Source organism: Streptomyces sp. NPDC090088, assembly GCF_044747345.1.
Taxonomy (GTDB): Bacteria; Actinomycetota; Actinomycetes; order Streptomycetales; family Streptomycetaceae; genus Streptomyces.
The window spans coordinates 1-55372 of sequence record NZ_JBIVDZ010000005.1 but is presented as its reverse complement, the minus strand read 5'-3'; the positions used below and the strand labels follow the sequence as shown (position 1 = coordinate 55372).

Sequence of the window (55372 nt, the reverse complement as noted above, 5' to 3'; positions counted from 1 at the left end):
AACCGGGTGCGGATCGGTGGGAGCTGGTGCACGCGGCTGGATCCGTACGACGGCGCGGGCTTCCACGTGGTGCTGCAGGGCGGCTGCTGGCTGCTGCCGGACGGCGGCGCCCCGGTGTCGCTCGGTGTGGGGGACGCCGTTCTGCTGCCCCACGGCACCGGCCATGTGATCGCGGACTCCCCGCTCGACCCGGCGGTCGCGGCGGCGAAGGCGGTGCCGTTCGAGCGCTTGTCCGAGGGGACCGGGCCGCGGGCCCGGCCGCCCGGCCGGGACGCGACGGAGCTGCTCTGCGGCAAGTACCGGCTCGACTGCAGCCGGATGCACCCGCTCATGACGGAACTTCCCGAGGTCGTCCATCTGCCCAGCAGAGTGGGCCGCCACCCCGAACTCCGGGCCGCGATCGACCTGCTCGCCGGCGAGCTGGACGAACGGCGGGCCGGGGCCGGAGTGGCGCTGCCGAGCCTGCTCGACCTGCTCCTCGTCTACATGATCCGCTCCTGGATGGCCGAGACCACGGGAGGAGCCTGGCCCGCCGCGCTGGGCGACCCGGTGACGGCCGCCGCCCTGCGCGCCCTGCACGCGGACCCGGCGGCCCCCTGGGGCAACGACCGCCTGGCCGCGGCGGCGGGCGTCTCCCGCCCGACCCTGGCGCGCCGGTTCACCGCCCTGGTGGGCCGCCCTCCGATGGCGTACCTCACCTGGTGGCGTCTGATCATCGCCGCGGGCCTGCTGCGGGACACCCCCGACACCCTGGCCGCCATCGCGGACCGGGTCGGCTACGGCAGCCCGTACGCCCTGTCCCACGCCTTCGAGAGGGAGTTCGGCCTCACGCCGGGGCGGTACCGGGTCCAGGCCGCGGAGCGCGGGCAAGGTCTCCCGGAAGCCGTCCCTCCGAGGTCGTGATCGCCCGTCCGACTGAAGGACGGACCACGCTACGGCGTCCAGCTGGTCGGGGACCGGTGCGACGCCGGGCCAAGGGCCGTTCACCCTTACCGGGTGCCTCCCCGAACGGGCTCGACCGCGGCCACCGACGGTCGCCCCGAAGCCGTCGCCACAGCGGCGGTGGCCGGGAGCCGGCGGCGCCACAGGAACATCCACACGACGATCGGCCCTAGCACCACGTACTCCAACGCCGGAGTGACCGAGGCGGCCGTCGACACCGGCAGCACGCACACCAGCAGCAGCCGGGCCAGTGCTTCGGCCACAAGTCCCGCGCCCAGGACGAGGGTCTGTGTCCGGTGCGCGCGCAGTCGGCGGGTGTCGCCGGGCGGGTGGCCGTGGAGCTTGCCCGCCAGGTAGGCGGTGGCCGGAGTTCCGCGCAGACAGGTGCCGAGGAACACGAGCCCGGCCAGACCGCTCACCAGCGGGTCGCGCAGGAGCAGCAACCGGGGATCGGCGGTCAGCGCCGCGAAGAGCGCCGAAAGCCCGTACATCAGCAGCATGGTGAACGCGAGGGCGTCGGCGCGGCGGTCGTACAGCGCGGTGGCCGCCAGCCAGGCGGCCGCCACCGCCGACGCGGTCAGCAGGGCGGGCAGTGTGTCCAGGCCGCCGAGGACACCGCCGTAGTACGCGAAGGAGGCGATACCCAGGTCGAGCGCCAGCCGGGCGAGGCGTGCGAAGCGGTGGGGGCGGAGGCGGGACGGTTCCATGGCTTCTCCCGGTCGCGTCGTGGCACTGCGGACTCTTTTTTAGCCTTGCCATGCTAAATAAATAGTAGCACGGTGGTGCTATAAAAGACGGATGCCGAAGATCGTGGATCCCGAGGAGCGCCGCCGCGAGGTCGTGGAGGCCGTCTTCCGGGTCGTCGCCCGGGGCGGAATTCAGCAGGCCACACTCCAGCACGTGGCCGCCGAGGCCGGGCTTGCCATCGGCTCCGTACGGCACTACTTCGACAGCCACTCCGAGCTACTCGCCGCGGCGGCCCGCGAGATGGTGCGGCGGGTGGCGGCCCGGGTTCAGGAGAAGCTGGAGCAGCCCCCCGCCGCCGATCCGCACCGCCTGGTGGAGGAGATCGCGGGCCAGTTCCTGCCCCTGGACCCGGCACGCGCGGACGAGACCGCCGTCTGGCTGGAGTTCGCGGTCGCGGCACGCACCAACCGAGCCCTGCGCCCGACGGCCGCCGAACTCCACGAGGGGCTGAGAGATGTCGCCGCCCGGCTGCTCCGTCGCCTCGGTGTGACCGACCCGGTGGCGGCGGAACACCTGGCAGCCGTCATCGACGGCCTCGCCCTCGACGCCGCGCTCCAGCCGGACCGGCTCCGCCCGGACACGGTCCGCGCGGTCCTGCGCCGCCACCTGGCGCAACTGCCCGCCGTACAGCAGGACGGCCGTACGGACACCCCCTGAACAGAGGGAGCCCGTACGGCCGTCGAGATCAGCCGCGGATCACAGCGTCGTGGTGGTCTGCTCTCCGGATCCACTGCCCGCGAGCCACTGGCTCCAGTCCAGGTTGAAGTCGGCGTAGCCGTTGTCGGCGGGGGCCTTGCCGCGGGGCGAGCCGGTGATGGTGACGGGGTCGCCCTGCTTGACCTGGCCGTAGAACCACTTGGCGTCCGCCAGGGACAGGTGGACACAGCCGTGCGAGCCGCGTGCGCTGCCGCTGCCCGGGTAGGGGTCGCCGGTCGAGTAGTGCACGTACGTGCCGGACTGGGTCAGGTGGATGTCCCAGGGCAGGGTCAGGTCGTAGTAGTTGGGGCTGCCCTTGTCGCAGCTGATGCCGACGCTGCAGGAGGTCATGTGGACCTTCTCCTGCTTGTCGATGACGGCCATCGTGCCGTCCCACGTCGGGTACTGGGCGCTGCCCGCGTTGATCGACAGCGTACGGACCGCCTGGCCGTTGCGGGTGACCTTCATGGTGTGGCCGGTCACCGAGACGTCGGCGCGGACGTCGTCGCCGACCGTGAAGGTGTGGGTGTAACTGTGCACGCCATAGCGTCCGTTGCCGTTGCTGACGCCCGTCATGTCGGCGTCGATCCGGACCTTCGTGCCGGAGGGCCAGTAGTCCTTCGGCCGCCAGTCGGCGCGCTTGTCGCCCATCCAGTGCCAGGCGCCGGCCACCGACTGCGAAGCGCTGACCTTCATGTGCTTCTCGACGGTGGCCCGTGCCTTCTCCGCCACCGGGTTCGTGAAGATCACCGAGATCGGCATGGCCACGCCGACCGTGGTGCCGGTCTGCGGGGTGATCGTCTCCAGCAGCATCGGCGGGCCCGCGGGCTTCGTGGGCGACGGCGAGGCGCTCGCGCTCGGCTTGCCCGATGCCTTCGCGTCCTGCCCGCTCGCCTTGTCGCTGCTGCCCCCGCCGCAGGCGGTGACCCCCACCAACATCGCGACCACACCGAGTGCGATTCCTATGCCGCCCTTGCGCCGTCCCACGCCCTGCCTCGCTCTTCTCACGATTTCCGGTCTCCGGTTCCCGAAGGCCCCCACATTCCTGTGTGACCCCTCGGGCGGGGGTCGCGGTTCCGTGCTGCGCGTAAAGCGTGGATCAAGAATCGGTGTGGGGTCCCTTCGCCGGCCTTCAGCCGAGCTGCTCCGCCAGTCCGACGACGATGTCCTCCGGCCCGCGGACGTAGCAGAGCCGATAGATGTTCTCGAACCGCACGATCTCGCCGACGAGTTCGGCTCCGTGGGCGCACAGGCGGGCGACGACGTCGTCGATGTCGTCGACGGCGAACATGACGCGGCGGAGGCCGAGCGTGTTCGCCGGAGCGTTGTTCGGCTCGGGGGTGATGGCCTTCGGCCGGTGGAACTTCGCCAGCTCCACCCGCCCGTGGCCGTCGGGGACCCGCAGCATGGCGATGTCCTGCCGCACGTCGTCGAGCCCGATGACCCGCTCCGCCCCGCGCCATTCGAGTGGCCCCTTGCCCTCCAGCTCCATCCCGAGTTCCACGAAGAACGCGATGACCGCCTCAAGGTCGTCGACGACGATGAGGACGTTGTCCATCCGCTGGATCGCCATGCTGGGCCTCCTTCACCGGCACGGCCACGGCAGCCGCGTCCGCCCCGGGGACGGAGCCAGTGAGCCGTCCTCGACATCCGCGGCCACATCCCCCCCAACCTCACCTTCCACCCCCGCGCCCTTCTACTGTGGCCCGATGAGGAACGACCGACGTGTCCGCCGCCTCGTGGTGGACGGGGCCGTCTGGAACTGGACCGTCCGGCAGCGGGTGAGGCCCGACTACGCCGACTGCCGCCTGACGCTCTCCTTCTTCCCGGAGGCGTCGGAGGGGAGCGGCCGCCGTCGGCTGTCCCTCGTCTTCGCGCCCGGGCCGGACCGGATCGTCTCGAACTCGTACTTCGAGGCGGGCACGGTCGTGCGGCTTCCCGACCGCAGTTGGCTGAACCTCTACGAGCCGGGAACGGCCCGGCGCCTGTTCGACGCCGCCGCGACCGCTCTGGGGATCCGGGAGCTGGAGCGGGATCTCGAAGTGGACGGCTGGCCCTACTTCGCCGTGGTCCTCAGCGGCTGACGATCCTCGATCGCCGGGACGCGCCTCACGGCGAGGGGGCCGCCCCTGGCGAGGGCGGCCCCGTACCGTTCGGCGTCGTACGGCGGTTACTCGATGTTGATCTTGAAGGTGCTGGTCGTGTTGCGGATGTCCTGGGCGTTGCCGCTCATCCGCAGGTTCCGGAAGGTGGCCTCGCCCACGGCGGGGCCCTGACCGGGTTCCGGCAGCTCGTTGGCCCAGATGCCGAAGCCGGACTTGGCGTCGAAGGTGTCTCCGCTCTTCTTGGAGTCGGTGATGGAGATGTCGGTGAAGATCGTGTCCTTCACCGGGAACTGCGGCTGGCCGCCGACGTAGTTGGTCTGGAACATGACGCCTCCGTAGGTGGAGTCGTCGATGTCCACGTCGTCGACCCGGATCCCCTGGAAGACCTTGGAGGCGGAGAAGGCCCAGATGGCGGGGAAGACCTGGGAGCCCCAGAAGTGTCCGCCGGTCCGGTCCAGGGAGACGTTCTCGATCGTCGTGGGATCGGTGCCGAAGCCGTTCATCGGGTAGCCGAAGTCCAGCGAGGAGATGGTGATCCCGGAGTAGACGAGGGTGTCGGCGACACGGATGTTGCGGAAGGTGTTGTCGTAACCGCCGTAGACGGCGATACCGGCCGCGCGCCAGGTGAGGGTGGAGGTCAGGTTCTCGTAGAGGTTGTTCTTCTCGTCGGCGCCGCCGGCGTCGACGGCCGAGAAGAGCGCGAAGCTGTCGTCGCCCGTGGCGCGGGCGTCGTTGTTGACGACGTGGTTGTCCGTGGAGCCGTTCGTCATGTTGATGCCGTCGGCGAACGTGTCACGGATCCGGGAGTTCGAGATGGTCATGTCGTCGGTGTTGGCGCCCCAGTAGAGGCACACCATGTGCTCGGCCCAGATGTTGTCGATGGTGATGTTCGAGACGTTGGAGAAGTCGAAGACCTTGCCCGGGCCGTCGATCCGGGACGTGTAGTTGCCGAAGTAGGCGAAGCCGGTGAACGTCGAGCCGTCGGCCGTCGATTCGGCGCGGAAGCCGATGTCGGTGTTCTCCTGCGAGGAGGGGGCGTGGAAGCGGGTGAACCACGGGCCCGCGCCGACGACCTTGACCGCCTTGCCGTAGACCTGGAACTTGCCGGCGGTCTCGTAGTCACCGGTGGGCAGGTAGACGCCGACGAGCTTGCCCGTGGTGTCCATGCGGACCTTGTCGAGGGCGTTCTGGACGTCCTGCTGGGTGAAGCCGACCGGGACGGTGTAGGCGGCCGGGTCGGGGTTGGGGGTCGCCGTCGCCTGTTCGGTGTTGATGAAGTCGACGGCGTAGGTGGAGGTGTTGGCCGCGTCCTTCTGGAGGCGGATCCTGGAGCCGGCCGGGACGGTCCTGCCGAGCAGCAGGTTCGCCTCGTCGTAGATGTGGCGCGGGGCACCGGAGCCGGGCGAGTTGCCGGGCGCGGTCTCGTTGCCGTAGAGCCAGGCGTACTTCGAGGTGAGGTCGATGGCCTTGAGGAACTGGCCGTCCACGTAGACGTTCAGGGTCGTGTCGGTGCCGTCGGGGACGGAGAAGCGGGTCACCAGGGTGTTGGTGGCCGCGCGGGTGGTCCACTCGACGTACTGGCCGGTCGCGTCGAGGGTGACCGCCTTGCGGCCGCTCGCCTCGCCGGCGATGTCGCCGATGGTGCGGTTGGGTCCGACGACCTTGGCGCCGCCGCCGACCGTGCCGTCCTCGGCCTCGTACATGTCGTAGGGCATGTCCGCGCCGCGGCCGACGAACAGGTTCTGTGCGGTGGTGTTGTTGGTGCGCTTGACCGGCAGTTCGTTGGTGTCGTCGGCGACGACCGTCGTGACGGTGTACTTGCCGTTGACGGCCGTCCAGGAGCCGAGGCTGATCGGTGCGGTCGTCCGGCCGGCCGCGATGGTGCCGTTGTAGGAGCCGGCGAGCGTCTTGACCGTGGCGCCGCCCGCGTCCTTGACGGTCAGGGTGACACCGTGGGCGCCGGAGGCCGAGTCCACCGTCCCCTGGTTCTTGAGGGCGACCGTGAACGCGACGGGGTCACCGGCCGAGGCGCTGGAGGGCGTCCAGGCGACCGGCGCCGCGACCAGGTCGGAGCTGGCGACGGGCTTGACGACGAGGGCGTCGGAGCGGGTGAAGGTGTTGTTGCCCTCGTTCTGCTCGATGACCTTGTCGGACGGGTCGACCTCGGCGCCGACCGGGTAACTGCCCGCGTCCCGGGTGCCGATGCTCGCGGTGACCGTCGTCGAGGCGCCGGCCGCGAGGGCGGGGACGTCGGCCGTGGCCGTCTTGGTGCCGCCGAGCGTGAAGTCGAGGTCGGTGGCCTTGGACGCCTTGCTGCCGCTGTTGGTGACGGTCGCGGTGAGACTGACGGCGTCCGACTCGACGGGCGCGGCGGGTGCGTTGGTGATGCCGGTGACCTTGAGGTCCGGGTTGGCGGCCGGGGTGCCGATCACCTGCAACTCGGCGACCTGCCCGCCCGGGGCGCCGGTGTTGGAGGCGAACCTGAGCCGGATGTCGGCGGCGGCGCCGGAGACCGGGATGGTCACGGTGTTGCCGGTGGCCGGGTTGAACGTGTAGTCCTTCGCCGCGACGAGGCTGGTGAAGGAGGTCGCGTCCTGGTCGCGGCCGAGCACCTGGATGTTCTGGGTGCGGGTGGACCAGGCCGGGTCCGGGTTGAGCTTGACGACGACCTGGCCGAGGTCGGCATTGGCACCCAGCTCGGTGGTGAGGGTGGCCGGGTAGGCGCCGCCGCCGCTCTCCCAGTAGGTGCCGATCTGACCGTCGTTGGCGTTCGCGGCGACATAGGTGAAGGTGTACGAGGAGGCCTCGACGGGCTTGCCCCGGGCGAGGTCGGAGCCGGTCCCTGAGCCGGGCCGGGTGACACTGCCGGACGCCACCGAGACGTTCCCGGCCGCGTCCTTCGCCTTCACGTAGTAGGTCACCGTGGCCGTCGCCGACGGGGTGTCCGTGTACGTCGTCACGTCGCCCGCCACGCTCTTCACGAGCTGGTCGTCGGCATAGACGTCGTAGCCGGTGACCTGGACGTTGTCGCTGGACGCCTGCCAGGTGAGCTTCACGTCGCTGCCGGACTGCGTGTAGGCGAGGTCGCCGGGCGCGGTGGGCGCCTGGGTGTCTCCGCTCGCCCCCTTGCGGGTGACGCTGTCGCTGTTGGCGGAGACGTTGCCCGCGGCGTCCTTGGCGCGCACGTAGTAGGTGATGTCGCTGCCGGCCGGCTGGGTGTCGGTGTAGGTCAGGACGTTCCCGGCGACGCTCGCCCGCAGCTGCCCGTTGGCGTAGACGTCGTAGCCGGTCACGCCCTTGTCGTCGGTGGCCGCGTTCCAGGTCAGCTTGATCTGCCCGGTGGCCGGCTCGGTGTAGCTCAGGCCGGCCGGCGCGGTGGGGGCCCGGGTGTCGCCGGTCGCCGGGCCGTGGACCTCCAGCTCGGACGCCTGGCCCGCGGGCCAGCCGCTGTTGGCGGTGAAGTACACGCGCACGTACCGCGTGGTGGTCGTGTCGAAGGAGATGGTCGTCGACTGGTCGTCGGAGCTGTCGAAGGTGTACGCCTTCGAGGCCGTGAGGTCGGTGAAGTTCTGGTTGTCGGTCGAGCCCTGGACCTTGAAGGTCTGGCTGCGGCTCGGCCAGCCGCTGGGCAGCCGCAGCGTCACCTGGTTCACCTGGACCGACGCGCCGAGGTCGACCTTGAGCCACTGTGGGAAGGCGTTGTTGGTGCTCTCCCAGTAGGTGTCGCGGTTGCCGTCGCCGGCGTTGGCCGCGCCGTAGACGTCGGCGTGGCCGCTCTCGCTGAAGGTCCTGCCGAGGGCGAGGTTGGGGGTCGCGGCGGCGGTCGTGAGGACCTGCAGCTCGGCGAGCTGGGCGGTGCCGGCCACCGAGTTGGCGGTGAAGTCGGCGCGTACGTACCGGGCGAGGGTCGCGGGGAAGGCGACCTTCACCGTGTTGTCGTTGCCCGGGCCGAAGACGTACCGCGCCGACGACTTGAGGGTGGCGAAGCTCTTTCCGTCCTCGCTGCCCTGAAGTGCCAGTGTCTGCTTGCGGGTCTGCCAGTGCTCGGGCAGGCGCAGCACGACCGCGCGGACCCGCCTGGTCCGCCCGAGGTCGGTCTGCACCCACTGGGCCGACTTCTTTCCGGCCTGCCAGTAGGTGTCGGTGTCACCGTCGGTGGCGTTGGCTGCCGGGTGGGCGCCTTTGACGCCGTCCGCGTCGGTCGCCGCGTGGGCGCCGACGGCGGGCAGGCCCAGCACCATGACGGCGGAGGCGAGCGCGGCGGTGGCGGCGCGCCGTCTCCAGGATCTCGGCTTGTGTCGAGTCATGCGGGGTCACTTCCTGCTCAGGCTCGCGCGCCGGAAGGCGGCGAGGGCGGCTCGTTCCTGGCGGAGTGGTGCAGAAAGATGCGGTGCGCAGATTCTTGCGTCGTTTCATCGAAATATTGCAGAGCAATATGGCCTCGTCTACCGGCAGAACTGAACTCCTTGCGTACTCCCGCGTCGGCAGCCGCCGCTCCAGGTCCCGGAGAAACGACGAACGCCCCCCGAACCCTTGCGGGTCGGGGGGCGTTCGAGGGGCTCTGGTCAGCCGCGCGGGCGCTCGAAGGTGAGCAGCAGACCCTCGACGGCTCCGGGACCTATGCGGCCCTTGACGTCGGCGGACGTGATGGCCTTGAGGGCCCAGCCGTCCTCGGCGTGCTTGTTGAGGACCTTCTCCAGTTTGTCGCTGTCCAGTGCGTCGCCGATCAGCGACTCCCGGAAGGTGACGACCTTGTACTCGTAGGTGTAGGCGCTGCTCATGACTGCGGGTCCTCCTGCCGGCCGGGCCGGATCGGGGTGGATGGGCCAGGGCCAAGACAATCATCCCCGGGTTCCGCCGTGCACAGGTGGCCGCCGTTTTCTCCGTCAGGGGCGGTCGACGCGGAAGTGGAAGCAGCCGAACTCGACGGCGCGCACGTGCACCTGGGCCGTGCGGGGGTCGTGGAAGGCCTCGGTCAGGGCGTGTTCGAAAGCCGCTTGGGCGTCGTCGGGAAGGAGCAGCATGCGGCCGCCGGTGATGTGTCCCCGGTCGTCGTAGCGGCGCAGCACGCGCAGCGCGCCGGGACGGGCCCATGGGTAACCGGAGTTGTCGCTCGCCGGGCCACCGCACTCCTCGGCGTGCACGAAGACCGGCCCCTGTTCGTCGTAGGCCCCGGGATCGGCGCCGGCCTGTGCGGCCCAGCGGCGCAGCGGGGCGTAGGAGACCAGGGCGATGCGCTCTCCCACCGTGCTGGACCGCAGACAGCAGCGCAGGGGCGCGCCGCCCTCGTCGTCCGGGTACGGGCGCGGCGGACGGCCGGCGTCGTCACGGACCCGGAGCTCCTTCAGTGCCGCGGGCGGGATGGGGAGGGGAGGAAAGGCGGTGGTCATGGCGTCCAGCGTGGTGCGGGCGGGGCCGGAACACCGGCGGGAACCGGACGCCGTCCTGCGCGCCCGGGGATCCTCGGCGGAGGGTCCGGCACGCACCGGTGCGTGCCCTGAGGCTCACGAGGTGTGCGACGGCGCACTTTCCGAAGCATTCACGCCACCTCGCACTCCCCGAATGCTTCAGCACCTCCTGGGCAGAGATCCCACGGTCAGCTCCGCACCCGACGGACCGCTCCCGCCGACTCCGGCCGCCCCTCTGGCGGACCACGCCCACGCCGGAGACCATGGCGCCCTGCTCACACGATCGCGACGCACCAGACGGCGTCCCGGACGACCGGCGCAACCGGCTTCGCACGCTCTTCCGACCGCACGGCGTGCGGTCACCCGAACCGCCCTCCCCGCACGCGGTCCGCCGCACCCGGGCCCGGTCCCCTACGAGGAGTCGCCGAAATGTCCTACGATCCCCCCGAGTTACCCACGGGACGACCCCCGTACGACCGCCCGTCCCCCACCTGGTCGACCGAACCGGAGCCGTCCGGTACCCAGTCGGCGATCCCCCGCTCCGGCGCCCACCGCACCCTGCGCCTGCTGCGGCGCGCGTACCGCTGGCAGCGGCGGGTGGCGACCGTCACCGCGCTCGGCTACTTCGCCGCCTTCCTCACCCTGACCGTCAAGGCGCCTTCCCTGATGGCCCGCCCCGGCCCCGGCGGCCTGCCCACCGGCCTGGTGCTGGCCCTCGTGCAGATCCCCGTCACCTGGCTGGCGGTCCTGCTCTACGAGGCCGCCGCGCACCGCTTCGTGGACCCCCTGGCCCGCCGCGCCCGCCGTCTGACGCGGGTGGCCGTCGCGGACCGGGAGCAGGCGCCATGACCGGGTTCGGCGGTTCCGCCCAGTCCTGGTCCCTCGTCGCGTTCTGCTCGGTCGTCGCCCTCACCCTGCTGCTGTGCGTGCTCACCGGCCCGGAGGCGGACGACCTCCCCGAGTTCTACACCGGCTACCGGTCCCTGTCGCCGTTGCGCAACGGGCTCGCCGTCGCCGGTGACTACATCTCGGCGGCCACCGTCCTCACCATCGGGGGGATCATCGCGCTGTGCGGCTACGACGGCATCGTGCTGGCGCTCAGTGCCCTGCTGTCCCTGCTGTTGCTGATGTTCCTGCTGGCCGAACCCCTCCACAACACCGGCCGCTACACGATGGGCGACGCGCTCGCCCGCCGACACCCGGCGCGGTCCGTACGCGTCACGGCCTGCCTGGTCACCCTCGCCGCGCTCGTCCCGATGATGGTCGTACAGCTCGCCGGGGTCGGTGAACTCCTGGCGTACGTCCTCGGGTTCACCGACGCCGGCATGAAGAACGGGTGCGTGGCCGGGGCGGGCGTCCTCATGATCAGTTACGCGGCGCTGGGCGGGATGCCCGGCACGGCGCTGGTCCAGATCATCAAGACGGTGGCGCTGCTCGGCTCCGGGCTGGTGGTGAGCGTGCTGATCCTGCGCCTCTTCGACTGGCAGCCCCAGGCCCTCTTCCACGCGGCGGCCCGGCACAGCGGGGCGGGGCCCGCCTATCTGACCTGGGGCCTGCAGTACTCCGGCAGTCCGCATCCCGCGCTGGACATGGCCAGCACCCAGTGCGCCATCGTGCTCGGCGGTGCCTGCCTGCCGCACGTCACCATGCGGATGTACACGGCGGGCACACCGCGACAGGTGCGCCGGGCCATGTCCTGGGCGGTCTCCTCGGTGACCCTGTTCATCCTGATGCTCACGGTGATCTGCGTCGGCGCCACCGCGCTCGTCGGCCACGACCGCGTCACCGCCGCCGACGCGCACGGCACCACCGCCTACCTGCTCGGCGCCCGCGCCGCGTTCGGCACCGACCTGTCCCGGCCGGAGAGCCTGCTCTTCGCCACCGTCACCACCGCCGTCTTCCTCACCCTGCTGGCCTCCGTCGCCAGCATGACCCTCGCCTGCGCCAACACCCTCGCCCACGACCTGACGGCGTCCCGCGCCACTCCCCCGGCACCGGCCCGGGAACTCGCCCTGGCCCGGTTCAGCGCCCTGGCCGTGGGCGTCCCCACCGTCCTCCTCGCCGTACTCGCCCAGCACCACAGCCTGCAGCCGCTGGCCACGGTCTCCTTCACGCTCGGCGCCTCCGCCATCGCCCCCGCGCTTCTCTACACGCTCTTCTGGCGCCGCTACACGCGCAGGGCACTCCTCGCCACCCTCGTCGTGGGCACCCTCAGCGTGCTCGCCCTGACCCCCGGCACCACCCTGGTCTCCGGGACACCGCTGTCGGCCTTCCCGGACGCCGACTTCGCCTGGTTCCCCTACAACACGCCCGCGCTCGTCTCGGTGCCCGCGGGCTTCCTCGCCGGCTGGCTCACCACCGTGCTGTCCGGCCGCCGGGCCGGCGCCCGCGAACGCAGCCGCTACGAGTCCCACGAGCACCACCTGCTCACCGGCCCGCCGCCCCACCGTTCGCCCCGGTAGTCACCGGCCGGAGCGCGCTCAGGCCCGGGGAAGGCCGCCTGGACGGACCTTCCCCGGGCCTGAGCGGACGGCCGGACGCTACTTCTTCGCCGCGGGCGGGTCCTCCAGGCCGCCGGCCATGGACGTGGCGGCCGCGTTCAGACCCGCCACCGCGGCCTTGGGCAGCGCCCCCGCGACCTTGGTGGCGAGGTCACGGGTGTGACCGGGGGCCGGTCCGTCCGCGGCGTGGGCAGGGGCGGCGAGAGCCACGCCCGTCAGGGCGAGCGCGGCGGCGGTGATGATCCTCTTCATGCCCTCAGGAACGACCGTCCGCGGCCCGGGACACGATGCCTGAGCCGTTCGGCGTCCCGTTCCGGACCGCCGGGGCGAGGCGGGGGCCCGGCGCCGAGCCGTGCCCCGAGTGGCGGCCCCGGCGCGCTGGGACCACGCTGGATGCCGGAGAGAGCCCGGCCGGGCCGCGCCGGCCCGGGTCCCCGGGCGCGCGGTGTTTGCCCCGCGGCCGCAGGGTCACCCGTTCAGCCGGAGCCCGCGGGCTCCGTGGACGACGGACGCGAGCGCACCGGTACGGCGCCGTCCCGAGGCGAGCCCACGGGCGCACTCGCCGGTCCCCGGACACCGCAAGGGCCGTTTCCTCCACTGCTCCATGCGGAGAAAGGCAGAGCCATGACGCAGAAACCACCCCTCACCACCACCGACTCCGGTGCCCCCGTCGAGAGCGACGAGCACTCGCTGACCGTGGGGCCCGGGGGGCCGATCCTGCTCCAGGACGCCTATCTGATCGAGCAGATGGCCCAGTTCAACCGGGAACGCATCCCCGAGCGCCAGCCGCACGCCAAGGGCAGCGGCGCGTTCGGCCACTTCGAGGTGACCGAGGACGTCAGCGCGTACACCATGGCGGGCCTCTTCCAGCCCGGCACCCGCACCGACCTCGTCATCCGCTTCTCGACGGTCGCCGGTGAGCGCGGCAGCCCCGACACCTGGCGCGACCCGCGCGGCTTCGCGGTGAAGTTCTACACCGGCCAGGGCAACTACGACATGGTCGGCAACAACACGCCGGTGTTCTTCGTGAAGGACCCGATGAAGTTCCAGCACTTCATCCGGTCCCAGAAGCGCCGCGCGGACAGCAATCTGCGCGACCACGACATGCAGTGGGACTTCTGGACGCTCTCCCCGGAGTCCGCGCACCAGGTCACCTGGCTGATGGGCGACCGCGGTATCCCCCGGACCTGGCGCCACATGAACGGCTACACCTCCCACACCTACATGTGGATCAACGCCAAGGGCGAGCGGTTCTGGGTGAAGTACCACTTCAAGACCGACCAGGGCATCGAGTTCCTCACCCAGCACGAGGCCGACCAGATGGCCGCCGTCGACACGGACTACCACGTGCGTGACCTGTTCGAGCACATCCGTGACGGCCAGTTCCCGAGCTGGACCCTGTACGTGCAGCTCATGCCGTACGCGGAGGCGGCCGGCTACCGCTTCAACCCGTTCGACCTCACCAAGGTGTGGCCGCACGGCGACTATCCGCTCGTCCCGGTCGGCCGGATGACCCTGGACCGCAATCCGACCGACAACCACGCGGAGATCGAACAGGCGGCGTTCCAGCCCAACAACTTCGTGCCCGGGATCGGGCCCAGCCCCGACCGGATGCTGCTGGCCCGGCTGTTCTCCTACGCGGACGCCCACCGGCACCGGATCGGCGCCAACTACCAGCAGCTCCCGGTGAACGCGCCCGTCGTCGACGTCCACAGCTACTCGAAGGACGGCGCGATGGCCTACCGGAAGACCAGCGATCCGGTGTACGCCCCCAACTCCAAGGGCGGTCCCGCCGCCGACCCCGCGAGCTTCGGCCCGCCGCCCAGCTGGGCGGCGGACGGCGAGATCACCCGTGCCGCCTATGTCTCGCATCCCGAGGACGACGACTGGGGGCAGCCCGGCACCCTGGTGCGGGAGGTGCTGGACGACGCCGCCCGCGACCGGCTGGTCGACAACGTCGTCGGGCATCTCCTCGACGGTGTCACCGAACCCGTCCTGGAGCGCGCCTTCGCGTACTGGTCGAACATCGACGAGACGACCGGCAAGCGCATCGCCGACGGCGTACGCGCCAAGACGGGCTAGCGGGCCGCCCAAGGCGCCGCCCGGCCCCGCCGTCGCGTTCCTTGGACGGCGGGGCCGGGCCGTGTGCTGCCACAGCCCGGGCACAGCCGAACCACGCCAACTGATATGAATACCTCACCGCAGGTCATGTCCACGCGGATGCCAAGGGGGGCTCCGCACGCCGGTGGCGGCCCGCCCGGTTGCGACGCGCTCACCGCCCGGAGACGTTGATGAGAAGTCTGGATCCCTCGGATCCGCCCGCCGTCGGCGGCTACCCGCTGCTGGCGCGGCTCGGGGAGGGCGGCATGGGGCAGGTCTTCCTCTCCCGGACGTCCTCCGGCCGCCCGCTGGCGCTGAAGACGGTACGGAGCGAGTTCGGTCTGGATCCGGGCTTCGAGGAGCGGTTCGCACGCGAGATCGCCAGCAGCGACCAGGTGCGTTCGCCGTGGACGGTCTCGGTGGTCGACTACAGCGCGCCGGGGCAGCGGCCGCAGTGGCTGGCCACGGAGTACGTCGCGGCACCCACCCTGGCCGACCGGGTGCAGCGGCACGGTCCGCTGCCCGAGGCGACCGTCCGGGCCCTGGGCGCGGAGCTCGCCGAGGGGCTCCGGGCCGTGCACCGGGCGGGGCTCGCGCACCGGGACGTGAAACCGTCCAACGTGCTGCTCGCACGCCGACATCCGCTGCTCATCGACTTCGGCATCGCCCGGGCCGCCGACGACACCCGCCACACCCGCACGGGCGGTGTCATCGGCTCGCCCGGGTACATGGCTCCCGAGCAGATCACGGGCGGGGCCTCGGCGGAGCCCGGCGACGTCTTCGCGCTCGCGGCGGTGCTGGTGTACGCGGCCACCGGGCAGGGGCCCTTCCTGCGCCGCGGGGAGGAGCCGTCGGCGGCGCAGCTGCTCTACCGGATCGTCCACGAGGAACCCCGGCTCGACGACGTACCGCCGTCGCTGGTGCCGATACTGACCGACTGTCTCCACAAGGCACCGCGATCCCGCCCCACGGCAGAGGAGTTGATGGAGCGGCTCGGACCGGGTGCCGGGGAGTGGGCCGCGGTTCCGCCGCCGGGTCTGGCCGAGGACCTCGCCGCACGGGAGGCCGAGCTGCGGGCGCTGCCGGCGGCGCCGACCGCCGTCACGGCACCGCCGGTTCCGCCCGCGCCGCCGGGATTCGGGCCGCCGCCGACGGCGTACGGTCCCCCGGAGACCGCCCCTCCTGCCGCCCCTGCCGCTGCCGGGAGCGGGTCGGTACGGATCCGGACGGCTCTCGCGGGCGCGGGCGTGCTGGCCGTGGTCGCGGTCGTCGCCGCAGCGACCTGGTCGGGGTGGGCCGGGGACGGACAGGGCACGCACGGAAAGGCCCCGACCCCGTCCTCATCGTCCTCGTCCGGCTCGACCGCCGCCGACGCGCTGCCGGCCTCCTGGGTGGGGACCTGGCGGGGCTCCGGACCCGGCTCCACCGCGGGCGACGGGGTGTTCACCGCCCGGACGACGGGCGTGTCGGTGACGCTCAAGCTGCACGCGGCGAAGCGGGGCGGTCTGGTGGGCCGTCAGGTCAGCCAGGTGACCGAGGCGGGCAGCGGCGACGACATCGGCTGCACCGAGACCCTGCGGCTGCGGGAGACGCACGCGACGACGATGGTGTTCCAGGCGGTCACCAGCACCCCCACGGATCCCTCGGCCGGTGTCGTGTGCAGGCCGGGCAACCTCTACACCCTCACCAAGGGCGGGGCCGACACCCTGACGCTCGGGGACGAGGGCAGCCAGACGGCCGGATCGCCGTCCCGCCTGCACCGCGTCGGCTGACGGATCCGCAGGAATCCCCCACGCCCGGACACCTACGCACACTTTCAAGCCTGGTCTGAACCAAAAAGGAAACACATATTGACCTGGTCGAACAGGATGCGTAGGTTCCGGGCCGAGCCGGTCGAAGAGCTGTGTCGCCGCGCCGTCGGTGCGGCCCCCCCCACTCCAGCTTCGAAGGGACGTGCCGTGCGTGGATCCCCGCCCGCCTGGAATGTCATGACCGCGCCAAGATTATGGAGGCGGAGGCCACGGGTGGCCGCCGTCCTGGCCGCTCTGGGTCTCGCGCTCGGTCTGCTGCTCGGGTTCCCGGCCGCCTCGCAGGCCGCGGGCTCGCTGCCGTGCGACATCTACGCTGCCGCCGGCACCCCGTGCGTGGCCGCGCACAGCGTCACCCGGGCCCTGCTCGCCTCCTACGACGGCCCGCTCTACCAGGTGACCCGCGTCTCGGACGGCGCGACCGCCGACATCGGGACACTGGCGCAGGGCGGGTACGCGAACGCGGCGGCCCAGGACGCGTTCTGCGCGACCAGCGGCGGCTGCCGGGTGACGCGGATCTACGACCAGAGCGGCCGCCACAACGACCTCACCCCCGGCCCGGCCGGCACCGCCGGCATGGGCGACGACCGGGGTGCCGACGCCTCCGAGATCGCCGTCAGCGCGGGCGGGCACAAGGTGTACGGGCTGTGGATCTCACCGGGCGTCGGATACCGCTACACCGGGGTCGCCTCCGGCGTCGCCGTCAACGGCCGGCCTGAGGGCGCCTACATGGTGGCCAGCGGCACCCATGTCGGATCCGCCTGCTGCTTCGACTACGGCAACGCCGAGCGCACCCCGGCCGACACCGGCAACGGGCACATGGACGCCGTCTCGATCGCCACCACCTGCTACTTCGCCCCCTGCACCGGCAACGGCCCCTGGGTGGAGGCCGACCTGGAGAACGGCATGTTCCAGGGCGACAACGGCTCCAACACGGCCAACCTGGGCAACAGCAGCACCTTCGTCACCGCCGTCCTGAAGAACAACGGGCAGACCAGGTACGCGCTCAAGGGCGGCGACTCCCAGTCGGGCGGGCTGAGTACCTGGTGGGACGGGGCGCTGCCCACCCGGGGCGGCTATCAGCCCATGCAGCAGGAGGGCGGCATCATCCTGGGCATCGGCGGCGACAACAGCAACTGGAACCGGGGCACCTTCTTCGAGGGCGTCATGGTCTCCGGCTATCCCACCGACGCCGCGGAGAACGCCGTCCAGGCGAACATCGTCTCCGTCGGCTACGGCGGCGAGACCGACGTGCCCAACGGTCCGCAGGGCACGATCACCGGGCCGGGCGGCACGTGCGTGGACGTCGCCGCCGACGACACCGGCACCAACGGCGCCGCCGTACAGCTGTGGGACTGCCAGACGTACGCCGAGGACCAGCACTGGACCCACAACCCGGACGGTTCGCTGTCCACCCTCGGCCGGTGCCTCGACATCGAGAACAACGGCACGGCGGGCGGAGCCAAGCTGGAGCTGTGGGACTGCGACGGCGTCGGCGGCCAGAAATGGGTCCAGCAGGCCGACGGCTCCCTCCTCAACCCCCAGTCAGGACGCTGCCTAGACTCCCCCAGCGGCGCCACCGCCAACGGCACCCGCCTGCAGATCTGGGACTGCAACGGCGCCACCGCGCAGAAGTTCTCGGTGAACGGGGGCGGGCCGGTCAAGGGACCGGGCGGCACCTGCGTGGACGTCGCCGCCGACGACACCGGCACCAACGGCGCCGCCGTACAACTGTGGGGCTGCCAGACGTACGCGATCGACCAGCACTGGTACCACCGGTCCGACAACACGCTGTCCACGCTGGGACGTTGCCTGGACATCGTGGGCAACGGCACGGCGAACGGCACCAAGGTCGAGCTGTGGGACTGCGACGGCGTCGGCGGCCAGAAATGGGTCCAGCAGGCCGACGGCTCCCTCCTCAACCCCCAGTCAGGACGCTGCCTCGACTCCCCCAACGGCGCCACCGCCAACGGCACCCGCCTGCAGATCTGGGACTGCAACGGCGCCGACGCACAGAAGTTCGGTCTGAGCTGAGCGGGGGCCTGGCGCTTTTCCGTCGAAGGGTGTCACTCATGCCACTGGGAGGTGGCACGGCCGCTGGTTACGTTCGGTGCGTGCCCGGCAGCGGCCGGGTGCGCCGCCGGCCGAAGGAACCGTCATGCACGCCCAGATCGTCCTGTTCGAGGGCTTCGATCCGCTCGACGTGATCGCTCCCTACGAAGTGCTGTCCGCCGGCGGAGCCGCCACCGAAGGTGCGGTGACCGTCGAACTCGTCTCGGCCGAGGGGCCCCGTGACGTGGTCGGCGGTGTCGGCGGGCTCGCGCTGCGGGCCACCGCGCGGCTGGACCCGGACCGCGCCGGACTGGTCCTGGTCCCGGGCGCGGCGGGCCGTACCGGCGATCCCGTCGAGGTGCCCGACCACGAGGCCGGGACGACGGAGTCGGGGCCGGACGCCACCATCCCCGAACTGCTGGGCCGCACCTTGAGCACCGAACTGCCCGCGCTGCTCAAGGCCGCCGCGGCCAACCCCGACGTAACCCTCACCGCCGTCTGCGGCGGCTCGGTCGTGCTGGCGATGGCCGGTCTGCTGGAGGGGCGCCATGCCACCACGCACCACATGGGCCTGGACCTGCTCGACGCCACCGGAGCGCACGCCGTACGCGCCCGGGTGGTCGACGACGGCGACCTCGTCACCGGCGCCGGTGTGACCTCCGGCCTCGACCTGGGCCTGTACCTGCTGGAACGCGAGGTCGGCCCACAGGTCGCACACGCCGTCGAAGAGCTGTTCGCCCATGAGTGCCGCGGCACCGTCTGGCGGAACACGGGCCCTCGTCCCGCCCACTTCTGAGCCTCCATCCCCTCTTCCAGGCGGCGGGCGCGGATGTCGGCGAGGTTTTCCTCCGGCGGGTGCCCGCTCTTCATGTGGACGCCTTCGCACCGCACTGGGATGTGCGGGCGCGGTGCGGGTGTGCCGGGTGGCATCGCGGGAGTCGTAGGTCAGGAGAGGTATGTCTGTCACAGCCGGGACGCAGGGGCGCGCAGCGCGCGGTGGACGACGCGGAGCCGGACAGGGGTTCGCGCTGGGGACCGCTCTGGCCCTGATCGCGTTCGTCCCGCCGGCCGCCGCGAGTACGGAGGTCACCGCACCGGCGGCCGGCACCTACTCCTGGACCACGCAGGACGTGGCGCCCGGTGTCCAGGTCCGCACCGGGGTGCTCGACGATCCGCGGGCGGCCGGCGTGTGGACGGTCACCGTCCAGGCCCAGGCCGTCAACCGCTCCACCGGCGCCGCCACCTGGGCCCCGCTCGGGGACCGCGACTGGGCCGACGCCACCGCCGGACGGCTGCGCGCCGCCGGGTTCGCCCCGCGCCTGGAAGAGGTGACGTGGGACCGGTACGCCGACACCCCGCACGGCACCATGGGGTGGCAGGTCAGGGTCGGGCGGTACGCCACGCAGGCCGAGGCGGGCACGCTCAACTCGGCGGTGTCGGCGGCGGGTTTCCGTACGGCCGTGGAGTGGACGGGCTACGACGGACGGCAGTCCGCCGACGCGGAGCGCGTCCATGTCGCCGTGGTCGATCCGGCCCGGCTCGCGGGCACGGTCGAGGTGAGCGACGGCGGTGACGCCGCCGACCGTGAGAAGACCTCGGCGGTGGCCGCCCGGCTGGGCTCCCTGGTGGGCGTCAACGGCGGTTTCTTCATCACCTCCGACGCGGACGGCGTCCAGGGCACCTCGGCCGGACTGTCCGTGGTGCACGGGGAGTTGCAGTCCATGGCGGCCGACTCGCGCGCCGCGCTGATCCTTGCGGACGGTGGCCGGCGGGTGCGGGTCGCGGACCTGTCGAGCACGGTCACCGTGCGCGCCGGTTCCGCCGCGCACGCGGTGGAGGGCATCAACCGGGTCCCGGGCAAGGTGCGCAACTGCGGCCGTCCCGGCGCCGTGCCCACGGCGCTCCCCCGACAGGACGTCACCTGCACCCTCGCGGACGATCTCGTCAAGTTCACCGACGCGTTCGGGGCCGCGCTGCCGACGGGGGCCGGGGTCCAGGTGGTCCTGGACCGGCACGGTGTCGTCGTCTCGCTCGGCGACCGGGGCGGTTCGGTGCCCGCCGGGGGCTCGGTGCTCCAGGGCACCGGGACGGCCGCCGGATGGCTGACCGAGCACGCAGAGCCGGGGCACCGGCTGACGGTCCGCGAGGTCGTCCGGGACGCCTCGGGGCGGCAGGTGCGGCTCGGTCCCGACGACAGTGTCGTCAGCGCGGCGCCCACCCTGGTCGAGGGCGGCCGGGTGCACATCGACGCGGCCGGCGAGGGCACGCTCGACCCGCTCGACCTGTCCTTCGGCTTCGCCTGGTCCAACGTGCGCCAGCCGCGCACCCTGGCCGGTGTCGACCGCCGCGGACGGCTGCTGCTGGTCACGGTCGACGGCCGGCAGCCCGGCGTCAGCGAGGGCTTCACGCTCGCCGAGGCCGCCGCGTTCATGCGTTCCCTGGGCGCCGTGCAGGCGCTGAACCTCGACGGCGGCGGCTCCACCGCGATGGCGGTCGACGGCACCCTCGTCAACACCACGTCGGACGCGACCGGCGAGCGTGCCGTCGGGGACACGGTCCAGGTCCTGCCGGACGTCCGGAAGGACTGACCCGGAGCGCCCCGCCCCACGCGCTACGGGCGGGGCGCTCCTGCCGGGTCACCCGGCTACTGGTTGCTGAACGCGGCGTCGAAGGACGCCTTCGGGAGGGGCCACAGCAGCGAGCGTACGAAGGTGATCGCCTCGGCCGCGCCGTGCAGGCGGTCCATGCCGGCGTCCTCCCACTCGATGGAGATGGGACCGGCGTAGCCGATGGACTCCAGGGCGCGGAAGGCGTCCTCCCAGGGGACGTCGCCGTGGCCGGTGGAGACGAAGTCCCAGCCGCGGCGCGGATCGCCCCACGGCTGGTGCGAACCGAGCACGCCGGCCCGGCCGTTGCGGGGGCGCAGCCGGGTGTCCTTGCAGTCGACGTGGTAGATGCGGTTCTTGAAGTCCGTGATGAACCCGACCGGGTCGATGTTCTGCCACATCATGTGGCTGGGGTCCCAGTTGAAGCCGAAGGCCTCCCGGTGGCCGATGGCCTCCAGGGTGCGGACGCCGGTCCAGTAGTCGTAGGCGATCTCGCCGGGGTGGACCTCGTGGGCGAAGCGCACCCCCTCGGCGTCGAACACGTCGAGTATCGGGTTCCAGCGGGTGGCGAAGTCCTCGTAGCCCGCCTCGATGACGGACGCCGGTACCGGCGGGAACATGGCGACGTAGGGCCAGATGGAGGAGCCCGTGAAGCCGACCACGGTGTCGACGCCGAGTTTGCGGGCCACCCGTGCGGCGCGCTTCATGTCCTCGGCGGCGCGCTGCCGGACGCCCTCCGGGTCGCCGTCGCCCCAGACGTACGGGCGCAGGATCGCCTGGTGCCGGAAGTCGATGGGGGCGTCGCAGACGGCCTGCCCGGCGAGGTGGTTGGAGATGGCGTAGACCTTGAGGCCGTGCCGGTCGAGGATCTCCAGGCGGGATGCCGCGTAGGCGTCGTCCTCGTCGGCGCGCTGAAGGTCGAGGTGGTCTCCCGAGGCGGCGATCTCCAGGCCGTCGTAGCCCCACTGCGCGGCGAGGCGGGCGACCTCCTCGAAGGGCAGGTCGGCCCACTGTCCGGTGAACAGGGTGACGGGGTGGGTGGCTGCGGTCATGCGGGGTCCTCCTTCTCGGGTGGGGTCTCGATCCAGGCGCCGTCCCGCGCGGCGGAGGCCAGGACGGCCTCGGTGAGCCGTGCGGCGCGCAGTCCGTCGGCGAAGGTCGGCATCCCTTCGGGGTGTCCGCCCCGGACGGCGCTGTAGACGTCGGTGACGAACGCGGTGAAGGCGTCCTGGTAGCCCAGGGCGTGGCCGGGCGGCAGGACGGACATCCGGGCGGAGTCGGGGGCGGCGGTGGCGGGGTCGCGCAGGAGCAGCCGCGACCCTTCGCGTCCGCCGATCCAGAGTTCCTCGGGGCGTTCCTGTTCGAAGCGCACGCTCTGCCGGGTGCCGTGGAGTTCGAAGGTGAGGCTGTTCTTGCGGCCGGGGGCGAGCTGGCTGACGAGCAGGGTGCCGAGCGCTCCGTTGCCGAGTTCCACGAGGAGGGCGGCGGTGTCCTCGTTGGTCACCTCGGTGTCCGCGCGCCGGCCGAAGACGGTCCGGGTGCGGGCGGCGAGGCGGTGGATGCGCTGGCCGGAGACGAACTCGACGAGATCGCAGAGGTGGGAGCCGATGTCGGCGAACGCGCGGGAGGCACCGCCGGCCGCCGGGTCGGCGCGCCAGTTGGTGTCGCCGGGGTCCAGGAGCCAGTCCTGGAGGTAGGCGGCGTCCAGGGTGAGGACCGTGCCGAGCTGTCCGTCGGCCACCAGGGAGCGGGCCTGCCGGGCCATCGGGTGGTAGCGGTAGACGAAGGGGACCGCCGCCACCCGCCCGGCCTCCCGCGCGGCCCGGACCAGGCGTTCGGCGTCCGCCGCCGTGGTCGCGAGGGGTTTCTCGCAGATGACGTGGGCGCCGGCCGCCAGCGCCGCCGACGCGTGCTCGGTGTGCAGGCGGTTGGGGCTGCACACGTGTACGACGTCGAGGTCGCCGGCCGCGGCGAGGCTGTGGGCGTCCGGCTCGGCGCGTTCGACGCCGAGGCTCCGGGCGGCCTCCTCGCCGCGTTCGGGCGTCGAACTCGCGAGGGCGATCGGCCGACCGCGCGCGGCCCGGCTCGCGCGGGTGTGCACGGCCGCCATGAAGCCGCCGCCGATGAATCCGGCGCGCAGTGGTGCCTCCACCGGGACGTTCACAGGGTGGCTCCGTAGGGGTCGCGGCCCTCGGGGACCAGCGGGGGCACGGGTGCGGTGCTGGCGACGGGCACGGTCTCGCCGGAGACGACAGCCTCGTCGATGGAGATCATGGTGTCCAGGACGTGGTAGCCGAGATCGCCCGTGGCGATGTGGGGGTGTCCGCCGCGGATCGCCCGGGCCATGTCGAGGACGCCGAGCCCGCGGCCGGCCTCGATGCCGACGGGCGGGACGGTCTCCCACTCCGGGTCCCGGTCCCGCTGCTGCACCCGCGTGATCCGGACGTCGCCGGCGAAGGTGTTGGGGTCGGGCAGGACCAGGGTGCCCTCGGTGCCGGTGACCTCGACGAACCCGGTGCGGGTGAGCGGGGAGTCGAAGCTGAACACGCTCTGGCCGACCCCGCCGCCCTCGAACCGGGTGAGCGCGGACACATGGGTGGGCACCGCCACGGTGAACTCGGTGCCGGCGCGTTCACCGCTCCGTACGGTCCGCACCTTGCGGGCGGTCGAGCCGAGCGCGGCGACCCGGTCGACCGGCCCGAACAGGCAGACCAGCGCGGTGAGGTAGTAGGGCCCCATGTCGAAGAGGGGACCGGCGCCCTCGGCGAACAGGAACTCGGGGTTCGGGTGCCAGAGGTCGGGGCCGGCGTACTGCATCACGGTCTGCGCGGACAGCGGGGTGCCGATGTCGCCGCGCGTGATGGCCCGGCGGGCCGTCTGCAGGCCGGGGCCGAGGATCGTGTCGGGGGCGACGCCGACCCGCAGGCCCGCCTCGGCCGCCCGGTCGAGCAGGGCGCGGGCGTCGGCGCGGTCGACGGCGATGGGCTTCTCGGACCAGACGTGCTTGCCCGCCGCGACGATCGCCGAGCTGACCTCCGCGTGGACGGCGGGGACGGTCAGGTTGACGACGATGTCGACGTCCGGGTGGGCGAGGACGTCCGCGGCGGTACCCCACTCCTCGACACCGTACTTGCGGGCCTGGGTCTCGGCACGCTCGGTGTCGAGGTCGCCCACGACGGCCACGCGCAGGTCGGGGAAGGCGGTGAGGTGGGTGAGGTACTGGTCGCTGATGTTGCCGGCGCCGATGAGGCCCACGCCGACCGGGTTCCGTGCCGCCATCAGGCGATGCCCTTCCCATGGAGGTAGGCGACGCCGGTCGCGATGCCCTCGAAGATGTCACCGTCGTAGTGGTCGAACTCGAGGATGGCGTACTCGGCGTGCGGGGCCGCGTCCAGCGAGGCGTCCAGCGGAATCCGGCCGTGGCCCGCCGGGACCTGCCCGGTGTCGGCCGGGTCGAAGGGGGCGCCCGAGGTGAACGGGTCGTCGATGACGGGACCGTCCTTCACATGCAGGGCGCGCACCCGTGAACCGAGGCGGTGCAGCAGGGAGACGACGTCGTTGCCGCCCGCGGAGGCCCAGAACAGGTCGATCTCCAGGGCGACTTCCGGGTTCAGCAGGTCGGCGAAGTACTCGAAGGCGTCGACCCCGGCGACGGTGTGCACGAACTCCTGCGAGTGGTTGTGGTAGCCGACCCGGAGCCCGTGGTCGGCGGCGCGCTCGGCGGCCTCGTTCAGGAGGGTGGCGGTGCGGGTGATCTCCTTCTCGTCGGCCCACCGGGAGGCGGGGACGAACGGGTCGAAGAGGATCTCCAGGCCCAGGCGGCGGGCGGCCCGGAAGGTGTCGTCGAGGGAGTCCGGCGACGCCCCGTCGGGCGACAGGAAGCCGGCGTGTCCGGTCCGTGCGGACAGGCCGTGGGCGGCGAGGGCGTCGGCGAGTTCGTCGGCGCGGTCGACGAAGCCGAAGACCTCGACGTTGCTCAGCCCGAGGGCGGCCAGGCGGCCCAGGGCCGCGGCCTCGTCGTCCTGCAGAGCCTGGCGTACGGAGTAGAGCTGAACCGACAGCTGTGGTGTCGACATGAGGGACTCCTCTCGTGGCGGGACGGCCGAGAACAGAATACCGACAGGGGTGATGGTTTCTAGAGGTGGTTAGCATTTCGTTCATGGCAAGGGAGACGGCGGCGCGGCCGGGGACGGCCCCACGGAACTACCCCAAGGGGGAGCGCCGGCGCGCCCAGATCATCGAGGCCGCGTTCACCGCGTTCGGACAGGTCGGCTACCGCAACGCGAGCATGGTCCAGCTCGCCGCCGCCTGCGGTGTCTCGCGCGCGGGGCTGCTGCACCACTTCCCGACGAAGGAGTCGTTGCTGGCGGCGGTCCTGGAGCAACGCGACCGGCAGGACGGCGTGGACTTCTTCCAGTCGGGCGCGGTCGCCCACGACGGCCTCGCCTACTTCGCGAGCATGATCCGGCTCCTCGCGCACAACCAGGCCAACCCGCTGATCGTGAGCCTCTTCGCCGTGCTGTCGAGCGAGTCCACGGCCGCGGACCACCCGGCGCGCCCGTACTTCGTCGCCCGCTACGAACGCACCCGCCGCGAGATGCAGCTGGCCGTCGACGACCTGACCCGACGTGATCTCCTGCGCCCCGGCGTGGACCCGTCCGGGCTGGCGGCGGACCTCATCGCGTTCATCGACGGACTACAGGTCCAGTGGCTGCTCAGCCCGGACGCCATCGACATGCCGACCCATCTGCGCACCATGCTGCGCAGGCTCATCCGCGTCGAACTCCCCTAGCCGCCCCGGCCGTTCGTTCCCCCTCAGCCGTCCAGCCCCATCGACCAGCTCCGAGAGGACGAGCCGTCGTGGATGTGTACGAAGCCGTGGACAGCCGCCGGGCCGTGCGGGCGTTCAGCGACGAGCCGGTGGACCGCGGAGTGCTCGAACGGGTGCTGGCCGCGGCGGCCCGGGCGCCGTCGAGCGGGAACCTCCAGCCCTGGCGGGTGTACGTGGTGACCGGCGAACCCCTCGCCGAGCTGAAGCGGCGGGCGACGGCCAGGGCCCGGGCGGGCGACCCGGGCGACGAGCGGGAGTACCCGATGTACCCGGCCGAGCTGGGCCCGCCGTACCGGGACCGTTTCGCGGAGGCGGCGGCCCAGCGGTACGCGGCGCTGGGCATCGAACGACACGACCCGGACCGGCCCTTGAAGATCGCCGCCCTGAACTCGGAGGCGTTCGGGGCACCCGTCGTGCTGTTCTGCTACCTCGACCGGACGATGGGGCCCGGGCAGTGGGCGGACGCCGGGATGTACCTGCAGACGGTCATGCTGTTGCTGCGGGCCGAAGGGCTGCACAGCTGCCCCCAGGTGATGTGGACGATGTACCGCGAGACCGTCGGCCGGCTGGTCGGGGCCGCCGACGGACTCGTGCTGCTCTGCGGGGTCGCGGTGGGCTTCGAGCGGCAGGGCGTGCCACCGGTGCGCACCGGACGGGCGGACCTGGCGGAGACGGTGCGGTTCATCGGGGAGTGACCAGGAGCCGGTGAGCCGGGTTCGGCCATGTGCTTGAATGCCCGCCATGGACGGCTCCGCCCGCATGTGGATCAGTGCGATTCCCTCGCTCGACCCGGACTACCGGGCCGTGATCCTGGACCTCGACCACACCTCCTCCGACCCGGCCGAGCGGATGGCGGGTGTGCTGCTGAACCGGGGTCACGAGGGCGAGGAGGGCGTGTTCTACCTGCTGCCGCACGATCTCTGGGCCCGCTACGAGCGGACCGGCGACCGCCTCGCCGTGTCCCTGCTGGCCTACCGCAGCCTCCTCGCCGACGACCTGACCTCGCATCCGGCCGAGCTGCGCGCCCACTTGGACGGGCTCCCCCGCGATCCCCTGGACGAGGACCGGGTCGTCCTCGTGCGCCGCGAGACCGTCACCGATTTCGAACCCGCCGAACGGGACGGTTTCCGGCAGCCGGTCGCGCTGATCGGCCACGGCCGCGGACCGGTCTCCCTGGCCGAGCTGCTCGGCCTGTTCGAGAAGCTGGAGGTGGGTGTAGCCGTCGTTGCCGCACCCGAGCCGCCACCGGCCTGACCGTCCGACCGGCCGCGCGGCGCCCGGCATCCGGCGTCCCGGTCACACCCCGAACAGGCGCGCCGCGTTGTCGTGGCACACCGCCCGCAGCCACTCCGGTCCGAGGTCCAGCCGTTCCAGGGCCTGGAGCTGGTGGAGGTAGGGGTAGGGGATGTTGGGGAAGTCGGAGCCGAGCAGGATGCGGTCGCCCAGGTCGGCGACCCGGGGCAGGGCGCGGCCGGGGAACGGCATGAACTGCTCGGTGAAGTCGGTGAACGCCATCGTCGTGTCCAGCCGCACCTCCTCGTAGCGCTCGGCGAGGCCGAGGAACTCCTCGTACTCGGGCATCCCCATGTGCGCGACGATCAGCCGCAGTCGTGGATGCCGGGCCAGCACCCGGGCGATCGACTCGGGGCCGGTGTGCTTGCCGGGGGCGGGACCGGAGCCGCAGTGGATCACGACCGGTGTCCCGGCGTCGGCCAGCAACCCCCAGGCGGGGTCGAGGAGTTCGTCGGCCGGGTCGTAGGCCCCCACCTGGACGTGCGCCTTGAACACCCGGGCGCCCGCCGCGACGGCCTCGCCGACGTACGTCTCGACGCCGGGCTCGGGGAACAGGGTCGCGGTGTGCAGGCAGTCGGGGGTACGGCCGGCGAAGTCGGCGGCCCACGCGTTCAGCCAGGTCGCCATGGAGGGCTTGTGCGGGTAGAGCATCGAGGTAAAGGCCCGGACGCCGAACTCCCGTAGGAGAGCGGTCCGTTCCGCCTCCTCCTTGCGGTAGGTGATCGGCCACTCCAGTCCGCCGATCAGCGGTCCGTTCGTGTCGAAGTAGTCCCAGACCTTGTGCAGCACGCGCTCGGGCATGAAGTGCGTGTGGACGTCGACCAGGCCCGGCAGACCGAGCCGCTCCGTGAACCGGCGTACCGCCGCGGCCTCCGCGGTACTCACGCCCGCCTCCGCGCCGGCAGCCCCGCTCGGCGCCGGTGTTCCCACCGGGTGGAGGTGGCCATGGGCGGAGGCGGGTTCGGCAGGGCCCGCGGGTGCCGTGCGGTGATCGTTCATACCGCCCACGATCGACGCCGGCGGGCGACGCGTCCAGCCCTTGCCGGGCGGCGCCGCCTGAGGGACTCATCACGCCGCCTTGGCCGCGCGAGGGCGTGGCGGACGGCACCCGGGCACGCGGGTGCCGCCCTTCCGGCGCGTCGGACCGGCCGGGCCCTCAGGACAGGTAGCCCTCCACCTCGGACGCCGGACGGACGCTCGCCCCGGTGGGGTCCTGCCCCGCCTCGACCCGGGCCCGGCGCTGCCGGAGCAGGTCCCAGCACTGGTCGAGCTCGGTCTCCAGGCGGGCCAGGCGGGCGTGCTCGGTCGTCCCGTCGATCTCCTCCTGCGCCAGGCGGTCACGCAGGTCCTTCTCCTGGCTGATCATTTCCGTGATGCGGCCGAGGATCTCCCTCTCGGCCTCGGCCTCTGGTCCTGTCATGGCTGCCTCTTTCCGCACGACGGAGTGGTTCGGCGTACGACGGGGCACCCGCCGTATCGTCCGCCCCTCTCCCCCACCTTCTCCCACCCGGCTCGTGGGCGCATCGGTCAGTCGACCCGAACCGCTGTGGCGGTCCGGCACCAGGTGTACGGTGATCCGCGGAAAGCGGTTGCTGAAAGCCGGGCACACCAGGGGGACACCGTCGATGGCATCGACGTCGCAGAGACCGCTCGACCACCGCTACCGGGGCGAACACCCCGTCCGCACCCTCGCCTACCTGCTGCGCGCCGACCGCCGCAGCCTGGCGGTGGCGGTCCTGGTGTTCACCGTCAAGCACAGTCCCATCTGGCTGCTGCCGCTGATCACCGCGTCCGTCGTCGACACGGTCGTCGGGCACCGGCCGGTCTCCCGGCTGTGGACGGCCGTGGCGCTGATCATGGCGATCCTGCTGGTCAACTACCCGTTGCACGTGCTGTACGTACGGCTGCTCTACGGCAGCGTCCGCCGGATGGGCACCACGCTGCGCTCGGCGCTGTGCACGCGCATGCAGCAGCTGTCGATCGGCTACCACTCCCGGGTCAGCGCGGGCGTGCTGCAGGCCAAGGTGGTACGGGACGTCGAGACCGTCGAGCAGATGGTCCAGCAGACCGCCGAACAGGGCCTGGGCGCGCTGACCGTGCTGGCCGGCGGACTGGTCATCATCGGTGTCCGCACACCGGAGTTCCTGCCGGTCTTCCTGATCGTGGTGCCGGGCGCGACGCTGATCGTGGCCCGGCTGCGGTCGCGCCTGCGCAGCCACAACGAGCACTTCCGGCACGAGGTGGAGACCCTGTCCTCCCGGGTGACCGAGATGACGCGGCTCATCCCGGTCACCCGCGCCCACGGCCTGGAGGGCAAGGCACTGCGCCGGATGGACGGCACCCTGCGCCGGCTGCTCACCTCCGGGATGCGCCTGGACCTGGTCAACGGCCGTTTCGGCTCGCTGGCCTGGGTGGTCCTCAACGTGATCGGCGTTTCCGTGCTGGCCGCCGCCGCGCTGGTGTCGTACTACGGCGTCTGGGGTGTCAGCGCCGGTGACGTCGTCATGCTCAGCGCCTTCCTGACCACCCTCACCAACTCCACGACGACGCTGACCAGTCTGGCCCCGGTCATCACCAAGGGGCTGGAGTCGGTGCGTTCGGTGGGCGAGGTGCTCCAGGCACCCGAACTCGAGGACAACGAGGGCCGGACGGAGGTCACCGCCGTGCGCGGCGCCGTCACCTTCGACCGGGTCGGCTTCGCCTACGAGGACACCGGCCGCCCGGCCGTCGCGGACTTCACCCTCGATGTCGTACCGGGCGAGACCGTCGCCCTGGTGGGCGCCTCGGGGGCCGGCAAGTCCACCGTGCTCAACCTCGTCATCGGGTTCATCCGGCCCACCGCCGGCCGGCTGCTCCTCGACGGCACCGACATGAGCGGCCTCGATCTGCGTACCTACCGGCGGTTCGTCTCGGTCGTCCCGCAGGAGTCGATCCTCTTCGACGGCACGGTCCGGGAGAACGTCGCCTACGGCATGGAGGACGAGGCCGACGAGGAGGCGGTGCGCACGGCGCTGCGTGACGCCAACGCCCTGGAGTTCGTGGACCGGCTGCCCCAGGGCCTGGACACCGTGGTCGGCGAGCGGGGCGCCCGCCTCTCCGGCGGGCAGCGCCAACGCCTGGCCATCGCACGGGCGTTGATCCGCGATCCACGGGTGCTGGTGCTGGACGAGGCCACCTCGGCGCTGGACACCCGCTCCGAGGCACTGGTGCAGCAGGCCCTGGCCCGGCTGCTGCGGGGCCGTACCACCTTCGTGGTGGCCCACCGGCTGTCCACCGTGCGCGGCGCCGACCGGATCGTGGTGATGGACGAGGGCCGTATCCGCGAGATCGGCACCCACGAGGAACTGCTGCGCCGGGGCGGTGTCTACACCGCGTTGCACGGCGGACAGGTGGCCTGACGATACGGGGACACGGCGGGCGCGCGGTCCCCGGCGCCCTGACTCCCGGAACGCGCCGCCCGGCGGGACGGAGACCGCGGTGACCGGCCGCGTGTCCGGGAGAGCGGGCGGCCCGCTGACGGCATGCTGGAAGCATGATGGTGCTCGCCGTGCTCTTCGCCGTCCTGGGTGCCGTCAGCAATGCCACGGGCACGGCCTTCCAGCGCAAGGCCGCCTCCACCGCGCCCGGCAGCCGCGGGGTGCGCCTGCTGCTCACCCTGATGCGGCGGCCCGCCTGGGCCATCGGCATCGCCGGGGTCGCGGGCGCCGCCGTGTTCCAGGCGCTGGCCCTGGTGAACGGCCCGATGGCGCTGGTCCAGCCGCTGTTCATGCTGGAGCTGCCGTTCGCCCTGCTGATCGCCGTACCGCTGCTGCACCGGCGGCCGAACGCGCAGGGCTGGTGGGCGGTCGCCGTGGTGGTGGGCGGCCTGGCCCTGCTGCTCGGCTCGGCGGCGCCGTCCGGCGGGCGGGACCAGGCGTCGATGGCACGCTGGATCCCGGCCCTGGCCCTCACCCTGGGCGCCATGGGCGGCACCGTGCTGCTGGAGCGGTCCTCCTCGTCGCCGCTGTTCCGGGCGGCGGCCCTGGCGACGGGTGCCGCGATCGGCAACGCGCTGACCGCCGCGCTCATGAAGTCGGCCACCGACCGGCTCGCCCAGGCGGGTCTGCCCGCCTTCCTCACCGCCTGGCAGACCTACGGTTTCGCGCTCGCCGGGATCACCGCGCTGATCCTCCTGGAGAACGCGCTGCAGGCCGGTCCGCTCGTGGCCTCCCAGCCCGCGCTGACCATCGGCGACGCGGCGGTCAGCCTGCTGCTGGGCGTCGTCCTGTTCGACGAGTCGGTACGGACCGGCTGGTGGCTGCTGCCCGAGGCGATGGGCGCCGGCCTCATCCTGTGGGGGGTGGTCCGGCTGACGCGTGTGGTGCCCCATCTCGCGGATGTCGTGCACTGAGCGGCCGCCCCGCGCCGCGCGTTCTCGCGCGGCGCGGCATGGCGAAGGGCCCGTCCACAGTGTGGACGGGCCCTTTCGTCGAGCGCCGGGCAGGCCTTGCACCTGCATTTCTCCGCAGGAAGCGAAGCGTCTTTCCTTGGACCACCAACGCGTCACCGAGCGCCGGGACTTCACGGCGACCGGCTCTGGATCAAGAATAGCGCACCCGATGGTGTGATCGTCACACCGGGCCCGCGGGCCCGCCCCGCACTCAGCCGTCACCGGTGGAGAGTTCCGGAGCGGCGGTGACGATCGCGTGCACGGTCTCGGTGACCAGGCGCCGGTCGAGGGGGGCGTCGGCGAAGGCGCGGTGCATCGGCCAGCCCTCGATCAGCGCGTCGAGCGCGCGGGACACCCCGGGCGTGAAGTGCAGGGCGAGGCTGTCCCTGCTGCGCTCCAGCCAGGTGCGGGTGGTGGCGGAGACCGCCTCGTTGTGGTTGGCGTAGGCGTACATCTCGAAGATGAGCGTCATGTCGCGCTCGGTCGCGTAGGCCGGTCCGCAGATCAGCTCGACGACGGCCGCCTCGGCCTCGGCCGTCGAGGCGGCGGACTGCAGGGTCCGCCGATAGAGATGCGACATCGTGTCCGAGAGCCGGGCGAAGGCCTGGGCCAACAGGTCCGCGATGCCGTCGAAGTAGTACGTCAGCGAACCGAGCGGGACCTCCGCCCGCGCCGCGATCTTCCGATGGGTGGTCCGGTGCACACCCCCCTCGGCGATCACCTCGAGGGCGGCGTCCAGAATGCGCTCCTTGCGTCCTGGGTCGTTCGGGATCTCGCGTCGTGTGCCGCTCACGCCCTCAATGTGTCATGGGTGAAGCGGTCCCGAGTGTGTACAGATGTACAAGCAAGTGTGTACGGTCGTACAGACTCAGTCGCACAGACTCTTGCACGACACCTCTGGAGCCCCCGCCCATGACCGCCGATCCCACCCGGCGCCGTACCGCCGTCTTCGTCCTGTTCTTCGCCCCCGGGCTGACGCTCTCCTCCTGGGTCACCCGCACCCCCGACGTGCGCGATCTGCTCGGCGTGTCCACCGCGCAGATGGGTCTGATCCTGTTCGGGCTCTCGGTCGGTTCGATGGCCGGGATCCTGTGCTCGGGAGCGGTCGTGGCCCGCTGGGGCGCCCGTTTGGTCATCCTGGTCGGCACCTCGACCGTGGCGGCCGGTACGGCGGTCGTCGGAGTCGGCGCCGCCGCCGGCTCGGGTACCGCCGTGGCGCTGGGCCTGGGACTGTTCGGTCTCGGCATGGGCGGTGACGAGGTGGCCCTGAACATCGAGGGCGCGGAGGTGGAACGGCTGCTGGGGCGCTCCACGCTGCCCGCCATGCACGGCTTCTTCAGCCTGGGCACGGTCGTCGGCGCGGTCGGCGGTATGTGCCTGACGGCGATCGACTTCCCCGTCCTGGTCCATCTCGTGGCCGTCACCGCCGTCGTCCTGGTCGCCCTCGCCCTGGTCATCCGGCGCGTACCGGCCGAGGTCGGCCGGCAGGCCGCCACCGGCGCCCGTGAACCGGGCGCGGCCCGTACGGCGGTCTGGAAGGACCCCACGCTCCTGCTCATCGGCTGTGTCATCCTCGCCCTCGCCCTGGCCGAGGGCAGCGCGAACGACTGGCTGCCGCTGGTCATGGTGGACGGGCACGGCTTCGACGCCGCGCTGGGCTCGGCCGTCTACGCCGTCTTCGCCGCCGCGATGACCGTCGGGCGGTTCGTGGGCGGGCGGTTCGTCGACCGGTTCGGGCGGGCGGCGGCGCTGTGCGGGAGCGCGCTGGTGGGGGCCGCCGGACTGGCCCTGGTGATCTTCGTGGACAACCAGGCCGTGGCGGCGGCCGCCGCCGTCCTGTGGGGACTCGGGGCCTCGCTCGGGTTCCCCGTCGCGCTCTCCGCGGCGGGCGACTCCGGCGAGGACGCGGCCGCGCGGGTCTCGCTCGCCGCGACCGTCGGCTATGTCGCCTTCCTGGTGGGCCCGCCGTCCCTCGGTTACCTCGGCGAGCACTTCGGGCTGCGGCACGCGCTGATCCCGGTGCTCGTGCTGGTGGTGGCCGCGGCCTTCGCCACACCTGCCGCGCGTTCGCCGCGGACGGTGCCGGGGGCGCGGGAAGTACGGGCGGTGCGGGACCCGGAGGCGGACCGCGGGTACCCGTCGGAATCCGCAGCCGCATCGGCGCCGACGTCGGCGCCGTCCGTCAGCTCGTCGGATGCGAGCCCGGAGTGTGACCGAAGGCCCGACGGAAGGCGTCGATGAAGGCGCTGGCCGACGACCAGCCGCAGGCGTGGGCCACCGTCGTCACCGGGGTGCGGTCGGCGAGCAGGACCAGCGCGTGGTGCAGCCGCAGTTGGGTGCGCCACTGCGGGAAGGTCATGCCGAGGTCGCCGCGGAACAGCCGGGACAAGGTGCGGTCGCTGGCGCCGACGACGCGGCCGAGTTCCTTGAGCGTACGGTCGTCGGCCGGGTCCGCCCGCAGGATCGCGCACAGCTCGCGCAGCAGGGGTGCGGTCGGGGTGGGCAGGTGGAGCGGCTGCTGCGGTGCGGCCCGCAGCTGGTCGAGGAGGACCGCGCGGAGCCGGGCCCGTTCGGGGCTGTCGTCGTCCTCGCCGCGGGTGTAGGCGATGATCAGTTCGCGCAGCAGCGGGCCGACGGCCAGGACCGTCGGGGCGTCGAGGCCGAGGGGGTTCTCGGTGGCGGGCAGCCCGAGGAAGTGCAGTTCGAGTTCGCCGTAGGCCCGGTGCGCGTGGACGGTGCCGGCCGGTACCCAGATGGCCCGGGTGCCCGGGGCGACCCAGGAGCCCGCGCCGGTCGTCACAGCCAGCACTCCGCGGCCCGCGTAGACGATCTGGTGGTCGTCGTGCCGGTGGGCGTCGATCTCGTGGCCGGGGGCCAGCCGTCGGGTGCGGGTCGGGGCGACCGGATCGTGGCGGATTTCCGTCATCACTTGGCAGATTACCGGAAGTGGGACAGCCGGCCGGGCCCGGAGCATGGCCGGGTGCGCAGGAATACCTCGATCACTCTGCTGTCCGTCGGCCATGGCTGTGTCGACATCTACCAAGGTGCCGTGGCGGCACTGCTGCCGTTCTTCGTCTCCGAGCGCGGCTATTCGTACGCGGTGGCCTCCGGTGTCGTCCTGGCCGCGTCCGTCCTCTCCTCGGTGGCCCAGCCGTTGTTCGGCATGCTCACCGACCGCCGGCCGCTGCCCTGGCTGTTGCCGGCCAGCACCCTGCTGAGCGGTGCCGGTGTCGCGCTGAGCGGGGTGGGCGGCTCCTACCCGCTCACCCTCGCCGGCATGGCGCTGTCCGGGATCGGGGTGGCCGCCTATCACCCCGAGTCCGCGCGGGTCGCGCGCCTCGCCGGCGGGGGCGGTCACAGCGCGATGGCGGTGTTCGCCACCGGCGGCAACATCGGCTTCGCGCTGGCCCCGCTGACGGTGGGCGCCGTCGTGGCGGGCGGCGGGCTGCGCTGGACGCCCCTGCTGCTGATACCGGCGCTGGCCGGTACCGCGCTGTGCCTGCCGGCGCTGCGCGCCCTGCGGGACGGGAAGGCCCTCGGCGCCGCCGCGCGGATGCCGGCCGGGAGCGACGACGTGCCCTCCTTCGTACGGCTGTCCCTGGCCGTGGTGTTCCGGTCGGTCGTGTTCGTCGGCCTGAGCACCTTCGTCTCGTTGTACGCCCGGCAGCGCACGGGCGGCGGTACGGGTGCGGGTACGGCGGCGCTGACCGTCCTCTACCTCGGGGGCGCGGTCGGTTCCGTACTGGGCGGGTCCCTGGCGGGCCGCTGGGGACGGGTGGCCGTCTGCCGCTGGTCGTACGCGCTCGCCGTCGTGGCCGTCGCGGGTGTGGTGTGGGTGCCGGGCCCGGCCCTCTACCTGTTCGTGGCGCTGACGTCCGCCGGGCTGTACGTGCCGTTCTCGCTCCAGGTGACGCTCGGTCAGGACTATCTGCCCTCGCGGATCGGCACGGCCAGCGGGGTCACCCTCGGCCTGACCGTGAGCATCGGCGGCCTGGCCGGACCCGCTCTCGGCAGCCTCGCCGACGCCACGTCGCTGCAGACGGCCCTGGCGCCGCTGGTCCTGATGCCGGTCCTGAGCGGCCTGCTGTTCGGCACCCTGCGCGAACCCGGTGTGCCCCGCCATCAGCCGGATCCGCACCGGGAAGTGACCGACCGAGCCCCCTGCTAGGGTGCGCCGATGTCATCGATCAAGAAGTTCCAAGTCACCTTCGACTGCGCGCAACCCGAGCGCGTCGCCCGCTTCTGGTGCGAGGTGCTGGGGTACGAACCACCGCCGCCACCGGAGGGGTTCGCCACTTGGGACGATTTCAACGGCTCCCGGTCTCCGGAGGACCGGGACAGGTGGTTCTCCTGCAGTGACCCCTCGGGTGTGGGCCCCCGGCTGTACTTCCAGCGCGTTCCCGAGGGCAAGGTCGTCAAGAACCGGGTGCACCTCGACGTACGGGTGGGCACCGGGCTCGTGGGGGAAGAGCGCCTGGCGACGCTGAAGGCCGAATGCGCACGGCTGGTCGCGCTCGGCGCGGTGTGCGTGCAGGTGCTGCTCGCCGACGACGAGAACGAGTCGTGCATCGTGATGCAGGACGTCGAGGGCAACGAGTTCTGCCTCGACTGAGCACGCCGCGATGGCTGCGAGACGGTGAACCGCCTCCCATCCCCCGGCGCCACATGGTTGTTGGCGGCGGATGGGAGGGCGGTGACGGTCCCGTCCGATCCGGCCCTCCGCGGGGACCGGTCGTCTCGTTACTGCTCGTCGCGCTCGGTCCGCCGTCGGGCGATCTCGGCCTTGACGGACTCGTGCAACTCGTCCGACGTGAAGCCGAGGTTGCGCAGGATCTGCGCGGCCGGGCTCTCCTCGACGCGGATCAGACCCAGCAGTGTGTGTTCCGTGCCGACCCAGTCGTGGCCGAGGTCCGCCGACGCGCGGCGCGCCTGCCCGATCGCGTCCTTGCTCTCCTCCCGGAACGGGATGTGGCCGCGCAGCGCCTTCTCCCCGGCCGCCGGCATCACTTCCGCGATCGCGTCCCGGACGCGCTGCTCCGACTCGGTCCTCGCCACCAGCACCTCGTACGCCAGGCCCCGAGGTTCGCCGAGCAGGCCGAGCAGCAGGTGTTCGGTGCCGATGGAGTCGTGCTTGTACGTGCGCGCGGCCTCCTGCGCCAGCACGATGCCGTGCCGGTTCAGATTGGTGAACCCCTCGAACGCGGAGGGCGCGTGGCGTTGCTGGGCGGCCTGCTTGGACACGCCGATGGCGTCGCCGATCTCGGTCCAGGACGCGCCGGTCTGCTTGGCCTTGCTGACGTAGTGGTCGATGAGCTGGTCACCGAGGTCGGACAGCGTCTGCGCACGAAGTCGCGCCTCGCTGATGCGGGCCAGCTCGTTGGCTTCAGGGAGTTCCTCGTCGAGACGGGCGATCAGGTCGGCGAGGCTGATGTCGAGTGGACTCATGCGTCAATCTTAAGTTGACGATGTCTCAGCGTCAACTTGTAATTGACGATCGGAGCCGGGGGACGCCGCGCTCGAAAATCAGTGGATCGGCGCCGCCGTGCGCCCGTACCGTGCTGCCGATCCCCGTCGTCTGGCCAAGGACGTGCCGTTGTACACCGTGTGAGACCCCCCGAGCGCTGATCTGTCGCGCGTCGCACCTGTGCGCCGCGCTGCTTCTTGCTGCGGACTTCTCACTGAAACCGGTGTACTTCTGTGCTCAACATCTGGGTGGTCATGCCCACCTGCCTGCCGCTCGTTCTCCGCCGTTGCCACACGTGCGCGTCCGGGACCTTCCGGGCGAGCGGCAAGTTCCGCGTCAACGCACACCACAAACTCATCGATGTCTGGCTGCTCGTGCTCTGCACCGGCTGCGGGGAAACGGCGAAACTCACGGTCCTGGAGCGCGTCAACGTGCGCTCCGTACGGCCGGAACTGCTGGACCGGCTGCACGACAACGACCTCGGCCTGACAGCCGAGTTGCTCCAGGACCCGGTGGTGCAGCGCCGCAACCGCATCGCCCTCGACTGGGACGGCGTCTGGCGCCTCGACACCGGTGGCTCCGACCACCTGGACCGCGAGGCCTTCGACGTCTCGGTCCGCTTCGCGGCCCCGATCCCCGTCCGGCCGGTGCGGCTGATCGCCGAAGGGTGCGGCCTGTCCCGAGCCGAGGTCGAGCGGCTGCTCGCGGACGGGCAACTCGTTTCGGCGGTCCGGCTCAGCGGCAGGCTCTCCGGCGACTTCACCTTCACACTCAAGCGCCGGGAGGGCCGACCGGGCACGGTCCCTCCGCGAACAGGGCTGATTTGACGGGGATTTCAGGTGAGAGATTCGGTAAGCAAATCCCATCCAACCCTCAACTGCCGTCTTGAATCGGCGTTCTCCCGGCCCCGTATTCACGCTCGAACCGCACACGCGGGACGTACGGGAGAGAAAGGGAGGAGTGGCTGTGTCGTTCGCGAAGATCACGCTGGCAAAGAAGGCCAAGAAGAAGGAAGTCGGGTGTGCCGCCAAGGAGGCGCATCACCCGCACCACCACAAGAAGCACCACCGTAAGCACAAGAAGCACGCCAAGTAACGCGACCGCCGGACGGCGCCGGGGTCCGACCGCCCTCCGTCACAGGGTGGACGGCCCCGGCGCGCCCACGGAGTCAGGGAGTACCGGCCGGTCATGTCCACCGCCGCACCGCTCGACAGATCCGCCCACGCCGGCCCCACGAGTCCCGCCGGTCCTGCCGGACCCGCCGCCGCGTCGGCGCGGATGCGGCACGCCCGGCTCTCACCGTGGGCCGCGTTCCGTACGTTCTGGCCGTTGGTCAGCGGCAATCGCACCGCCGTACTGGTGTCGGCGCTGCTCCTGGTGGTGTCGGCGGGCTGTGACGCGGGCGCGATCGACCTCGCGGGCCGGCTCACCGACGACGTGCTCACGCCCGGAGACCTCGCGGCTTTCTGGGATCCCGCCGCCCTGTGGCTGGGTCTCGCCGTGTGCGGCGCGGTCGCCGCCGCGGCCGGTGGCTGTCTGGCCGGCTGGACGAGTGAGCACTTCCTGCTCGGTCTGCGGGACCGTCTCTTCGCCCATCTCCAGCGGCTGCCACCGGACGGCCTCGACCGCTTCGGCACCGGCGATCTCGTCTCCCGCCTCACCGGGGACGTCGAGGTCGTGGAGACCCTGGTGGCCTCCGCGCCCGTCGAACTGCTCACCTCGGCCGTCGGCGCGCTCGTCTTCGCCGCCGCCGCGCTGTACACCAGCTGGCGGCTGGCGCTGATCACGTTCGCCGCCGCCCCGCTGATCTGGCTCGGCGCCCGGGTCTTCGGCACGCTGATGCGCAGCGCGACCCGCGCGGAACGCGACAGCAACGGACGGCTGGCCTCCCTGCTGGAGGAGAGCCTCGCCAACATGCCGCTGGTGCAGGCCTACGGCCGTCAGCAGGCCGAGCGCGCCAAGGTGCACCGCGAGGGACGGCACTGGATGCGCGCCGGGCTCCGGCAGATCCGGCTGTCGTCGGTGTACGGCCCGCTCGGTGAACTCCTGGAGACGGTCAGCGTACTGACCGTCATCGGAGCCGGTGCCTGGCAGATCTCCGCGCACCACCTCAGCGTCGGCGGACTGCTCGCCTTCGCCGCCTACCTCGGCTATCTCCACCCGCGGCTACAGGAACTCGGCGAACTGGTCGTCGGCGCCTCCTCGGCGACCGCCGCCTGCGAACGGCTCGTCGAGGTCCTGCGCACCGCCCCGGGTCCGGACGTGTCCGGTCCGGGTGTCCCGATGCCGACCGGGCCCGTGCGGGGTGCCGTCACCTTCGAGGACGTCGGTTTCGCCTATCCCGGCGAGCGGTGGCCCGTGCTGGACCGGGTGCACCTCGATGTTCCGCCGGGTCTGCTGGTCGCGGTCACCGGGCCGAGCGGTGCGGGCAAGTCCACGCTGGCCGGTCTGCTGCTGCGCTTCCAGGAGCCCTCACGGGGCCGCGTCCTGCTCGACGGGCAGGACATCGCCCGCCTTCCCGTGGACGAGGTGCGCCGGCACATCACCCTGCTCCCGCAGGAGAGCATGCTCTTCGACGGCACGGTCCGCGACAACATCGCCTTCGGCCGGCCCGACGCCGACGACGCGGAGGTGCGCGCCGCCGCCGTCGCGGCCGACGCCCACGACTTCGTGGCCGCGCTTCCCGACGGCTACGACACTCCGGTCGGCAGACGGGGCAGCGCGCTCTCCGGCGGCCAGCGCCGCAGGATCGCGCTGGCCCGCGCCCTGCTGCGGACCGCTCCCGTGCTCGTCCTCGACGAGCCCACCGCCGGCCTCGACGACGCCGCCGCGGCCCGCGTGATGGGGCCCCTGGGCCGGCTGGCTGCGGGCCGTACGACGTTTCTGATCACCCATGACCTACGGCTGACCGCCCGGGCCGACCTCGTCCTGCACCTGTCCGACGGCACCGTGACCAGCACGGCACCGCCCGCGCACGAAGGCGCGGGCGGGTAGGGGTCATGGACCGCTGCGGGCAGGCAGTCGGACTCGGCGAGGGCGCGGACGGCTGCCGGCGGGTACGGACGGGCGAGGGCAGGTACGGACGGGCGAGGGCAAGTGCGAACGGGAAAGGACGGGTACGGACGGGCGAGGACGGGTGCGTCAGACGGTCGGCCGACGGTCTTCGACGGCGCGGTCCCGCACGCCCTCGCCCTCGCCCCCGGCCTCACCTTCGGACGCGGAGGCGTGGCCTCCCTCGCCGGCGCCCTGCGCGGTGACCACCTTCGAGGGACGGTCACCGCGGTCCAGGAAGCCGCCGGTGACGGCGAGTCCCAGGCCGGCCATGGCGAGCACCGCGCCGACGAGGTTGGGCGCGGCCCAGCCCCAGCCCGCCGAGATGACCAGGCCGCCGAGCCAGGCACCGGCCGCGTTGGCCATGTTGAAGGCGGAGTGGTTGGAGGCCGCCGCCATGGTCGGGGCGTCCTTCGCGTTGATCATCAGCAGCATCTGGACGGGCGTGGTGATGAGCGCGCCCATCGCGCCGATGAAGGTGACCGTCACCAGGGCCGGCACCGTGCTGTGGACGGTGAAGTAGAAGGTCACCAGGGCGGCCGCGAGCAGGGTGATGCCGGCGTACAGCGTCGGGCGCAGGGCGCGGTCGGTGAGGGGGCCCGCGACCAGGGTGCCGACGGTCATGCCGACGCCGTACAGGGCGAGGACCAGGGTGGTCGACGCGTCGGAGATGCCGGTCAGGTGCGTCAGCATGGGGACGAGGTAGCTGTACACGGCGAAGAAGCCGCCGAAGCCGACGACGGCGGTGGCCAGGCCGATGAAGACCTGCCGGTTGCCCATCGCGCGCAGTTCCCGGCGGATGCCCGCCTGCGGGCCGCGCGGCTGGTGGGGCACGAGGAGGGCGAGGGCGGCGAGCGCCACCAGGCCGATGACGGCGACCGCGCAGTAGGCGTAGCGCCAGCCCAGGTGCTGGCCGAGGGCCGTGCCGGCGGGGACGCCGATGATGTTCGCGATGGTGAGGCCGAGGAACACCCGGGACACGGCGCGGGCCGCGCGGTCGGGGGCGACCAGCTTGGAGGCGACGACGGCGCCGACGCCGAACAGCGCGCCGTGCGGCAGTCCGGCGAGGAAGCGGGCGGCGAAGAGCAGGCCGAAGTTCGGGGCGAGCGCGGACGCCGTGTTGCCCACCACGAACAGCCCGGTCAGCAGGAGCAGCAGCCGCTTGTGGGGAACCCGCGCGCCGATGCCGGTGAGGACGGGGGCACCGACGACGACGCCGAGCGCGTACGCCGACACGAGGTTGCCCGCGTGCGGCACCGACACCCCGAGTCCGTCCGCGATCTGGGGCAGCAGGCCCATGGTGGCGAACTCGGTGGTGCCGATGCCGAACGTGACGACGGCAAGGGCCAGCAGAGCCAAAGGCATGGTGGCGGAGGGGCCTTTCGGGGACGGTGGATCCGGGGACGGGGAGCGGGGCGGAACCGGGACGGTGTCTCCGGGACCGGCCGCGCCGAGCGTCCTTGCCCAGCACACCCCAAGAACGTTGCAGCGAGATCGACCGGGCGCGCATTCCGGGATCGGCCCCGGCAACGGGGTGAGCTGCGTCACCACGCCGGACGTCCGGGTCCTCATCCCCGCGCGAGGGCCTCCTGGCATCCCGCGCACAGGCCCCACCAGGTGATCTCGGCCTCGTCGACGGCGAAGCCCAGGTCCTTCTCGGGGTTGAGGCAGGGGGCCGCACCCACGCTGCAGTCGACGTCCTCGATCAGGCCGCAGCGGCGGCAGACCAGGTGATGGTGGTTGTCCCCGACCCGCAGCTCGTACCGGGCGGGCGAACCGGCCGGCTCGATGCAGCGGATCAGCTGTGCCTTGGTGAGGTCTTCGAGGACGTTGTAGAGGCCCTGGCGGGAGAGTCCGCCGGCCGCGGCCGGGTCCGTGCCGATGCGGGTCTCGAGGTCCGCCGCCGTGGAGTGCGGATGGCCCCGCAGCGCCGTCAGCACCGCCCGGCGCTGGGCGGTGCTGCGCAGCCCCTTGCGCCTGAGCAGGTCGCCCACCGGCTGCTCCATGGTCATGTCGCTCTCCTAGGACCCGTCTGCCGGGCGGCACTTCCGCGCGGCCACGGCGTCTCCCGCGCCACGATAACAACCCAGAGTTGACTGAGTCAGTTCTAGGCGACCTCGGCCGTACGGCACGCGCCGCACACCAGACGTCGCGCCTGGACGGCACTGGTCATGGGGATGACCCCGACCGGCCGCTGAACGGTCGTCCGCGTGATCCGCGAGTGGTCGGCGCAGGTGAAGAGTCCGCAGCGGGTGCAGGCGCCGATCCCGGTGCGGTCGGTGCGGCCCTCCTGGGCGCAGTCGTAACAGTGCATGGCGTTTCCCGAAGTGAACTGGCCCACTCGCCTTGCGCGGTGGGGTGTCGGATGTCTGCGCGACGGGCGCTCACGCCCTCGCCGCCCTTCGAACATAGCCCGCTAGTTTTGACAGAGTCAACTCTAGGGATCCATGGAACCGCCCCCGGAACCATCCATCGAATTCCCGGCACCTCTGGACCGCGAGCACTTGTTCACTTACTGTCTAGACATGCCTGGACAGGTTCACAAACACCAACGCATCGCCCACGTTCTGGCCGACGAGATCCGCGCCGGGGTCCACGCCGACGGCAGCCGGCTCCCCGGGGAGCACGCGCTCAGGGAGCGGTTCGGCGTCAGCCGGACCACCCTTCGGCAGGCCCTTCAGGTTCTCGGCGAGGAGGGCCTCATCGCCACCCACGCGGGGATCGGCTCGTTCGTCACCTTCGACGGGACGCCACTCGACAACCGGCTGGGCTGGACCCGGGCGCTGGCCGAACAGGGCACCGAGCTGACGACCGAGATCCTCCGCTTCGAGGAGGTCCCCGATCCGGAGCTGGCCGCCCGGCTGGGGCTCGCGTCGGGCACGTTCATCGCCCTGGACCGGGTCCGGCGGCTCGCCGGGGGTCCGGGCGTGTCCCTGGAACGCAGCAGGGTGCCGGCCGTCGGCGGCCTGGCCGGGCTGCCCGGGCGCGGGCTGGACGGCGGTTCGCTCAGCCGGGAGCTGATCGCGGCGGGCCGGGTCACCGACTCCGGTGAGGGCGTGGTGTCGGTGCGCGGCCTCACGGAGGCCGAGGCGGCGGTGCTGCACCGCTCCCCCGGTGAGTCCTTCCTCCGCCTGGACCAGGTCTACCGGGCCGCCGACGGCTCGGTCGTCGAGCAGGTGAGCAGTCTGCTCGACCCCGCCCACTTCGAACTGCACGTCCGCTCGGGCAGGGGAGGCCGGCCGTGACCGACCGGCTCGACCGCGCCCTGGGCGCCTTCTACGGACTCGCCCTCGGTGACGCCCTCGGTATGCCCACGCAGGTGATGTCCCGTCAGGACGTCGTGCGCGTGTACGGCGCCATCACCGGGTTCGCGTCCGCCCGGCCCGACAACCCGGTCAGCGCGGGCATGCCCGCGGGGTCCGTCACCGACGACACCGAGCAGGCCGTCCTGGTCGGCCGGCTCCTCGTCGAGGGCGGCGGCCGGATCGATCCGCTCCGGCTGGCCCACGAACTCCTCGGCTGGGAACGGGAGATGAAGGCCAAGGGCTCCTTCGACCTGCTCGGTCCCTCCACCAAGGCCGCACTCGACGCGGTGGCCCGTGGCGTCCCCCCTCGGGAGGCGGGCCGCAACGGCACGACGAACGGCGCGGCGATGCGGGTCACCCCCGTGGGGATCGCCTTCGCCGCCGACCCGCTCGACCCGTTCGTCGACCGGGTCGCGGAGTCCTGCCAGGTCACGCATGACACGACGATCGGCATCGCCGGTGCGGCCGCGGTGGCCGCCGCCGTGAGCACGGGAGTCGGCGGCGGCTCGCTCGGCGAGGCCGTCACCGCCGCCGTGACCGCCGCCCGCGCGGGTGCGCGGCGCGGGCACTGGGTCGCCGGGGCCGACATCGCCGCCCGGATCGAGTGGGCGTGGGAGCTGGTGCGGGGCCTCCCGGAGAGCACGGCCCTGGACCGGGTCGTCGCGCTCGTCGGCACCAGTGTGGCCAGCCAGGAGTCGGTGCCCGCCGCGTTCGCGGTGCTCGCCCTGGCGGACGGCGACCCGTGGCGCACCGCGCTGCTCGCCGCCAACCTCGGCGGCGACAGCGACACCATCGGCGCGATCGCCGGCGCCGTCGCCGGTTCGGTGGCCGGGCTCTCCGCGCTGCCCGCCGAGGCCGTACGCACCCTCCGTGCCGTCAACTCCCTCGACCTGGAGCCGCTGACGGCCCGTCTGCTCGCCCTCCGCTGATTCCCCCCTCTGATTCACCCCCCGTCACAACGCCCGTCCCTCCGCACCCTGCAAGGAGGTTCCGTCATGGCCGTCTCGAAGACGAACGATCGCGTCGGTGCCATCGAGACCCGGGGGATCGAACCGGTCCCCGACAGCGAACGGCACGGCCACGCCGGACAGATGTTCTGGACCTGGTTCGCCGCCAACATCAGCATCCTCGGGCTGCCGCTCGGTGCCACCCTGGTGGCGTTCCGGGGCCTGGACATCTGGCAGTCGGTACTCGTCGCCGTCCTCGGCTCCTTCGGTTCCTTCGCCCTGGTGGGCGCCCTGAGCCTGGCGGGCAGGAAGGGCGGCGCCCCGGCCCTCACCCTCTCCCGCGCGGTCTTCGGCCAGCGGGGCAACGCGGGGCCGACCCTGATCACCTGGCTGAGCCGGGTCGGCTGGGAGACCATCTCCACCACCACCGCGGCGTACGCGCTGCTGGCGCTGCTGGACACGGCGTTCGGCATCCGCCGCAACACCGTGCTCACCCTGGTCTGCCTGCTGGTGTTCATCGCCTGCACCCTGCTGATCAGCGGCCTCGGCCACGCCACCATCATGTGGATCAACAAGTGGGCCACGGTCGTCTTCGGTGTGCTCAACCTGGTCGTCATGGGCTTCCTGATCTCGACCGTCGACTGGGACAAGGTGCTCGACACTCCGGCGGGACCGGCCGGAGCGGTGGTCGCCGGGGTGGGCTTCATCGCCTCCGGTACGGGCATCGGCTGGGCCAACGCCGGTGCGGACTACGCCCGTTACCTGCCGCGTACGGTTCCGGGCCGCCGGCTGGTGGTGGCCTCGGCGTTCGGCGCGGGCATCCCGCTCGTGCTGCTGATCTCGCTGGGCTCGCTGCTCTCGGCGGGCGACCGGACGCTGGCCACGGCCTCCGACCCGGTCGCGGCGGTCAACGCGATGCTGCCGTCCTGGATGGCGATCCCGTATCTCGTCGCCGCCTTCGGCGGACTGCTGATGTCGAACCACCTGTCCACGTACTCGGCGGGGCTCACCATGATCACGCTCGGCCTGCGGGTGCCGCGCGCGTACGCGGTCGCGCTCGACGTGGTGCTGATGTTCGCGGGCGGCATCTACTTCATGCTGGTCGCCGACGACTTCTACGGGCCCTTCTCGACGTTCCTGACCCTGCTGGCCGTGCCCATCTCGGCCTGGATCGGGGTGGTCGCGGTGGACTCGCTGCGCGGCCGTGTCTACGACCCGGACGCCCTGATGGACACCACCCGCACCAGCGCCTACTGGTACACCGGCGGCCTGCGGCTGCCCGCGGTCCTGGGCTGGGCCCTGGCCATCGTGGCCGGTCTGCTCTTCACCAAGGCGTCGACCGGGGAGGACGACGTCTGGTTCGCGGGTCCGCTCTCCGACACCTGGTTCGGTGTCAACGGCCTGGGCTGGGCCGTCGCGATGACCGTGGGCGCCGCGGTGTACGCCCTGTTCGGCGGGCGTGTCGCCGCGGCCCGGGGCGACGACGGCGAGCGCGTCGCCACCCGTCTGCAGGGAGCGGAACGATGAGCGGTCGTGTGGTCCTCGCCGGGAACGTGATCGCCGATCTGGTGATCGAGGTCCCCGCGCTGCCCGAACGCGGCGGCGACGTCGTCGGCTCGCACACCGGGACGACGGCGGGCGGCGGCTTCAACATGCTGGCGGCGGCCCGCCGGCTGGGCACGGAGGCCGTCTACGCGGGGCTGCACGGCACCGGGCCGTACGGCGATCTCGTCCGCGCGGCGCTGGCCGCCGAGGGCATCGCCACGCCGCTGCCCGCCCGGGCGGACATCGACACCGGGTTCACGGTGGCGCTGGTCGACGCGGGTGGCGAACGCACCTTCGTGACCAGCTTCGGCGCCGAGGCCACACTGACCCCGGCCGACACGGCCGCCGTCGGGGCACACCTGCGCCCCGGTGACCTCGTCCAGTTGTCCGGGTACGGGCTGGCCCTGCCGGGCAACGGCCCGCTGCTGTCCGCGCTGGCGGCCGCGCTGCCCGCCGGCACCACCCTGTGTCTCGATCCGGGGCCTCTGGTCGCCGACATCCCCGAGAGCGTCCTCTCCCCCGTCCTGGCCCGTACCGACTGGCTCAGTGCCAACGCCCGCGAGGCCCGCCTGATGACCGGGCACGAGGACCCGCGCACCGCTGCGGCGGCGCTCGGGCGACGGCTGGCACCCGGGGCGGGCGTGCTCGTACGGGCCGACAAGGACGGCTGCTGGCTGGCCGCCGCCGGTCAACCTCCCGTCCACGTACCGGGGTTCCCGGTCACCGCGATCGACAGCAACGGCGCCGGCGACGCGCACGTCGGTGCGTTCCTCGCCCTCCTCGCCGAGGGTCTCGACCCGGTGACGGCCGCGCGCGGCGCCAACGCGGCGGCAGCCTGCGCGGTGACCCGACGTGGTCCCGCCACGGCACCCGACCGGGCCGAACTGGCCGCCTTCCTGGCCGGCGACCCCCTCGCGGAGCGGCTCTCCCTCCCCCGGGGCCGCTGAGCCGCCAAGTGGCCCGGTTCTCCGGCCCTCGGCCGGCTACCGCCCGCCCTGCCGGGAGTCCCGGCAGGGCGGGCGGTAGCGCACTCCGGGGAGGTACCGCTTCCATTCGGTGCGGGTGAGGGGCGGGTGGGCGGTGGCGCAGACGCGTGCGGTGGCGCGGCCGATGTCGGTTTCCCACAGCCGCAGGGTGTGGTCGTTGCCGCCGGCGGCGACGGTGTGGCCGTCGGGACTGAACGCCACGGCGGGAACGGCGAGTTCGTTCCCGGTGAGGTTGGCCAGTTCCCTGGGCTGCCGGGGTTTGCTCACGTCCCACACGCGGGCCTTCGTGCCACTGTCACCGGTGACGAGGCGGCGGCCGTCGGGGGCGAACGCCACCGCGTACACGAAGCCGGTGTAGCCGGTCAGCAGGGCCAGTTGCCGGGGGCGGCGGGGATCGGTCATGTCCAGCAGTCGTACGGTGTTGCCGGCGGTGTCCACGGTGGCCAGGACGCGGCCGTCGGGGCTGAAGGAGCCGGGCCGCACGAAGTCGGAGGCGAAGGCGAAATCGAGTGCGCTCGGTCGCCGTGGGTCGCTGATGTCCCACAGCACCGACTTCTCGTTGCCGCCCGTGGCCAGGATGCGGCCGTCCGGACTGAACACGGCCGCCGCGCCGTCTCCTTGGTACCCGCCGAAGCGGGCCAGTGGTCCGGGCTTGTCGCGCTCGGTCACGTCCCACAGCCGCACCGTCCGGAACCCGGCGACGGCGAGGGTGCGGCCGTCCGGGCTGAAGGAACAGGAGGCCACCTCGCCCGCGTGCGGCTCGACCACGGCCAGCCGCCGTGGGCGACGGGGGTCCGTCACGTCCCAGAGCCAGACCGTGCCGTCGTTGCTCGCGGTCGCCAGTGTGTGTCCGTCCGGGCTGAACGCCACCGCGCGGATGAAGTCCCGCTGGCCGGTGAGTGTGGCCAGGAGGAGCCGGGGGTGGCCGGCGGCGATGTCCCAGAGCCGTGCGGTGGTGTCCCAGCTTCCGGAGGCGAGGACCTCGCCGTCCGGGCTGAACGCGACCGCGTCGATGACGTCGTGGTGGCGGAACAAGGGCAGTTCGCGCAGGTCGTGCAGGGCGGAGCCGGTTGCCAGGACGTTCCCGTCCGGACTGAACTCGGCGGCGTAGACCCCGTCCGGCAGGGTGGTGAGCAGGCTCGGATGCCTGGAGTCGGACATGTCCCAGAGGAGGGTGCCGCCGCCGGTGGAGGCCAGGGTGCGGCCGTCCGGGCTGAAGGCCACGGCCCAGACCAGGGCGGTGTGGCCGGTCAGGGTGGCCGGTCCGCGCGGTGCGGTCGGGCCGCTGAGGTCCCAGACGCGGACCGTGTGGTCCCAGCTCGCGGTGGCGAGCGTGTGCCCGTCCGGGCTGAACGCCGCCGACCAGACCGCGCGGGTGTGTCCTCTCAGCACGCCCCGGGGCTTCGGGGCGTGCGGGTCGCCGACGTCCCACAGCCGTACGGTGGTGTCGCCGGTGGTGGCCAGCATGCGTCCGTCGGAGCGGAACGCGACCGACGTCAGACCGCCGGTGTGACCGCGCAGCGTGGCCAGCCGCCCGGGCCGGCGGGGATCGCTCACGTCCCACAGCTCCGCCGTCCGGTCCTGGTCGGCCGTGGCCATGGTCCGGCCGTCCGGGCTGAGGGCCACCCAGGTGACCTCGCCGGTCCGGTGGGTGATCGTGGTGAGCGGGGCGGGGTGCCGGATGTCGGTCAGGTCCCACAGCCTCGCCTCGTCGCCGTCGGCCGTGGCGAGGACGTGGCCCGTGCGGTCGAAGGTCACGGCGTGGAACGCGCCCGGTCCGCGGAGGACGGTCAGCGGGCGGGGACGGTGTGCGTCCCGTACGTCCCACAGCCGGACGGTCCGGTCCCAGCCGGCGGTGGCGAGGGTCCGCCCGTCCGGGGAGAAGGCCAGCGAGACCAGGTCACTGGTGTGGCCGATCAGCGGTGCCGCGTACGGCGTGGCCGAGGCGCTGAGCAGGCCGTCACGGGTCGCCCGGGTCGGTGCCACCTGGTATGCGGCAAGGCCCAGTTGGGCCGCGAGCGCGGGATTGGTCGCGCGGATGTCGGCTGTCGCCGCCGTCGCCTGCCGGGCGACGGCCGTGTCGCGTTCCTCGGTGGCGGCCTGCCGGGCCTGGACCGCCAGCACGGCGGAGGTGACGGCGGCCATCAACGCGGCCGTGAGCAGCGCGAGGAGCTGCCACAGCCTGCGGGCACGGCGACGGGCGGCGGCCTGCACGGCGGCCTCGGCGGCACGGCTCGCGGCCAGGAAACGGCGTTCGCGCTCGGTGAGCAGGCCCTCGTGGGCGTCGGCCCATTCGGCCGCCAGGGCCAGCCGGGGACCGCGCAGGAGGCTGTGCTCGTCGCGGTGGCCGCTCTCCCAGGTGTCGGTGGCGTCGGTGAGGCGGCGGTGGATCCGCAGACCGTTGCGATCCTCGGTGAGCCAGTCCCGTAAACGCGGCCAGTTGCCGATGAGGGCTTCGTGGGTGATGTCGATCCAGTCCCGGTCGAGCGTGAGGAGGCGGCGCCCGGCCAGCGCCTCGACCACGGCGTCGGTGCCCGGACGTGCGTCGAGTTCGCGCCGGTGGACACGGCGTTTGGTGTCCTCGGTGCCCTCGCCCAGGGCGGTCAGGCGCAGGAAGATCCCGCGTGCCAGGTCCTGCTGGGCCGGGGTCAGTGCCGTGTACGCCGCCTCGGCGCTGTGCGCGACCGCGTGCCGGATGCCGCCGGCCGCTCGGTACCCGGCCAGGGTGAGCCGGTGGCCGCTGCGCCGTCGCCAGGTCTCCGCCATGGCATGCGAGATCAGCGGCAGCGCACCGGGCTGACCCGTCGCGTCGGCGACCACGGCCGCCAGCAGGGGGCCTTCCACGCTGCACCCCGCGCCGATCGCCGGCCGCGTCACGGCTTCGCGCAGTTCCTCGCCGCTCATGGGCCCGACCATGACCTGCGCGTCGCGCAACGCGTCGGCCAGGGCCGGGTGCTGGGCGCAGTGGCCGTAGAAGTCGGCACGGACGCCGAGGACGACCCGGACCCGGCTGGTCGCGGCGCCGACCGCGGTGAGCAGGGCCGCGATGAACGCGTCGCGTTCGGCGCGGCCGGTGCACAGGGTGAAGACCTCCTCGAACTGGTCGACCACGATCAGCAGGTCGGCCTCCTCGGGCCGGTCCACCAGGGCTTGCCGGACGCGCAGATGGAGATTGCCGGGATCGTCGAGGAACTCGGCCTTGAGTGTGCCCGGGGAATCCCCGGTGAGTTCCGCCAGCCGGACGGCGCACTCCTCCAGCGGGCTGGTCCCCGGCGAGAGCAGAAGGACGGGCAGGGGTGTGCCGTTCAGCCCGGTCCTTTTCGCCACGGCGACCAGACCCGCCCTCAACAACGATGATTTCCCGCACCCCGACGGGCCGAAAACGGCCGTGAGGCGCTGTCGGCCCACCTTCGCGACCAATTCGCCGACGAGTCTTGACCGGCCGAAGAAACGGTAGGCGTCATCCGGCTGAAAGGCAGCCAATCCTACATACGGCGCGGTGGAATCGGCTTCGTGAAAGGCTTCGGCCATGGCGCCGTTCGCGGGGGCGACATCGGCCGCCGTGGCGTGCCACCGCTCTTCCCATTCCGCGCGATCCCCGTGGCACGCTTCGACATAGGCCAAGGTCACCGCAAGGCTTGGCAGAGAGCGACCGCCCGCGGCGTCCGAGAGTGTCGTTGCCGAGTAATGGGCCCGCTTGGCGAGTTCCCGGTAAGGGGGCGTGCCCGCTGCCTTTCTCAGCCGCCGCAACTCGGTCGCGAATCGAACAAGCGGGCTGTCCGTCTGGTCGAGCGGACTTTCGGAGCGCGGCATGGCGGCAATCCCCCTGAGATGACGACTGCACGAATTCTCCGGAAGGCGCCGCCCGTTGTCCATCCCCGATTCCGCCACCGGACCGGATTCGAATTTCCGGCGCCGCAATCCCCGTTGTCCGGTGTTTGTTTGTCCGGCGTCCCGGCGCCGGAGCCGGACAACGGCGACCCGGTACACAACAGGCATGCGACGCCGACATCCGGACGGCAGCAACAGGGAGAGAACATGGCCAAGAAAGCGCGCAGCCTGCTTCGACTGATCGCGGTCGCCGCGGCATCGGCGGTGACCGCCATCGGCATCGCGGTACCGACGCAGGCGGCTCCGGCTTCCGTCTTCACGTTCACCAACAGCTTCGAGGGGAACCCCTGGAACGACTGGCAGGGCCTGCAGAGCGGCGACGGCGTGGCGGGCGCCGACGTCAACGGGAACCCGGTCGTCGCCCGTAGCGGCGTCAACAACGGATGGCTCTACACCGGCAACGGCTGGGCCGCCGAGAGGATCGCGGTGCCGATCGGCTCCTGGACGAATCGGTCCAACTGCTCCGCGAGCATCTACGCCGACCCCGTCAGCTACGGCGCCGGAGTCGGTCTGGAGGTCTGGGACCCCAACGGGGCGGGCGGATGGGTGCGTCTGACCAGCACCGTACCGGGCCTCAGCGCCGGAAGCTACCAGCAGATCACCACCGCACCGCTGAACCTCAACGGAATCAGCACCGTGTACATCCAGGCGATCTACGGCAACGACAGCGGGGTACCGCAGTTCGTCCGCATCGACGACGTGAGCCTCACCTGCGTCTCCTGACCACAGGCCGACGGGGGCCCCGGCCGGGCCCGGGCAGCCGGCCGGGGGCATGAGACAGGGCCTCCTGGCACCTCGGGGCGGCGAAGCCGACCGAGCGCCGGGAGGCCCTGTCGCCACACCCGCCCCCAACTCGCCCACTCCCAACTCGCCCGCTCCCACGAGGAATTCAACCGAGACCCCTGGCGCAGCACACATCCCAACAGGTATGTCATGCCACTGACAGCTATTGGCATCTCGTGCCAGAGTGAAGGGAAAACCCGTGCGCCTGCGCCCCCTGCGCGTTCTGTGCTGTTCCGCCGTCCTCGCCCTGTCGGCACCCGCCCTGCTCCCGGGCACCGCCTCGGCCGCGGTCCCCACCGCCTCGGTCTACCTCCAGAACTACGCCACCGGCCTCAACGCGGCCGACAGCGGTGGCACCGTGGCCGCCCACAATCCCAAGGGCAACGAGGACCACCAGCAGTGGACGCCCGTCGCGGTGAGCGGCGGCTACCAGCTGCAGAACGCCGACGAGTCCGGCACCTGCCTGGGACGCAGCGGCACCGCCGCGGTCACCGCCGCCTGCGGTGCGGACGGCACCACCTGGACCGTCACCGCCGGTGCCGACGGCACCTACACCGTCACGGTCCCCGGCACCTCTCAGTACCTCACCGCCGCTTCCGCCGACTCCGCCGCCGTACAGCTCGGTGCCGCGGGCGACCTCGCCCGCTGGTACCTGACCCCGGTCTCGTACGCCACCACGGCGATGCCCTCCGCCGACACCCGCACCCTCGACCAGGTCACCTTCCTCACCGCGCACAACGCCTTCGCCAACGGCTCCGACGGCAACTTCGCCTCGTTCCCGGTGAACCTGTTCCCCAACCAGAACTACGGCATCAGCCGGCAGCTGTCCGACGGCGTCCGCGGCTTCATGCTGGACGACTACACCGTGGGCGGCCAGGCCGTCCTCTGCCACAACAGCTGCGACGGCGTCAGCAGCCCGGTCCCGCTCGCCACCGATCTCCAGCGCATGGTCGACTTCCTGAAGGCCAACCCGGGCCAGTTCGCCACCGTCTTCCTGGAGGACTACGCCTCCTCCGACGTGCTGAAGTCCTCCCTCGCCGCCGTCAACGGCCTCTCCGACGTGCTGTACCGGCCGGACCAGGAGGGCGTGGCCACCAAGGGCTGGCCCACGATGGCCGATCTCGCCGCCCGGGGCAAGCAGCTCCTGATCTTCAGCGACCGGACCCGGGCGAGCGACACCTCGAACGGCTGGGCCACCCGGGACACCTTCGGCGTGATGTACCAGCGCGAGTGGACCGTGGAGAACTACTGGTCCATGGGCGCCGGTCTCGGTGACTCCGACTGGTCCTGCTACAGCCGCTGGGGCACCGGCAGGCCGCTCACCACGGACTCCGCCGCCTTCCACCCGCTGTTCGTGATGAACCACTTCCGGGACTACCCGATCAGCTCCACCGCCTCGACCGACAACGGCAAACTCCTCAACCGCGCGCAGAACTTCTGCACACCGGCCGCCCGCAAGAAGCCCAACTACCTCGCCGTGGACCGCTACGACACGGGCTCGCCGACCCCGCTCACGACCGTGGGCACCCTCAACACGTACATCCTCACGCCGGGACAGTGAGGGCCCGGCCCACCCCGACCCGCGGATGAGGGGGAAACGGCGGGTTCGGCCTCGCGGCCGGGCCCGCCGTCACTCCGGCGAAGCACTCGGCGGCGGAGCCGGCCTCTCGCTCCGCCCGCCGGCTACGGCCTGGCCGCCGGTTCCAGTGCCTCCACCGCGGCGGCGGCCGCCGAGGAGTCCTGGCCGTAGAAGATGTCGATGTCGACCTCCTCGCCGCCCATGGTCAGGGTGTCCCAGGCGCCGCTGAGGACGAGCATGCGCAGGGTGGCTGGCTGCAGGGTGCCGAGGCGTTCCAGGATCTCCTCGTCGTCCGGCATGCCCGCCAGCCTGGGGGCGAGCCGGGCGCGGATGGCCTGCATGCGCTCCAGCAGCGTCTGGGTGTCCGCCGAGCGGTCGGGTTCCTCGGGGATGCCGTCGATGCCGTGCCCGATGATGTCCTTGATCGCCCAGGTGACGCCCCGGTCGTCCGTGGTGACCATCGCCTTCCAGGCCCGGCTCTTGTGCCGGTACTGCAGCATCGACATCGCCGCCTCGTGCCGCAGGAAGTCCGCGTCCCGGAACGGCCGCCCGTTCCAGGCCCCGTTGAGGGAGCGGGCCAGCGAGATGGCGGAGGCCAGACCGCTGTTGAGGCCGCGGCCGGGCCAGAAGTGGATGGCGTTGGCGGCGTCGCCGAGCAGGAAGCCGTACATGCCGGGGGTCTTGGCGGTGGGCGGCAGCAACTCCGCCGAGAAACGCGGGCGTTGCACCATGTCCAGGCGGAAGCTGGTGACCGCGGACAGGTCGTCGGCCTCGACGCCGAACAGCAGCAGTCCCTCGCGTACCCGCCGCCACAGCGGTGAGCCCTTGACCAGAGCGGGCAGGAACAGGGTGCCGTGGGTGGAGCACTGGAAGTCGCCGTACTCGTCGCGGTCCATCAGACACGGCCGGGAGGCGATGCACTCCTCGAAGACCCGGCGGACCGGGTCGAGGCCGATGACCTCGGCCGCCTCCGCGTCGGTCAGCCGCATGTTGAGGAAGCCCTCGCCGCGCAGCGAGTTGAGCAGGAAGCGGTTCTGGGCGACCGTCATCAGGACCGCCATGGGGTCCGTCAGGCCCGACTTCACGCGCAGGCCGAGGACGACGTCCTGCAGATGGCGGCCGTCCAGGGAGTAGATCGACTCGTCGGCCTTGCCGAACCGGGCGGCGAAGTGCTCCCGGGTGCGGGACCGGCCGCCGTCGCAGATCGCGAGCACATGCCGGCCGGCCAGGGCCTCCTGCTGTTCCGCCGCGTCGAAGCGGCCGGGTATCAGCCGGATCCGGTCCCGCTTCTCGTTGGCCAGCTCCAGCAGCCGGTCCTCGATGTAGGCGATGCGCATGTTGCGCGGGTGGTGGTCGCCGACCGAGTCCGGGCCGGAGGGCCACATCTCCGTGTAGTGCTCCGGGTCGAAGAGCCGCGTGCGGACCTCCTCCGGCCAGGCGAGGTACTGGCGGCTCTGTACGGTCACCACCTGCTGGCGCCGTACGTTGCCCTCCTCCTGGGTCTTCCAGACGACGGTACGGCCCTGCTTGCGCCACCTGCCGTCGTACACGGTGATCTGGACCTGGGAGCCGAGGAAGTGCTCCAGCAGCAGGGCGAGGGAGAGGCCGACCGGGCCGCCGCCGGCCACCGTGACCCGCAGGACGGGTCCCTGCCCGGTGTCCACCGAGCCGTGGGTGACGGACCGGGGCAGGGAGAGCGCCATGAGCGTCTCCATGGCGTCGGCGACCTCGAAGCGGAACTCCTGGTCGCCCAGGGTGATCTCGTCGCCGGGCTGCAGCAGCCGGGACTCCACCTCCTCCCCGTTGACCAGCGTGCCGTTGCTGCTCTCCAGGTCACGCAGGACGTAACCCTTGTCCTCGTCGAAGACGATCTCCGCGTGGAAGCGGGAGACGCTCAGGCTGGAGATGACGACGGTGTTCTCCGCGTTGCGCCCGAAGGTGACGCGGGTGTCCAGGACCGGGATGCGCTCCCCCGCCAGCAGACCTTCGAGCCCGACCAGCACCGGTGCCACGGCTCTTCCTTCCAGGAGTGGTTGACCTCGACGTCACCGCGGCACCACCGGAAACTGCACGTCCACGGCGGCGTGCTGCCTTCTTTGCCTGTCGCCCCCGTCGGCGAGCATATACTTGCTCAGCCAAGTAGTTCCAGTGGGCGTTTCACCTCGATCTCGCACGGTCCGGCGGGAGTTCGCCGTTTTCGGCCAGTCGACCGTTTCGGAGTACGGGGGGGGGGGGGGGGGGGGGGGGGGGGGGGGGCCCCCCCCCCCCCCCCCCCCCCCGGCGCCACCCCCCCCCCCCGCGGC

General features: G+C 72.1%; 48 protein-coding genes (1 of these 48 cut by a window edge). 27 read left to right on the top strand and 21 right to left on the bottom strand.

Annotation, left to right across the window (positions count from 1 at the left end):
• Positions 1–903, top strand: partial view of an AraC family transcriptional regulator gene (locus ACIPSJ_RS24220; protein ID WP_401348756.1) — the 3' portion only. 54 nt of this gene lie to the left of the window's left edge; 903 of the gene's 957 nt are visible here — the last part of the coding sequence; its start codon lies off the left edge, out of view; the stop codon is at positions 901–903.
• An 86-nt stretch (positions 904–989) separates the two neighbouring features.
• On the opposite strand, the gene ACIPSJ_RS24215 is transcribed toward ACIPSJ_RS24220, so the two are convergent.
• The gene (locus ACIPSJ_RS24215) at positions 990–1649 is read right to left on the bottom strand and encodes a VC0807 family protein (protein ID WP_401348753.1); all 660 of its coding nucleotides are present in this window, start codon (positions 1647–1649) and stop codon (positions 990–992) included.
• Positions 1650–1740: 91 nt separating this feature from the next.
• Between ACIPSJ_RS24215 and ACIPSJ_RS24210 the strand changes: the two genes are divergently transcribed.
• Positions 1741–2346, top strand: a complete 606-nt coding sequence (locus ACIPSJ_RS24210) for a TetR/AcrR family transcriptional regulator (protein ID WP_401348751.1) — start codon at positions 1741–1743, stop codon at positions 2344–2346.
• A gap of 39 nt (positions 2347–2385) precedes the next feature.
• On the opposite strand, the gene ACIPSJ_RS24205 is transcribed toward ACIPSJ_RS24210, so the two are convergent.
• Positions 2386–3324 carry an Ig-like domain-containing protein gene (locus ACIPSJ_RS24205; protein ID WP_401350066.1) on the bottom strand — a complete coding sequence of 313 codons (939 nt, stop codon included), beginning with the start codon at positions 3322–3324 and terminating at the stop codon, positions 2386–2388.
• Positions 3325–3517: 193 nt separating this feature from the next.
• Positions 3518–3958, bottom strand: a complete 441-nt coding sequence (locus tag ACIPSJ_RS24200; RefSeq protein ID WP_359217938.1) for a VOC family protein — start codon at positions 3956–3958, stop codon at positions 3518–3520.
• A gap of 136 nt (positions 3959–4094) precedes the next feature.
• Here ACIPSJ_RS24200 and ACIPSJ_RS24195 point away from each other — a divergent pair, with 136 nt between their 5' ends.
• Positions 4095–4469, top strand: a complete 375-nt coding sequence (locus ACIPSJ_RS24195) for a hypothetical protein (protein ID WP_401348749.1) — start codon at positions 4095–4097, stop codon at positions 4467–4469.
• An 86-nt stretch (positions 4470–4555) separates the two neighbouring features.
• Here ACIPSJ_RS24195 and ACIPSJ_RS24190 read toward each other — a convergent pair whose 3' ends face one another.
• The 3 genes from ACIPSJ_RS24190 to ACIPSJ_RS24180 all read right to left on the bottom strand — a co-directional run bounded on the left by ACIPSJ_RS24190 (position 4556) and on the right by ACIPSJ_RS24180 (position 9880).
• Positions 4556–8797 (bottom strand): discoidin domain-containing protein, encoded by a 4242-nt coding sequence (locus ACIPSJ_RS24190; protein ID WP_401348746.1) that lies wholly within the window; start codon positions 8795–8797, stop codon positions 4556–4558.
• A 258-nt stretch (positions 8798–9055) separates the two neighbouring features.
• Positions 9056–9271, bottom strand: coding sequence for a DUF4177 domain-containing protein (locus tag ACIPSJ_RS24185; protein ID WP_046728804.1), 216 nt, complete (start codon positions 9269–9271; stop codon positions 9056–9058).
• Positions 9272–9376: 105 nt separating this feature from the next.
• Positions 9377–9880, bottom strand: coding sequence for a DUF1203 domain-containing protein (locus tag ACIPSJ_RS24180; protein WP_401348743.1), 504 nt, complete (start codon positions 9878–9880; stop codon positions 9377–9379).
• 447 nt (positions 9881–10327) lie between these two features.
• On the opposite strand from ACIPSJ_RS24180, the gene ACIPSJ_RS24175 reads away from it, so the two are divergent.
• Together ACIPSJ_RS24175 and ACIPSJ_RS24170 are read left to right on the top strand one after the other, a co-directional pair.
• Complete coding sequence (locus ACIPSJ_RS24175; protein WP_359217947.1) at positions 10328–10747, top strand: DUF485 domain-containing protein; 420 nt, start codon at positions 10328–10330, stop codon at positions 10745–10747.
• Positions 10744–12360, top strand: coding sequence for a cation acetate symporter (locus tag ACIPSJ_RS24170; protein ID WP_401348741.1), 1617 nt, complete (start codon positions 10744–10746; stop codon positions 12358–12360). The genes ACIPSJ_RS24175 and ACIPSJ_RS24170 overlap by 4 nt, the downstream gene beginning before the upstream one ends.
• A 78-nt stretch (positions 12361–12438) precedes the next feature.
• Here the strand turns inward: ACIPSJ_RS24170 and ACIPSJ_RS24165 are convergent, their stop codons facing one another.
• Positions 12439–12651 carry a hypothetical protein gene (locus ACIPSJ_RS24165; RefSeq protein WP_359217950.1) on the bottom strand — a complete coding sequence of 71 codons (213 nt, stop codon included), beginning with the start codon at positions 12649–12651 and terminating at the stop codon, positions 12439–12441.
• Between the two features lie 372 nt (positions 12652–13023).
• Between ACIPSJ_RS24165 and ACIPSJ_RS24160 the strand changes: the two genes are divergently transcribed.
• The 5 genes from ACIPSJ_RS24160 to ACIPSJ_RS24140 all read left to right on the top strand — a co-directional run bounded on the left by ACIPSJ_RS24160 (position 13024) and on the right by ACIPSJ_RS24140 (position 20947).
• On the top strand, positions 13024–14481 hold the full coding sequence (locus ACIPSJ_RS24160; protein ID WP_401348739.1) for a catalase: 1458 nt from the start codon (positions 13024–13026) through the stop codon (positions 14479–14481).
• Between the two features lie 209 nt (positions 14482–14690).
• Positions 14691–16271, top strand: coding sequence for a serine/threonine-protein kinase (locus ACIPSJ_RS24155; RefSeq protein ID WP_401348738.1), 1581 nt, complete (start codon positions 14691–14693; stop codon positions 16269–16271).
• A gap of 216 nt (positions 16272–16487) precedes the next feature.
• Positions 16488–18341: an arabinofuranosidase catalytic domain-containing protein gene (locus ACIPSJ_RS24150; RefSeq protein ID WP_401348737.1), complete on the top strand. Its 1854-nt coding sequence runs from the start codon at positions 16488–16490 to the stop codon at positions 18339–18341.
• A 124-nt stretch (positions 18342–18465) separates the two neighbouring features.
• Complete coding sequence (locus ACIPSJ_RS24145) at positions 18466–19155, top strand: DJ-1/PfpI family protein (RefSeq protein ID WP_401348735.1); 690 nt, start codon at positions 18466–18468, stop codon at positions 19153–19155.
• 160 nt (positions 19156–19315) lie between these two features.
• Positions 19316–20947 (top strand): phosphodiester glycosidase family protein, encoded by a 1632-nt coding sequence (locus tag ACIPSJ_RS24140; RefSeq protein ID WP_401348732.1) that lies wholly within the window; start codon positions 19316–19318, stop codon positions 20945–20947.
• A gap of 56 nt (positions 20948–21003) precedes the next feature.
• Here the strand turns inward: ACIPSJ_RS24140 and ACIPSJ_RS24135 are convergent, their stop codons facing one another.
• From ACIPSJ_RS24135 to ACIPSJ_RS24120, 4 genes are read right to left on the bottom strand one after another with little or no spacing between them, the layout of a single operon-like run.
• The gene (locus ACIPSJ_RS24135; protein ID WP_359226615.1) at positions 21004–22017 is read right to left on the bottom strand and encodes a sugar phosphate isomerase/epimerase; all 1014 of its coding nucleotides are present in this window, start codon (positions 22015–22017) and stop codon (positions 21004–21006) included.
• Positions 22014–23129 carry a Gfo/Idh/MocA family protein gene (locus ACIPSJ_RS24130; protein ID WP_401348731.1) on the bottom strand — a complete coding sequence of 372 codons (1116 nt, stop codon included), beginning with the start codon at positions 23127–23129 and terminating at the stop codon, positions 22014–22016. Before ACIPSJ_RS24130 ends, ACIPSJ_RS24135 begins: the two co-directional genes overlap by 4 nt.
• Complete coding sequence (locus ACIPSJ_RS24125) at positions 23126–24244, bottom strand: Gfo/Idh/MocA family protein (RefSeq protein WP_401348729.1); 1119 nt, start codon at positions 24242–24244, stop codon at positions 23126–23128. Before ACIPSJ_RS24125 ends, ACIPSJ_RS24130 begins: the two co-directional genes overlap by 4 nt.
• A complete protein-coding gene (locus ACIPSJ_RS24120) occupies positions 24244–25041 on the bottom strand; it encodes a sugar phosphate isomerase/epimerase family protein (RefSeq protein ID WP_401348727.1) in 798 nt (265 codons plus the stop codon). Before ACIPSJ_RS24120 ends, ACIPSJ_RS24125 begins: the two co-directional genes overlap by 1 nt.
• A gap of 83 nt (positions 25042–25124) precedes the next feature.
• Here ACIPSJ_RS24120 and ACIPSJ_RS24115 point away from each other — a divergent pair, with 83 nt between their 5' ends.
• The 3 genes from ACIPSJ_RS24115 to ACIPSJ_RS24105 all read left to right on the top strand — a co-directional run bounded on the left by ACIPSJ_RS24115 (position 25125) and on the right by ACIPSJ_RS24105 (position 27050).
• Complete coding sequence (locus ACIPSJ_RS24115) at positions 25125–25757, top strand: TetR/AcrR family transcriptional regulator (RefSeq protein WP_401348725.1); 633 nt, start codon at positions 25125–25127, stop codon at positions 25755–25757.
• A 68-nt stretch (positions 25758–25825) separates the two neighbouring features.
• A complete protein-coding gene (locus tag ACIPSJ_RS24110) occupies positions 25826–26491 on the top strand; it encodes a nitroreductase (protein ID WP_359226625.1) in 666 nt (221 codons plus the stop codon).
• A gap of 46 nt (positions 26492–26537) precedes the next feature.
• Positions 26538–27050 (top strand): hypothetical protein, encoded by a 513-nt coding sequence (locus tag ACIPSJ_RS24105; protein WP_359226627.1) that lies wholly within the window; start codon positions 26538–26540, stop codon positions 27048–27050.
• 42 nt (positions 27051–27092) lie between these two features.
• Here the strand turns inward: ACIPSJ_RS24105 and ACIPSJ_RS24100 are convergent, their stop codons facing one another.
• Together ACIPSJ_RS24100 and ACIPSJ_RS24095 are read right to left on the bottom strand one after the other, a co-directional pair.
• Positions 27093–28088, bottom strand: a complete 996-nt coding sequence (locus ACIPSJ_RS24100; RefSeq protein ID WP_401348723.1) for an amidohydrolase family protein — start codon at positions 28086–28088, stop codon at positions 27093–27095.
• 157 nt (positions 28089–28245) lie between these two features.
• A complete protein-coding gene (locus ACIPSJ_RS24095; protein WP_401348721.1) occupies positions 28246–28509 on the bottom strand; it encodes a DUF2630 family protein in 264 nt (87 codons plus the stop codon).
• 205 nt (positions 28510–28714) lie between these two features.
• Between ACIPSJ_RS24095 and ACIPSJ_RS24090 the strand changes: the two genes are divergently transcribed.
• Positions 28715–30487, top strand: coding sequence for an ABC transporter ATP-binding protein (locus tag ACIPSJ_RS24090; RefSeq protein ID WP_365678242.1), 1773 nt, complete (start codon positions 28715–28717; stop codon positions 30485–30487).
• Between the two features lie 134 nt (positions 30488–30621).
• The gene (locus ACIPSJ_RS24085; RefSeq protein ID WP_401348718.1) at positions 30622–31479 is read left to right on the top strand and encodes a DMT family transporter; all 858 of its coding nucleotides are present in this window, start codon (positions 30622–30624) and stop codon (positions 31477–31479) included.
• Positions 31480–31729: 250 nt separating this feature from the next.
• Here ACIPSJ_RS24085 and ACIPSJ_RS24080 read toward each other — a convergent pair whose 3' ends face one another.
• Positions 31730–32311, bottom strand: a complete 582-nt coding sequence (locus ACIPSJ_RS24080) for a TetR family transcriptional regulator (RefSeq protein ID WP_359226637.1) — start codon at positions 32309–32311, stop codon at positions 31730–31732.
• A gap of 119 nt (positions 32312–32430) precedes the next feature.
• On the opposite strand from ACIPSJ_RS24080, the gene ACIPSJ_RS24075 reads away from it, so the two are divergent.
• A complete protein-coding gene (locus ACIPSJ_RS24075; RefSeq protein WP_401348716.1) occupies positions 32431–33759 on the top strand; it encodes an MFS transporter in 1329 nt (442 codons plus the stop codon).
• Here the strand turns inward: ACIPSJ_RS24075 and ACIPSJ_RS24070 are convergent.
• Entirely contained in the window at positions 33701–34444 is a 744-nt protein-coding gene (locus ACIPSJ_RS24070; RefSeq protein ID WP_401348714.1) for an AraC family transcriptional regulator, read from the bottom strand. The two genes, ACIPSJ_RS24075 and ACIPSJ_RS24070, sit on opposite strands and share 59 nt — an antisense overlap.
• Positions 34445–34498: 54 nt before the next feature.
• On the opposite strand from ACIPSJ_RS24070, the gene ACIPSJ_RS24065 reads away from it, so the two are divergent.
• A complete protein-coding gene (locus tag ACIPSJ_RS24065) occupies positions 34499–35686 on the top strand; it encodes an MFS transporter (protein WP_401348712.1) in 1188 nt (395 codons plus the stop codon).
• 9 nt (positions 35687–35695) lie between these two features.
• Positions 35696–36130, top strand: coding sequence for a VOC family protein (locus ACIPSJ_RS24060; protein WP_359226645.1), 435 nt, complete (start codon positions 35696–35698; stop codon positions 36128–36130).
• A 128-nt stretch (positions 36131–36258) separates the two neighbouring features.
• On the opposite strand, the gene ACIPSJ_RS24055 is transcribed toward ACIPSJ_RS24060, so the two are convergent.
• On the bottom strand, positions 36259–36963 hold the full coding sequence (locus ACIPSJ_RS24055; protein WP_401348710.1) for a Clp protease N-terminal domain-containing protein: 705 nt from the start codon (positions 36961–36963) through the stop codon (positions 36259–36261).
• A 273-nt stretch (positions 36964–37236) separates the two neighbouring features.
• Between ACIPSJ_RS24055 and ACIPSJ_RS24050 the strand changes: the two genes are divergently transcribed.
• The 3 genes from ACIPSJ_RS24050 (at position 37237) to ACIPSJ_RS24040 (ending at position 39976) form a co-directional block, all read left to right on the top strand.
• Positions 37237–37809 (top strand): DUF1062 domain-containing protein, encoded by a 573-nt coding sequence (locus tag ACIPSJ_RS24050; RefSeq protein ID WP_401348708.1) that lies wholly within the window; start codon positions 37237–37239, stop codon positions 37807–37809.
• 139 nt (positions 37810–37948) lie between these two features.
• Complete coding sequence (locus ACIPSJ_RS24045; protein WP_359226650.1) at positions 37949–38077, top strand: hypothetical protein; 129 nt, start codon at positions 37949–37951, stop codon at positions 38075–38077.
• Between the two features lie 93 nt (positions 38078–38170).
• On the top strand, positions 38171–39976 hold the full coding sequence (locus tag ACIPSJ_RS24040) for an ABC transporter ATP-binding protein (protein WP_401348706.1): 1806 nt from the start codon (positions 38171–38173) through the stop codon (positions 39974–39976).
• 147 nt (positions 39977–40123) lie between these two features.
• Here ACIPSJ_RS24040 and ACIPSJ_RS24035 read toward each other — a convergent pair whose 3' ends face one another.
• The 3 genes from ACIPSJ_RS24035 to ACIPSJ_RS24025 form a co-directional block, all read right to left on the bottom strand.
• The gene (locus tag ACIPSJ_RS24035) at positions 40124–41398 is read right to left on the bottom strand and encodes an MFS transporter (protein ID WP_401348704.1); all 1275 of its coding nucleotides are present in this window, start codon (positions 41396–41398) and stop codon (positions 40124–40126) included.
• 203 nt (positions 41399–41601) lie between these two features.
• The gene (locus ACIPSJ_RS24030) at positions 41602–42039 is read right to left on the bottom strand and encodes a transcriptional repressor (RefSeq protein ID WP_359226664.1); all 438 of its coding nucleotides are present in this window, start codon (positions 42037–42039) and stop codon (positions 41602–41604) included.
• A 101-nt stretch (positions 42040–42140) separates the two neighbouring features.
• Positions 42141–42347 (bottom strand): DUF2180 family protein, encoded by a 207-nt coding sequence (locus tag ACIPSJ_RS24025; protein WP_359226654.1) that lies wholly within the window; start codon positions 42345–42347, stop codon positions 42141–42143.
• A gap of 211 nt (positions 42348–42558) precedes the next feature.
• On the opposite strand from ACIPSJ_RS24025, the gene ACIPSJ_RS24020 reads away from it, so the two are divergent.
• The 4 genes from ACIPSJ_RS24020 (at position 42559) to ACIPSJ_RS24005 (ending at position 46777) form a co-directional block, all read left to right on the top strand.
• Entirely contained in the window at positions 42559–43278 is a 720-nt protein-coding gene (locus ACIPSJ_RS24020; protein WP_401348701.1) for a GntR family transcriptional regulator, read from the top strand.
• A complete protein-coding gene (locus tag ACIPSJ_RS24015; protein ID WP_401348700.1) occupies positions 43275–44267 on the top strand; it encodes an ADP-ribosylglycohydrolase family protein in 993 nt (330 codons plus the stop codon). The genes ACIPSJ_RS24020 and ACIPSJ_RS24015 overlap by 4 nt, the downstream gene beginning before the upstream one ends.
• 66 nt (positions 44268–44333) lie before the next feature.
• Positions 44334–45812: a cytosine permease gene (locus ACIPSJ_RS24010; RefSeq protein WP_359226660.1), complete on the top strand. Its 1479-nt coding sequence runs from the start codon at positions 44334–44336 to the stop codon at positions 45810–45812.
• Positions 45809–46777 (top strand): PfkB family carbohydrate kinase, encoded by a 969-nt coding sequence (locus ACIPSJ_RS24005; RefSeq protein WP_359226662.1) that lies wholly within the window; start codon positions 45809–45811, stop codon positions 46775–46777. The genes ACIPSJ_RS24010 and ACIPSJ_RS24005 overlap by 4 nt, the downstream gene beginning before the upstream one ends.
• A 36-nt stretch (positions 46778–46813) precedes the next feature.
• Here ACIPSJ_RS24005 and ACIPSJ_RS24000 read toward each other — a convergent pair whose 3' ends face one another.
• Complete coding sequence (locus tag ACIPSJ_RS24000) at positions 46814–50629, bottom strand: hypothetical protein (RefSeq protein WP_401348697.1); 3816 nt, start codon at positions 50627–50629, stop codon at positions 46814–46816.
• Positions 50630–50854: 225 nt separating this feature from the next.
• On the opposite strand from ACIPSJ_RS24000, the gene ACIPSJ_RS23995 reads away from it, so the two are divergent.
• Entirely contained in the window at positions 50855–51430 is a 576-nt protein-coding gene (locus tag ACIPSJ_RS23995) for a hypothetical protein (protein WP_401348695.1), read from the top strand.
• A 259-nt stretch (positions 51431–51689) separates the two neighbouring features.
• Entirely contained in the window at positions 51690–53051 is a 1362-nt protein-coding gene (locus ACIPSJ_RS23990; RefSeq protein WP_401348693.1) for an RICIN domain-containing protein, read from the top strand.
• A gap of 122 nt (positions 53052–53173) precedes the next feature.
• Here the strand turns inward: ACIPSJ_RS23990 and ACIPSJ_RS23985 are convergent, their stop codons facing one another.
• The gene (locus ACIPSJ_RS23985) at positions 53174–55081 is read right to left on the bottom strand and encodes an FHA domain-containing protein (protein WP_401348691.1); all 1908 of its coding nucleotides are present in this window, start codon (positions 55079–55081) and stop codon (positions 53174–53176) included.
• Positions 55082–55372 lie beyond the last annotated feature (291 nt).

Excerpts from the sequence above, each read along its gene's own strand:
- ACIPSJ_RS24215 (WP_401348753.1), bottom strand. The coding sequence starts at position 1,649 with ATGGAACCGTCCCGCCTCCGCCCCCACCGCTTCGCACGCCTCGCCCGG.
- ACIPSJ_RS24210 (WP_401348751.1), top strand. The coding sequence starts at position 1,741 with ATGCCGAAGATCGTGGATCCCGAGGAGCGCCGCCGCGAGGTCGTGGAG.
- ACIPSJ_RS24205 (WP_401350066.1), bottom strand. The coding sequence starts at position 3,324 with ATGTTGGTGGGGGTCACCGCCTGCGGCGGGGGCAGCAGCGACAAGGCG.
- ACIPSJ_RS24200 (WP_359217938.1), bottom strand. The coding sequence starts at position 3,958 with ATGGCGATCCAGCGGATGGACAACGTCCTCATCGTCGTCGACGACCTT.
- ACIPSJ_RS24195 (WP_401348749.1), top strand. The coding sequence starts at position 4,095 with ATGAGGAACGACCGACGTGTCCGCCGCCTCGTGGTGGACGGGGCCGTC.
- ACIPSJ_RS24190 (WP_401348746.1), bottom strand. The coding sequence starts at position 8,797 with ATGACTCGACACAAGCCGAGATCCTGGAGACGGCGCGCCGCCACCGCC.
- ACIPSJ_RS24185 (WP_046728804.1), bottom strand. The coding sequence starts at position 9,271 with ATGAGCAGCGCCTACACCTACGAGTACAAGGTCGTCACCTTCCGGGAG.
- ACIPSJ_RS24180 (WP_401348743.1), bottom strand. The coding sequence starts at position 9,880 with ATGACCACCGCCTTTCCTCCCCTCCCCATCCCGCCCGCGGCACTGAAG.
- ACIPSJ_RS24175 (WP_359217947.1), top strand. The coding sequence starts at position 10,328 with ATGTCCTACGATCCCCCCGAGTTACCCACGGGACGACCCCCGTACGAC.
- ACIPSJ_RS24170 (WP_401348741.1), top strand. The coding sequence starts at position 10,744 with ATGACCGGGTTCGGCGGTTCCGCCCAGTCCTGGTCCCTCGTCGCGTTC.
- ACIPSJ_RS24165 (WP_359217950.1), bottom strand. The coding sequence starts at position 12,651 with ATGAAGAGGATCATCACCGCCGCCGCGCTCGCCCTGACGGGCGTGGCT.
- ACIPSJ_RS24160 (WP_401348739.1), top strand. The coding sequence starts at position 13,024 with ATGACGCAGAAACCACCCCTCACCACCACCGACTCCGGTGCCCCCGTC.
- ACIPSJ_RS24155 (WP_401348738.1), top strand. The coding sequence starts at position 14,691 with ATGAGAAGTCTGGATCCCTCGGATCCGCCCGCCGTCGGCGGCTACCCG.
- ACIPSJ_RS24150 (WP_401348737.1), top strand. The coding sequence starts at position 16,488 with ATGACCGCGCCAAGATTATGGAGGCGGAGGCCACGGGTGGCCGCCGTC.
- ACIPSJ_RS24145 (WP_401348735.1), top strand. The coding sequence starts at position 18,466 with ATGCACGCCCAGATCGTCCTGTTCGAGGGCTTCGATCCGCTCGACGTG.
- ACIPSJ_RS24140 (WP_401348732.1), top strand. The coding sequence starts at position 19,316 with ATGTCTGTCACAGCCGGGACGCAGGGGCGCGCAGCGCGCGGTGGACGA.
- ACIPSJ_RS24135 (WP_359226615.1), bottom strand. The coding sequence starts at position 22,017 with ATGACCGCAGCCACCCACCCCGTCACCCTGTTCACCGGACAGTGGGCC.
- ACIPSJ_RS24125 (WP_401348729.1), bottom strand. The coding sequence starts at position 24,244 with ATGGCGGCACGGAACCCGGTCGGCGTGGGCCTCATCGGCGCCGGCAAC.
- ACIPSJ_RS24120 (WP_401348727.1), bottom strand. The coding sequence starts at position 25,041 with ATGTCGACACCACAGCTGTCGGTTCAGCTCTACTCCGTACGCCAGGCT.
- ACIPSJ_RS24115 (WP_401348725.1), top strand. The coding sequence starts at position 25,125 with ATGGCAAGGGAGACGGCGGCGCGGCCGGGGACGGCCCCACGGAACTAC.
- ACIPSJ_RS24105 (WP_359226627.1), top strand. The coding sequence starts at position 26,538 with ATGGACGGCTCCGCCCGCATGTGGATCAGTGCGATTCCCTCGCTCGAC.
- ACIPSJ_RS24100 (WP_401348723.1), bottom strand. The coding sequence starts at position 28,088 with ATGAACGATCACCGCACGGCACCCGCGGGCCCTGCCGAACCCGCCTCC.
- ACIPSJ_RS24095 (WP_401348721.1), bottom strand. The coding sequence starts at position 28,509 with ATGACAGGACCAGAGGCCGAGGCCGAGAGGGAGATCCTCGGCCGCATC.
- ACIPSJ_RS24090 (WP_365678242.1), top strand. The coding sequence starts at position 28,715 with ATGGCATCGACGTCGCAGAGACCGCTCGACCACCGCTACCGGGGCGAA.
- ACIPSJ_RS24085 (WP_401348718.1), top strand. The coding sequence starts at position 30,622 with ATGATGGTGCTCGCCGTGCTCTTCGCCGTCCTGGGTGCCGTCAGCAAT.
- ACIPSJ_RS24075 (WP_401348716.1), top strand. The coding sequence starts at position 32,431 with ATGACCGCCGATCCCACCCGGCGCCGTACCGCCGTCTTCGTCCTGTTC.
- ACIPSJ_RS24070 (WP_401348714.1), bottom strand. The coding sequence starts at position 34,444 with ATGACGGAAATCCGCCACGATCCGGTCGCCCCGACCCGCACCCGACGG.
- ACIPSJ_RS24060 (WP_359226645.1), top strand. The coding sequence starts at position 35,696 with ATGTCATCGATCAAGAAGTTCCAAGTCACCTTCGACTGCGCGCAACCC.
- ACIPSJ_RS24055 (WP_401348710.1), bottom strand. The coding sequence starts at position 36,963 with ATGAGTCCACTCGACATCAGCCTCGCCGACCTGATCGCCCGTCTCGAC.
- ACIPSJ_RS24050 (WP_401348708.1), top strand. The coding sequence starts at position 37,237 with ATGCCCACCTGCCTGCCGCTCGTTCTCCGCCGTTGCCACACGTGCGCG.
- ACIPSJ_RS24040 (WP_401348706.1), top strand. The coding sequence starts at position 38,171 with ATGTCCACCGCCGCACCGCTCGACAGATCCGCCCACGCCGGCCCCACG.
- ACIPSJ_RS24035 (WP_401348704.1), bottom strand. The coding sequence starts at position 41,398 with ATGCCTTTGGCTCTGCTGGCCCTTGCCGTCGTCACGTTCGGCATCGGC.
- ACIPSJ_RS24030 (WP_359226664.1), bottom strand. The coding sequence starts at position 42,039 with ATGGAGCAGCCGGTGGGCGACCTGCTCAGGCGCAAGGGGCTGCGCAGC.
- ACIPSJ_RS24025 (WP_359226654.1), bottom strand. The coding sequence starts at position 42,347 with ATGCACTGTTACGACTGCGCCCAGGAGGGCCGCACCGACCGCACCGGG.
- ACIPSJ_RS24020 (WP_401348701.1), top strand. The coding sequence starts at position 42,559 with ATGCCTGGACAGGTTCACAAACACCAACGCATCGCCCACGTTCTGGCC.
- ACIPSJ_RS24010 (WP_359226660.1), top strand. The coding sequence starts at position 44,334 with ATGGCCGTCTCGAAGACGAACGATCGCGTCGGTGCCATCGAGACCCGG.
- ACIPSJ_RS24005 (WP_359226662.1), top strand. The coding sequence starts at position 45,809 with ATGAGCGGTCGTGTGGTCCTCGCCGGGAACGTGATCGCCGATCTGGTG.
- ACIPSJ_RS24000 (WP_401348697.1), bottom strand. The coding sequence starts at position 50,629 with ATGCCGCGCTCCGAAAGTCCGCTCGACCAGACGGACAGCCCGCTTGTT.
- ACIPSJ_RS23995 (WP_401348695.1), top strand. The coding sequence starts at position 50,855 with ATGGCCAAGAAAGCGCGCAGCCTGCTTCGACTGATCGCGGTCGCCGCG.